The organism is Micromonospora sp. NPDC049374, from assembly GCF_040677165.1.
GTDB lineage: Bacteria > Actinomycetota > Actinomycetes > Mycobacteriales > Micromonosporaceae > Micromonospora.
Genome location: NZ_JBFAQH010000011.1, coordinates 112,993 through 170,663 on the forward strand (window position 1 = coordinate 112,993; position 57,671 = coordinate 170,663).

Annotated in this window: 50 protein-coding genes and 1 pseudogene (2 of these 51 only partly in view); 19 read left to right on the plus strand and 32 right to left on the minus strand. The window is 71.9% G+C overall.

Annotated features, from left to right (window positions below; all coding sequences use genetic code 11):
* The 6 genes from ricT to tmk form a co-directional block, all read right to left on the minus strand.
* A protein-coding gene (gene ricT, locus AB0J93_RS19285; protein ID WP_363923633.1) for a regulatory iron-sulfur-containing complex subunit RicT crosses the window boundary here: on the minus strand, window positions 1-175 show its beginning. Its footprint begins 656 nt before the window's first position; only the first 175 of its 831 coding nucleotides appear in the window; its start codon is at window positions 173-175; its stop codon lies beyond the left edge, outside the window.
* Window positions 176-514: 339 nt separating this feature from the next.
* Complete coding sequence (locus AB0J93_RS19290; protein WP_363923635.1) at window positions 515-1,219, minus strand: hypothetical protein; 705 nt, start codon at window positions 1,217-1,219, stop codon at window positions 515-517.
* Window positions 1,219-1,524, minus strand: a complete 306-nt coding sequence (locus tag AB0J93_RS19295) for a type VII secretion target (RefSeq protein WP_363923637.1) — start codon at window positions 1,522-1,524, stop codon at window positions 1,219-1,221. The genes AB0J93_RS19290 and AB0J93_RS19295 overlap by 1 nt, the downstream gene beginning before the upstream one ends.
* Before the next feature lies 1 nt (window position 1,525).
* On the minus strand, window positions 1,526-1,855 hold the full coding sequence (locus AB0J93_RS19300; RefSeq protein WP_099847867.1) for a YbaB/EbfC family nucleoid-associated protein: 330 nt from the start codon (window positions 1,853-1,855) through the stop codon (window positions 1,526-1,528).
* A 146-nt stretch (window positions 1,856-2,001) separates the two neighbouring features.
* On the minus strand, window positions 2,002-3,216 hold the full coding sequence (locus tag AB0J93_RS19305) for a DNA polymerase III subunit delta' (RefSeq protein ID WP_363923640.1): 1,215 nt from the start codon (window positions 3,214-3,216) through the stop codon (window positions 2,002-2,004).
* Window positions 3,216-5,312, minus strand: coding sequence for a dTMP kinase (gene tmk, locus AB0J93_RS19310; protein ID WP_363923772.1), 2,097 nt, complete (start codon window positions 5,310-5,312; stop codon window positions 3,216-3,218). The genes AB0J93_RS19305 and tmk overlap by 1 nt, the downstream gene beginning before the upstream one ends.
* A gap of 412 nt (window positions 5,313-5,724) precedes the next feature.
* Between tmk and AB0J93_RS19315 the strand changes: the two genes are divergently transcribed.
* Window positions 5,725-6,933, plus strand: a complete 1,209-nt coding sequence (locus tag AB0J93_RS19315; RefSeq protein WP_363923642.1) for an amino acid deaminase/aldolase — start codon at window positions 5,725-5,727, stop codon at window positions 6,931-6,933.
* A gap of 47 nt (window positions 6,934-6,980) precedes the next feature.
* On the opposite strand, the gene AB0J93_RS19320 is transcribed toward AB0J93_RS19315, so the two are convergent.
* Entirely contained in the window at window positions 6,981-7,634 is a 654-nt protein-coding gene (locus AB0J93_RS19320; RefSeq protein WP_363923773.1) for a TetR family transcriptional regulator, read from the minus strand.
* Window positions 7,635-7,858: 224 nt separating this feature from the next.
* On the opposite strand from AB0J93_RS19320, the gene AB0J93_RS19325 reads away from it, so the two are divergent.
* Window positions 7,859-9,175 carry a D-arabinono-1,4-lactone oxidase gene (locus tag AB0J93_RS19325; protein ID WP_363923644.1) on the plus strand — a complete coding sequence of 439 codons (1,317 nt, stop codon included), beginning with the start codon at window positions 7,859-7,861 and terminating at the stop codon, window positions 9,173-9,175.
* A 353-nt stretch (window positions 9,176-9,528) separates the two neighbouring features.
* Window positions 9,529-10,416, plus strand: coding sequence for a DUF559 domain-containing protein (locus AB0J93_RS19330; RefSeq protein WP_363923646.1), 888 nt, complete (start codon window positions 9,529-9,531; stop codon window positions 10,414-10,416).
* Between the two features lie 62 nt (window positions 10,417-10,478).
* Here AB0J93_RS19330 and topA read toward each other — a convergent pair whose 3' ends face one another.
* The 6 genes from topA to AB0J93_RS19360 form a co-directional block, all read right to left on the minus strand.
* Entirely contained in the window at window positions 10,479-13,304 is a 2,826-nt protein-coding gene (topA, locus tag AB0J93_RS19335) for a type I DNA topoisomerase (protein ID WP_363923648.1), read from the minus strand.
* A gap of 302 nt (window positions 13,305-13,606) precedes the next feature.
* Window positions 13,607-14,377 carry a hypothetical protein gene (locus tag AB0J93_RS19340; protein ID WP_363923650.1) on the minus strand — a complete coding sequence of 257 codons (771 nt, stop codon included), beginning with the start codon at window positions 14,375-14,377 and terminating at the stop codon, window positions 13,607-13,609.
* Window positions 14,368-14,910, minus strand: a complete 543-nt coding sequence (locus AB0J93_RS19345) for a hypothetical protein (RefSeq protein WP_363923652.1) — start codon at window positions 14,908-14,910, stop codon at window positions 14,368-14,370. Before AB0J93_RS19345 ends, AB0J93_RS19340 begins: the two co-directional genes overlap by 10 nt.
* A 118-nt stretch (window positions 14,911-15,028) precedes the next feature.
* Window positions 15,029-17,407, minus strand: a complete 2,379-nt coding sequence (locus tag AB0J93_RS19350) for a sodium-translocating pyrophosphatase (protein WP_363923654.1) — start codon at window positions 17,405-17,407, stop codon at window positions 15,029-15,031.
* 293 nt (window positions 17,408-17,700) lie between these two features.
* Window positions 17,701-18,135 (minus strand): ATP-binding protein, encoded by a 435-nt coding sequence (locus AB0J93_RS19355; protein WP_093404069.1) that lies wholly within the window; start codon window positions 18,133-18,135, stop codon window positions 17,701-17,703.
* Window positions 18,135-18,476, minus strand: coding sequence for an STAS domain-containing protein (locus tag AB0J93_RS19360; RefSeq protein ID WP_363923656.1), 342 nt, complete (start codon window positions 18,474-18,476; stop codon window positions 18,135-18,137). Before AB0J93_RS19360 ends, AB0J93_RS19355 begins: the two co-directional genes overlap by 1 nt.
* 254 nt (window positions 18,477-18,730) lie before the next feature.
* Between AB0J93_RS19360 and AB0J93_RS19365 the strand changes: the two genes are divergently transcribed.
* From AB0J93_RS19365 to AB0J93_RS19375, 3 genes are all read left to right on the plus strand, one after another.
* The gene (locus AB0J93_RS19365) at window positions 18,731-21,262 is read left to right on the plus strand and encodes a DEAD/DEAH box helicase (RefSeq protein WP_363923774.1); all 2,532 of its coding nucleotides are present in this window, start codon (window positions 18,731-18,733) and stop codon (window positions 21,260-21,262) included.
* 106 nt (window positions 21,263-21,368) lie between these two features.
* Window positions 21,369-21,575, plus strand: coding sequence for a hypothetical protein (locus AB0J93_RS19370; protein ID WP_099847877.1), 207 nt, complete (start codon window positions 21,369-21,371; stop codon window positions 21,573-21,575).
* Window positions 21,576-21,645: 70 nt separating this feature from the next.
* Window positions 21,646-22,224 carry a hypothetical protein gene (locus AB0J93_RS19375; RefSeq protein ID WP_164446463.1) on the plus strand — a complete coding sequence of 193 codons (579 nt, stop codon included), beginning with the start codon at window positions 21,646-21,648 and terminating at the stop codon, window positions 22,222-22,224.
* 278 nt (window positions 22,225-22,502) lie between these two features.
* Here AB0J93_RS19375 and AB0J93_RS19380 read toward each other — a convergent pair whose 3' ends face one another.
* From AB0J93_RS19380 to ssd, 7 genes and pseudogenes are all read right to left on the minus strand, one after another.
* A complete protein-coding gene (locus AB0J93_RS19380; RefSeq protein WP_363923658.1) occupies window positions 22,503-22,934 on the minus strand; it encodes an Rv3654c family TadE-like protein in 432 nt (143 codons plus the stop codon).
* Window positions 22,935-23,074: 140 nt separating this feature from the next.
* The gene (locus tag AB0J93_RS19385; protein WP_363923775.1) at window positions 23,075-23,392 is read right to left on the minus strand and encodes a TadE family type IV pilus minor pilin; all 318 of its coding nucleotides are present in this window, start codon (window positions 23,390-23,392) and stop codon (window positions 23,075-23,077) included.
* Between the two features lie 47 nt (window positions 23,393-23,439).
* The gene (locus tag AB0J93_RS19390; RefSeq protein ID WP_205808979.1) at window positions 23,440-23,568 is read right to left on the minus strand and encodes a DUF4244 domain-containing protein; all 129 of its coding nucleotides are present in this window, start codon (window positions 23,566-23,568) and stop codon (window positions 23,440-23,442) included.
* A gap of 62 nt (window positions 23,569-23,630) precedes the next feature.
* A complete protein-coding gene (locus tag AB0J93_RS19395) occupies window positions 23,631-24,215 on the minus strand; it encodes a type II secretion system F family protein (protein WP_363923776.1) in 585 nt (194 codons plus the stop codon).
* A 206-nt stretch (window positions 24,216-24,421) separates the two neighbouring features.
* Window positions 24,422-24,739 (minus strand): annotated as a pseudogene (locus tag AB0J93_RS19400) (hypothetical protein); the annotation flags it as partial.
* A gap of 1,016 nt (window positions 24,740-25,755) precedes the next feature.
* Window positions 25,756-26,955, minus strand: coding sequence for a TadA family conjugal transfer-associated ATPase (locus AB0J93_RS19405; protein ID WP_363923660.1), 1,200 nt, complete (start codon window positions 26,953-26,955; stop codon window positions 25,756-25,758).
* A complete protein-coding gene (gene ssd, locus AB0J93_RS19410; RefSeq protein WP_363923662.1) occupies window positions 26,952-28,055 on the minus strand; it encodes a septum site-determining protein Ssd in 1,104 nt (367 codons plus the stop codon). Before ssd ends, AB0J93_RS19405 begins: the two co-directional genes overlap by 4 nt.
* A gap of 871 nt (window positions 28,056-28,926) precedes the next feature.
* Here ssd and AB0J93_RS19415 point away from each other — a divergent pair.
* A complete protein-coding gene (locus tag AB0J93_RS19415) occupies window positions 28,927-29,193 on the plus strand; it encodes a hypothetical protein (RefSeq protein ID WP_363923664.1) in 267 nt (88 codons plus the stop codon).
* A gap of 53 nt (window positions 29,194-29,246) precedes the next feature.
* A complete protein-coding gene (locus AB0J93_RS19420; RefSeq protein WP_363923666.1) occupies window positions 29,247-29,711 on the plus strand; it encodes a hypothetical protein in 465 nt (154 codons plus the stop codon).
* On the opposite strand, the gene AB0J93_RS19425 is transcribed toward AB0J93_RS19420, so the two are convergent.
* Window positions 29,708-30,097 carry a hypothetical protein gene (locus AB0J93_RS19425; protein WP_363923668.1) on the minus strand — a complete coding sequence of 130 codons (390 nt, stop codon included), beginning with the start codon at window positions 30,095-30,097 and terminating at the stop codon, window positions 29,708-29,710. The two genes, AB0J93_RS19420 and AB0J93_RS19425, sit on opposite strands and share 4 nt — an antisense overlap.
* Before the next feature lie 510 nt (window positions 30,098-30,607).
* On the opposite strand from AB0J93_RS19425, the gene AB0J93_RS19430 reads away from it, so the two are divergent.
* On the plus strand, window positions 30,608-31,414 hold the full coding sequence (locus AB0J93_RS19430; RefSeq protein ID WP_164446469.1) for an HAD-IB family hydrolase: 807 nt from the start codon (window positions 30,608-30,610) through the stop codon (window positions 31,412-31,414).
* 125 nt (window positions 31,415-31,539) lie between these two features.
* Here AB0J93_RS19430 and AB0J93_RS19435 read toward each other — a convergent pair whose 3' ends face one another.
* The gene (locus AB0J93_RS19435) at window positions 31,540-32,283 is read right to left on the minus strand and encodes an oxidoreductase (protein ID WP_363923670.1); all 744 of its coding nucleotides are present in this window, start codon (window positions 32,281-32,283) and stop codon (window positions 31,540-31,542) included.
* A 587-nt stretch (window positions 32,284-32,870) separates the two neighbouring features.
* Here AB0J93_RS19435 and acs point away from each other — a divergent pair.
* From acs to AB0J93_RS19455, 4 genes are all read left to right on the plus strand, one after another.
* Window positions 32,871-34,865, plus strand: coding sequence for an acetate--CoA ligase (gene acs / locus AB0J93_RS19440; RefSeq protein WP_363923672.1), 1,995 nt, complete (start codon window positions 32,871-32,873; stop codon window positions 34,863-34,865).
* A 266-nt stretch (window positions 34,866-35,131) separates the two neighbouring features.
* Complete coding sequence (locus AB0J93_RS19445) at window positions 35,132-37,537, plus strand: immune inhibitor A domain-containing protein (protein ID WP_363923777.1); 2,406 nt, start codon at window positions 35,132-35,134, stop codon at window positions 37,535-37,537.
* 465 nt (window positions 37,538-38,002) lie between these two features.
* A complete protein-coding gene (locus tag AB0J93_RS19450; RefSeq protein ID WP_363923778.1) occupies window positions 38,003-38,164 on the plus strand; it encodes a hypothetical protein in 162 nt (53 codons plus the stop codon).
* 103 nt (window positions 38,165-38,267) lie between these two features.
* Window positions 38,268-39,200 carry an alpha/beta hydrolase gene (locus AB0J93_RS19455; RefSeq protein ID WP_363923674.1) on the plus strand — a complete coding sequence of 311 codons (933 nt, stop codon included), beginning with the start codon at window positions 38,268-38,270 and terminating at the stop codon, window positions 39,198-39,200.
* A gap of 15 nt (window positions 39,201-39,215) precedes the next feature.
* Here AB0J93_RS19455 and AB0J93_RS19460 read toward each other — a convergent pair whose 3' ends face one another.
* Window positions 39,216-39,581 carry a hypothetical protein gene (locus AB0J93_RS19460; protein ID WP_363923676.1) on the minus strand — a complete coding sequence of 122 codons (366 nt, stop codon included), beginning with the start codon at window positions 39,579-39,581 and terminating at the stop codon, window positions 39,216-39,218.
* Window positions 39,578-42,517: an SseB family protein gene (locus AB0J93_RS19465; protein WP_363923678.1), complete on the minus strand. Its 2,940-nt coding sequence runs from the start codon at window positions 42,515-42,517 to the stop codon at window positions 39,578-39,580. Before AB0J93_RS19465 ends, AB0J93_RS19460 begins: the two co-directional genes overlap by 4 nt.
* 251 nt (window positions 42,518-42,768) lie before the next feature.
* On the opposite strand from AB0J93_RS19465, the gene mycP reads away from it, so the two are divergent.
* Window positions 42,769-43,920 carry a type VII secretion-associated serine protease mycosin gene (gene mycP / locus AB0J93_RS19470; protein ID WP_363923780.1) on the plus strand — a complete coding sequence of 384 codons (1,152 nt, stop codon included), beginning with the start codon at window positions 42,769-42,771 and terminating at the stop codon, window positions 43,918-43,920.
* Window positions 43,921-43,948: 28 nt separating this feature from the next.
* Here the strand turns inward: mycP and AB0J93_RS19475 are convergent, their stop codons facing one another.
* Window positions 43,949-44,242, minus strand: coding sequence for a WXG100 family type VII secretion target (locus AB0J93_RS19475; RefSeq protein WP_363923680.1), 294 nt, complete (start codon window positions 44,240-44,242; stop codon window positions 43,949-43,951).
* Window positions 44,243-44,268: 26 nt separating this feature from the next.
* Entirely contained in the window at window positions 44,269-44,589 is a 321-nt protein-coding gene (locus AB0J93_RS19480) for a WXG100 family type VII secretion target (RefSeq protein ID WP_357581596.1), read from the minus strand.
* 238 nt (window positions 44,590-44,827) lie between these two features.
* Here AB0J93_RS19480 and eccE point away from each other — a divergent pair, with 238 nt between their 5' ends.
* The 3 genes from eccE to rarD all read left to right on the plus strand — a co-directional run bounded on the left by eccE (window position 44,828) and on the right by rarD (window position 48,208).
* A complete protein-coding gene (eccE, locus tag AB0J93_RS19485) occupies window positions 44,828-46,708 on the plus strand; it encodes a type VII secretion protein EccE (protein WP_363923682.1) in 1,881 nt (626 codons plus the stop codon).
* A 45-nt stretch (window positions 46,709-46,753) separates the two neighbouring features.
* Window positions 46,754-47,140, plus strand: a complete 387-nt coding sequence (locus tag AB0J93_RS19490) for a phage holin family protein (protein ID WP_363923684.1) — start codon at window positions 46,754-46,756, stop codon at window positions 47,138-47,140.
* A 132-nt stretch (window positions 47,141-47,272) separates the two neighbouring features.
* On the plus strand, window positions 47,273-48,208 hold the full coding sequence (gene rarD, locus AB0J93_RS19495; protein ID WP_363923686.1) for an EamA family transporter RarD: 936 nt from the start codon (window positions 47,273-47,275) through the stop codon (window positions 48,206-48,208).
* A gap of 55 nt (window positions 48,209-48,263) precedes the next feature.
* Here the strand turns inward: rarD and AB0J93_RS19500 are convergent, their stop codons facing one another.
* Window positions 48,264-48,956, minus strand: a complete 693-nt coding sequence (locus AB0J93_RS19500) for a zf-HC2 domain-containing protein (protein WP_363923689.1) — start codon at window positions 48,954-48,956, stop codon at window positions 48,264-48,266.
* On the minus strand, window positions 48,953-49,468 hold the full coding sequence (locus AB0J93_RS19505; protein ID WP_093404197.1) for a sigma-70 family RNA polymerase sigma factor: 516 nt from the start codon (window positions 49,466-49,468) through the stop codon (window positions 48,953-48,955). Before AB0J93_RS19505 ends, AB0J93_RS19500 begins: the two co-directional genes overlap by 4 nt.
* A gap of 225 nt (window positions 49,469-49,693) precedes the next feature.
* Here AB0J93_RS19505 and AB0J93_RS19510 point away from each other — a divergent pair, with 225 nt between their 5' ends.
* Window positions 49,694-51,817, plus strand: coding sequence for a PhoX family phosphatase (locus AB0J93_RS19510; protein WP_363923691.1), 2,124 nt, complete (start codon window positions 49,694-49,696; stop codon window positions 51,815-51,817).
* Window positions 51,818-51,899: 82 nt separating this feature from the next.
* Here the strand turns inward: AB0J93_RS19510 and AB0J93_RS19515 are convergent, their stop codons facing one another.
* Window positions 51,900-52,682, minus strand: a complete 783-nt coding sequence (locus AB0J93_RS19515; protein WP_363923693.1) for an IclR family transcriptional regulator C-terminal domain-containing protein — start codon at window positions 52,680-52,682, stop codon at window positions 51,900-51,902.
* Window positions 52,683-52,836: 154 nt separating this feature from the next.
* On the opposite strand from AB0J93_RS19515, the gene AB0J93_RS19520 reads away from it, so the two are divergent.
* On the plus strand, window positions 52,837-54,039 hold the full coding sequence (locus AB0J93_RS19520; RefSeq protein ID WP_363923695.1) for an MFS transporter: 1,203 nt from the start codon (window positions 52,837-52,839) through the stop codon (window positions 54,037-54,039).
* Between the two features lie 75 nt (window positions 54,040-54,114).
* Here the strand turns inward: AB0J93_RS19520 and AB0J93_RS19525 are convergent, their stop codons facing one another.
* The 3 genes from AB0J93_RS19525 to AB0J93_RS19535 all read right to left on the minus strand — a co-directional run.
* Entirely contained in the window at window positions 54,115-55,182 is a 1,068-nt protein-coding gene (locus tag AB0J93_RS19525; protein WP_363923781.1) for a polyprenyl synthetase family protein, read from the minus strand.
* Between the two features lie 108 nt (window positions 55,183-55,290).
* Window positions 55,291-56,841, minus strand: a complete 1,551-nt coding sequence (nuoN, locus tag AB0J93_RS19530; RefSeq protein WP_363923697.1) for an NADH-quinone oxidoreductase subunit NuoN — start codon at window positions 56,839-56,841, stop codon at window positions 55,291-55,293.
* A 52-nt stretch (window positions 56,842-56,893) separates the two neighbouring features.
* Window positions 56,894-57,671, minus strand: the 3' portion of a protein-coding gene (locus AB0J93_RS19535; RefSeq protein WP_363923699.1) for an NADH-quinone oxidoreductase subunit M. 755 nt of this gene lie beyond the right edge of the window; only the last 778 of its 1,533 coding nucleotides appear in the window; its start codon lies beyond the right edge, outside the window; its stop codon occupies window positions 56,894-56,896.

Genomic DNA, 57,671 nt, shown 5'->3' on the forward strand with positions numbered 1-57,671 from the left:
GGAAGCCCGCCGTCTCCTCGGTGACCCACTGTGCCGCCCACACGCACTCCGCCACCTCGGGGCCGTCGTCGGTGGGCACCAGCACCTTGTCGCCCACCTGCGGCCGCAGCTCACCGGGGTCGAGATAGTAGAGGCGCCCGTACCGCTGGAAGCTGACCGCGCAGAGCATGCCCATCCCCTCACCCTACGTCGCGCGGGCGGGAACGCGCCGGGTCGATCGGCGGCGGCGTTCCACCAGACCGCAAGCCGCCGTCACGCCGGGCAGCCATCCACGATTGTCGACTCGACCGATCCCCATCCCGACCACCGGTACGACGATGCCGCCCGGACGGCTGAAACCTGCGTCACGGGCGCGACAAGACCGGGCCGAACGCGTTGAGTGGAGAGCAGACCTGCGGGGGGTGCAGGGAAGGTCACGGCGTCGCTGACGGGCCACCCGCAAGGGTGCCCGCGAGCGGCGCCGTGCGCCCTGTGGACGTGCGGGTGCAGGCACCGGAGACAGTGTCGGCGGGCGTCACCAGCCGACCCGGGTCGTCCAGCCACCCGCCGGGCCACCACCGGTGTCCGGGCGGAACCGCCCGCCCCCCGGTCGCCACGGGGACTCGGCCAGGCTCGGTGACCACTGCCGCAACAGCGTCTCCGCGCCGTCGTACGCGACGCAGAGCACCGCCAGCACCCGGGCGCCGATCTCGGCGGCGGCAACCCCGCCCGACCCGGAGGCCCCGGCCTCCGCCGTCGTCCGGCGCACCGAGGTGGCGGCGACGACGGCTACCGCCTCGGCCGAGCCGATCGCCTCGGCCAGTGCCCGGGCGACGGCGAGCCGGCTGCCTTCCACCCAGTCGGCGAGGGCGTCGGCGTAGCCGGCGGTAGCTTCCAGCCGCCCGACCAGGCTCTCGGGGCCCTCGTCAAGATGCCGCAGGAGCGTCGCGCGGGACTGGCCGTACGCCATGGCGGCCGAACCGGACCAGAGCAACGGGTCGGTCAGCGCGGCGCAGGCGTGGTCGTAGCCGTGCACGTGCCGGCGCACGGCGTGCCCGGCGGTGGCCAGTGGCCCCGGGCGCAGGTCGAGAAAGCCACGCAGCGCGTCACCGGGCAGCACCTGCATCCGGCGCAGCAGCGGCCAGACCCGGTGCCCCTCGGGAGCACCGGCGGCGAGCAGCGTGTCGACCCGCCCCAGCAGGTCGAGGCCGGGCTCGGCGAGCCGGTCGAGGAAATCCATCACGCCTCACCGGCGAGCCGGCGGGAGACGGCGGAGTCGGTGTCGGAGTAGCGGTCGGCAGCCTTGCGCAGCGCGGCGGCCACGGATGCCACCTGGGTGGCTGCGGTGTGCGCCTCCCGGGCCCGATCGCCGGTGGCGGCCACCCACTGCCGGTGCAGGGCCCGACCGACCTCGCCCGGCCGGCCCGGCGCGTCGGCACCGAACGCCACCTGCGCCGGGTCGCCGGCGGTGACCGATCGGGAGAGGGCGGTCAGCGTGGCGCTCGCCTCGTCGAGGCGGCCAGCGAGGATGCGAAGGCTGTCCATCTCAGGCCCCCGTCAGCGGTCGGTACGCGGTGAAGGTCTCGTTGTGCAGTTTTTCCCTCGCCCACTCCGCGGCGTCGGCGGCGGCGGTGACCGCGGCCCGCACCGAGTCGGCAACGTCACGCGGTGCCCGGGCGTGCAGCGGACCGAGGAACCGCACATCGGTGATCCGGCCGCCGGCGGTGACCACCACCTCGACCAGGCCGTCCGGTGAGCGGACGGTGACCTCGACCGTCGCCACGGCTTGGTCGAACTCGGCCTGGAGAGACTCGATACGGCGGTAGCGCCGGACCGCCTCCTCGATCCACGCCTCGTCGATCTCACCCCGCGGCATCGCCGGACTCCTCCCGGTTTCATCACTGTGCGTGCCGCTACCGTCACCACGGCACACCGGACCGTACCGCACGCGAATTGCGCCTGTCGATGGCTGTAAGCAACGGTCCGGCTACAGGGCTGCCAGGGACGTCGAGCGGGGGGCGGTCAGCCCTTCCAGAGGGCGAGCATCATCGCCTCGACGGCGATCCGGGGCTTGACGTTGGCCTCGATCGCGGCGCGACAGGTGAGCACCGCCTCCAGGCGCCGCAGCGACCCCTCCGCCCGCCAGCTACGGGCACCCGCCTCGGCCAGCTCGGCGGTGTCGGAGTGCACCGGTGACACCGGCGCACCAAGCGCCATGGTCAATGCGTCCCGGTAGAAGGCGGCGAGGTCCACCAGGGCCCGATCCAGCGCGTCCCGCTGGGCCCGGGTCGCCCGCGACTTCTGGCGTCGTTCCAGATCCTTCAGTTGCCCGGCGGCTCCCCGGGCGGCGCCGGCCGCACCCCGACCGGTGCCGCCGGCACCGAGCGCCGTCTCCAGCGCCGCGCGCTCTGCGGCATCGACCTCCACGACCGACGCCTCGGCCTCCGCCTCGGCGGCTTCGATCAGCGCGGACGCCGCGTCGAAGGCGGCACCCACCCCGGTGAGCCGACGCGGCACCGCGAGCACCGCCTCCCGCCGGACACGAGCCTGCGGATCACGCGCCAGCCGGCGGGCCCGTCCCACATGGCCCTGCGTGGCGGCGGCCGTCCAGCGGGCCACGTCGGGGTCGATCCCGTCCCGGCGGACGAGCACCTCGGCCACCGCCTCGGCCGCCGGCTGCCGAAGCGGTACCACCCGGCACCGCGACCGGATGGTCACCGAGATGTCGTCGGGGTGGGTGGACGGCGCGCAGAGCAGGAAGACCGTACGCGGCGGAGGCTCCTCCACCGCCTTCAGCAGCGCGTTGCCGGCCGCCTCGGTCAACCGGTCGGCATCCTCGATGATGACCACCTGCCAACGCCCACCGGACGGCGTACTGGCCGCGCGGAGCACCAGCGCCCGCATCTCGTTCACCCCGATGGAGAGCCCTTCGGGAACCACCAGCCGGACATCGGCGTGGGTGCCGGCGAGGGTGGTGTGGCAGCCGGGACACTCGCCGCAGCCGGTGCCGTGTACGCACTGCAGTGCGGCCGCGAAGGCTCGCGCCGCGACCGACCGACCCGAGCCGGGCGGGCCGGTGAAGATCCAGGCGTGGGTCATCCCCCCGCCCGGGTCAGCGCCGGCGGCCACCTCGGACTCGTCCGTGGCGCGCAGCACGGCGGCGGCAGCCGCAGCGGCCCGGCGCAGCGTCTGCACCGCCTCGTCCTGCCCGACCAGGTCGGCGAAGGCGTCCGGCATCAGGTCCGCTCCGTCGTCACCAGCTCCGACGGGGATAACTCGGGCTGCACCGAGGTGTCCGGACCGTGCGCCGGGCCCGGGTGTTCGACCCCGTCGGCGCTGCCGAGCAGTTCCTCCACCCGGCGGGCGACCCGCTCGGCGATCTCCTCGGCCGGGCGGGCACCGTCGAGCACCAGGTAACGCTTCGGGTCGGCGGCAGCGAGATCGAGGAAGGCGTAACGGACCCGGTCATGGAAGGTGATCGACTCGGCCTCCAGCCGGTCGGCGCTCTCCGGGCGCGCGGCGACCCGGGACAGCCCGGTACGCGGATCGACGTCGAGCAGCACCACCAGATCGGGCTTGAGCCCGCCGGTGGCCCAGGAGGAAAGCCAGGACACCTCGTCGACCGGCAGCGTCCGGCCGGCGCCCTGGTAGGCCAGGGACGAGTCGACGTACCGGTCGCTGATCACCACGGCGCCCCGGGTCAGCGCGGGCCGGACCACGGTGGCCACATGATGCGCCCGGTCGGCGGCGTAGAGCAGCGCCTCGGCGCGCGGGGAGGGTGCCTCGTCGGGCGCGGTGTCCAGCACCAGTGATCTGATCCGGGCACCGACGCCGGTGGCGCCCGGTTCCCGGGTGACCACCACGTCCCGTTCCTGGCCGCGGAGCAGCTCGGCCAGTTTGCCGAGCTGGGTCGACTTGCCGGCGCCCTCGCCCCCCTCGAAGACCACGAAGAGTCCGGCCGAGACGAACGGCTCGGCCGGCATCAGCGGACGGCCCCGGATCGACCCCCACAGGTCGGCCAGGACCGGCACGCCCTTCTTGTCGTCCATCTGGCCGAAGGCGCTGATCCCGGCGAAGATTCCAGCCGCACCGGCGACGAGCAGCAGCAGGCGGGTGGAGGAGACGGAGATGCCGAGGTCGGCGATGGTCAGCGTGCGGGAGCCACCGACACCGGCCAGCAGGCTCCCGAGCGCGATCGCCAGGATCAGCACGAGCCGGGTGCCGATCTGCACCACGGCGAAGACCCGGCCGCGTACCTCGTCGGCGACCTCGCCGCCGAGCAGGGTGGTGCCGGAGAGAAAGGCCATCCCGGCGCCGGCCCCGACGAAGACCGCACCGACAAGCGCCATGGACAGGTGGATGGCGAAGGCCAGGGTCATCACCGAGGCGCTGGCCAGCACGATGCTCATGCCGAACCAGCGACGCCGGGACATCTCCCGCACGATCATCGGCCCGAGCCCGATGCCGAGGGCCAGGCCGATGAAGATCGCGCCGAACAGCAGGTAGAACGCCGCATCACCGGCGCCGAGCGAGTCGGCGAAGAACCGGGCGGTGCCGATGACGATGCCGCCCCCGGCGAAGGCGCCGAGGATGCCGAGGACCAGTCCGCGCACCAGCGGGGTCTGCCCGATGTACTTCCAGCCCTCGGTGAACTGGCGCATCATGCTCTGCTCGGTGCGCTCCCGTTCGTCGGTCTGACCCTGGCTGATCTCCTTGATACCGAAGGCCACCACGACAGCGGTGGCGAGCCGGGAGAACGCGTTGAACCAGAGCGCGAGTTGGGCCGGCTGGGCCCAGTCCGGCATCTCGCCGCCGGTGGCACCCCGGATGATGCCGTCGAGCGACGAGAGCACGATCGCGGCGAAGACCGGGGTCAGGCCGTACGTGGTGATCAGGGTCAGCTGGTTGGCAGTCTCCAGGCGGGCCCGCGGGATGAGGTTCGGTACCGCGGCCTCCTTGGCCGGGATCCAGAGCAGGGTGACCGTCTCGATCAGGAAGGTGGCGATCGCCGCCCAACTGACCACCCGCGCGCCGCTGGCACCGGTCAGCGCGTAGAGCGGGATGGAGGCGAAGAGCACGAACCGCAGCAGGTCGCAAATGACCATCGTCCAGCGCCGGTCGAACCGGTCGGCGAGCACTCCGGCGACCGGGCCGAGCAGCAGGGCGGGTAACAGCCGAATGGCGATCACGCCACCGAAGGCCGCACCCTTGGCGGTGCTCCCCTCCACCTGGGCGGCGGCGAAAACGCTTGTGGCGAGCAGGCCGAGCCAGTCACCGAAGGAGGCGGCGCCGAGCACGATCCAGAGCCGCCGGAAGGGCCGGATGCGCAGCACCGAACGGATCGCACCGTACCCGGTCAGGTCGGGTTGGCCACCGGAGCCGCCCGGCGGGCTCTGCGTCCCCGCCTTGCCGGGCTGGTTCGCGGCGCCGCCGGACTGGCCGGTCGCGCCGCGTCCGGTCTCGTCTCGTCCGGCCGCGCCGGTGGGCTGTCCGGCTGCGCCGGTGGGTTGGTCCGCGGACGGCGACACGCCGGACGACTCGCCGTTGAACTCGCTTTCGATGGCCGTACCTCCACGTGCCGGCCCATCGCTGGGCACCCCCGGTGGAACACTCTAAACCCGGTAAGGACGTCCTTCCGTCCTGCACCGCCTGCTCGCCGAGCCTAGGCCGCTGTGGCCAGCCCGACCCAGGCAACGCGGACGCGAGGGTATTTCGCATTCACCGTTTCACAGTTAGCGTGCACACGTGGCCACCGACAGCGAGAATTTGCGCCACCGGCTGGACCGGGCGACCGCGCACCTCGACCCGCCGTACGCGGTGGTCGACCTCGGCGCCTTCGACGCCAACGCCGCCGCGCTCGTCGATCTGGCCGGCGGCAAGCCGTTGCGGGTCGCCAGCAAATCGGTACGCAGTCGCGAGCTGATCGCCCGCACGCTGGCCCGGCCGGGCTGGCACGCGGTGATGGCGTTCACCCTGCCCGAGGCGATCTGGCTGGTCCGCAGCGGGATCAGCGCCGACGTGCTGGTGGCGTACCCCACCGTCGACCGAGGCGCACTTGCCGAACTCGGCGCCGACCCGGCGCTCGCCGACGCGATCACCCTGATGGTCGACGACCCGGATCAACTGGACTTCTACGAGACGGTGTCGCCTTCCGGACACCGATCCGAGCTACGCATCTGCCTGGACCTGGACGCCTCATGGCGACTGTTGGGCGGGCGGTTGCACGTCGGCGTCCGCCGGTCACCTGTACACAGCGCCCGGGCGGCCGGCCGGTTGGCCGCCACCGTCGCCCGCCGGCCCGGCTTCCGCCTGGTCGGGCTGATGTCGTACGAGGCGCAGATCGCCGGCCTGGGCGACGCACCGCCCGGGCGGGCGGCGCTCGGCACCGCGATCCGGTTGGCCCAGCGCGGTTCGTACCGCGAGCTGCTGGTCCGCCGGAGCGCGGCGGTGGCCGCCGTACGCGAGCACGCCGACCTGGAATTCGTCAACGGCGGCGGCACCGGCAGCGTGGCCGCGACCCGCGCCGATCCCGCGGTGACCGAGATCACCGCGGGATCAGGCCTGTACGGGCCGACGCTTTTCGACGCCTACCGCGCCTGGCGTCCCACCCCGGCGGCCTTCTTCGCCTGCGGGGTGGTCCGGCGCCCGACGCCCGAACTGGCCACCGTGCTGGGCGGTGGCTGGATCGCCTCCGGCTCGGCCGACCGCAGCCGGCTGCCCCGACCGTGGCTGCCCGCCGGGCTCAGTCTGCTCGGCGCCGAAGGTGCCGGCGAGGTGCAGACCCCGTTGACCGGCGCAACCGCCGCCCAGCTGCGCATCGGCGACCGGGTCTGGTTCCGGCACGCGAAGTCGGGCGAACTGTGTGAACGAGTGAACGAGCTGCACCTGGTGGACGGCGACCAGGTGGTGGCCACCGTGTCGACCTACCGGGGCGAGGGTCGGGCCTTCCTCTGACCGCCTGGTCGTCGGCTGCCTCGGCTGCCCGGCTTGGGCGGTCGGTGTCAGGCGGGTTGGGCCGCTGGCTGCGCGGGTTCCGCGTCGGCGACGATCTGGTCGTCGGCCGGCTTCGCCGGCTGCACCACCGGCCGACGGCCGGCGTCACCCCGAGCGTTGACCTGCCGGTGCAGGTACTCCCGGATCAGCGCCTTCGCCTCGGTCAGCACCCGGTCGTCGCCGTCCGGCTTGCGCCGGAACGCCAGCTTGATCAGGGCGTCGGCCGCCTCCACCGCGATCTCCAGATGGAAATGCAGGTCCGGCACGTCGGCCAGCCCGAACCGCTCGGTGAGCACCCGGGCCAACTGGTCGGCGATCACCCCGTTGTTGTCCCGCTGCTCATCGAGCAGATGCAGGTCGACCACGTCGCCGAAGTGCAGGGTACGGAACCCGGGAACGGTGCGGTGCATCGTGATGTATTCATCGATCCCCGCGTCGACCCCGTCCCACCAGTGGGTCAGGTCGTCCGAGGCGAAGCGTTCATCGAGCCGCTGGAGGTAGGACTCCATCGTGCGCAGCGTCAGCGCCTGCACGATCGCCCGCTTGTCCGGAAAGAACTGGTAGACCGACCCGATCGCCACCTCGGCCCGCTCGGCGAGCAGGGTGGTGGTCAGCCCCTCGTACCCCACCTCGTCGACGAGTTCGGCGCAGGCGTCCAGCATCCGCTGGACCCGCGCGACACTACGACCCTGCACTGGTACTCGACGCAGTGGCCCGGTCGTGGCGGCTGAAGTGGACACTCGCCACCCCCTCTCGACGGATGAACATATCTGCACGTCACGAGTCCGTGACTACCGGTACAACGAGCGGACCTCGATTGCGGTGTTTACCAGGGACAACGTTCCTGATATGAATTCGGTTCATATTCACCTTGAGGAGCGGGCCCATGGCCGAGAGCACCGCCGCCGAGACCGCCGCCTGGTCGAACTGGGCGGGCAACCAACGCGGCACGGCCACCGCCGTACTACGGCCGTCCTCGGTCGACGAGGCCGCCGAACAGGTCCGACGTGCCACCGAAGCCGGTGAGCGGATCCGCCCGGTCGGCAGCGGCCACTCCTTCACCCCCGTCGCGGTCAGCGACGGGCAGCGGATGGACCTGACCCGACTCGCCATCGACGTACGTGTGGACATCGATCGACGCCTCGTCACCGTACCGGCCGCGATGACCCTACGGGAGGTGAACGCGCTACTCGCCGGTCACCGACTGGCCCTGCCCAACCTCGGTGACATCGACGCGCAGACCGTGGCCGGGGCCATCTCCACCGGCACCCACGGCACGGGTGCGGCCTACGGCGGGCTGGCCACCTTCGTCGAGGCGCTGACCCTGGTCACCGGTGCCGGAGAGGTGCTGCACTGTTCCGCCGAGCAGCATCCGGAGGTGTTCGACGCCGCCCGAGTCTCGCTCGGCGCGCTCGGCGTACTGGTCGAGGTGACGCTGCGCTGTGTGGACGCCTTCGTCCTGTTGGCACACGAACGTCCGGCGTCGCTGGACGCCGTGCTGGCGCAGGTGCCCGACCTGGTCGACGCGCACGATCACCTGGAGTTCTTCTGGTTCCCCTACACCGACCGGGTACAGCTCAAGGCCAACGACCGGGTGCCCGTCAACGACCGCCCGCTGTCCCGCTGGCGCGGTTGGCTGGACGACGACTTCCTGGCCAACACCGTCTTCGCCGGGGCCTGCCGGCTCGGCCGCGCCCTGCCGGGCCTGGCACCGGGAATCAGCGCGATCTCCGCGCGGGCGCTCAGCGAGCGCCGCTACACCGGTCGCTCCGACGCCGTCTTCTGCAGCCCACGCCGGGTCCGCTTCCTGGAGATGGAGTACGCGCTACCGCGGGAGGCGCTGGCCGAGGCGCTGGAGGCGGTGCGTCGCATCATCGACGGGTTGCCGTTCAAGGTGCTCTTCCCGGTCGAGGTCCGGTTCAGCGCCGGTGACGGGATCTGGTTGTCACACGCCTACGGCCGTGATTCGGCGTACCTCGCCCTGCACCAGTACGTCGGCATGCCGTACGAGCCGTACTTCCGGGCCTTCGAGGAGGTGGCGACCGGGCTGGGTGGCCGGCCGCACTGGGGCAAACTGCACTGGCGCGACGCCGCCTCGCTGGCTGCCGCCTACCCCCGCTGGCCCGACTTCCAGCGCATCCGCGCCCACCTCGACCCCCACCACACCTTCACCACCCCTTACCTGACCACCCTCCTCGGCTGAACCCACCGCGAATCTTGGTCCGAATCCGCCCCTCAGGGGGCGCTGTCGTACCAAGATCTGCCGGCTATCCACAGGGGCAGCGCGGGGAGAAGGTGCCCGGGCAGGGTGATGGCATGAGGAGTCGGGGTGCGGGACCAGCGGAGGGGCCATCCGTTCAAGGCGGATCAGCGGGGCGCGGGGTGGGACCGGGGCAGCGACGAAACGAGCGAGCGGTCCAGCGGGCACACCAACGCCGGCGTGGACGGGATCCGAGGGCTGGCTGGCGAAACGCTTGGGAGCGTAATCCGGGCTCGACATCCCGGCGAGGATGGGGGTCGGTCCCACCAAGGGACGACGCGGATGAGCTGACCTGGTTGCTGTTCCACCAGGAGCAGGTGCTCAGCCTCGATCAGGCCCGCCAGCACCTGTCGCCGAAGGCCATCCGGCACCGGGTCACGTCCGGTCGTTGGCGACAGGTGCATCGAGCCGTTTACGTGACGCACAACGGTCCTTTTACACCTACGCAACTGCCGTGGATCGCCGTTCTGTCCGCCGGCCCGGCGGCGATGCTCGGTGGGTTGAGCGCCGCCCGGGCGTGGGGCCTGCGCAGACATGACGACGGATTCGTGCACCTGCTCATACCGGCCGGACACCGGCCGCGTGCGATGCCACCCGGTGTCCAGGTGCACCGCACCACCATTCTGGCCGACGAGGACGTTCTCCACGTCGGGCAACCGCGTCGGACGATGCCGGCTCGGTCGATCGTGGACGCAGCGCAATGGGCGGCCGATGACCATGAGGCGTGTGCCATCATCGCGGCCGGGTTCCAGCAGCGCCTCGTCGGCGGCGACGATGTCCAGCGCGTACTCGATCGGCTGCCCCGCGCCCGCCGGCGCAGCCTGATCCGGCGGACGGCCGTCGACGCGGCCGGTGGCGCTCACTCCCTGCCGGAGTTGGAGTTCCTCGCCCTCGTCCGGCGCGCCGGGTTGCCCGAGGCGACCCGGCAGGCGGTCCGGCGGGATGCCGCCGGCCGGCGCCGCTACCTGGACGCCCTGTTCGAGGAGTGGGGAGTGCTCGTGGAGATCGACGGCGGCCAGCATCTCCATCCGGCCACGGCATGGGCGGACATGCGCCGGCAGAACGACCTGTGGCAGCGCGGCGACCGGGTGCTCCGCTTCCCGGCCTGGGCAATCCGCCACGCACCCACCCAGGTCATCACCCAACTCCGCACCGCCCTGACAGCGGCGGGTTGGCACCCCTGACGACGCAGACCTTGGTCCGCGAGCGCCCCGCAGGGGGCGGTTTCGGACCAAGATCGGCGCGGTCAGTCGGTGGTGCGGGCTTTCGCCGGGGTGGATTTGGCGGCGGGGGTCTTCTTCGCGGTCGCCTTGGTGGCCTTGGCGGCGGTGGTCTTCGCGGCCTTGGTGGCGGTGGACTTGGTCGCCTTCTTGGCTGTCGCCTTCTTGGCCGGGGCCTTCTTCGCGGCGGCCTTCTTCTTCGGCGCCGGACCCTTCGCCCGCTTCTCGGCGAGCATCTCGGAGGCCTCCTCGATGCTCAACGCCTCGGGCGTCTGGCCGCGCCGCAGCGAGGCGTTGGTCTCCCCGTCGGTGACGTACGGGCCGAACCGGCCGTCCTTGATGACCAGGGGCTTCTCGGTCAGCGGGTCGACGCCCATCTCCCGCAGCGGCGGGGCGGCGGCCCGACGTTGGCGGGTCTTCGGTGCGGCCAGCAACGCCAGGGCCTCGTCAAGCGTGACGGTGAACATCTTGTCTTCCGAGTCCAGTGAACGGAACTCGTCACCACGCTTGACGTACGGGCCGTAGCGGCCGTTGTTGGCGAACACCTCCGCGCCGTCCGGGCCGACCCCGATCAGGCGGGGCAGGCTGAGCAGCTTGAGCGCCTGGTCGAGGGTGAGCGAATCCGGCGACTGCGAGCGCAGCAGCGACGACTTGCGCTCGCCACTTGCCACGTACGGGCCGAACCGGCCGGATTTGAGCAGGATCGGCTCGCCGGTCGCCGGGTCGTCGCCCAGCTTGCGTTCGCCTCCGCCGCCAAGGAACAGCTCGTGCACCTTCTCCGGGGTCAGCTCGTCCGGCGCCAGCCCCTCGGGAATCGGCGCCCGGTCGCCCGGGCTGGTGCCCTCCTCGCCCTCCGCAGCGGGTGCCTGCTCCTCACCGGGCACCGAGCGTTGCAGGTACGGCCCGTACCGGCCGACCCGCACCACCACCTCACGCCCGTCCTCGTCGGTGAACAGCGGGATCGAGTTGACACTGCGCGCGTCGATCTCGCTGAGGTTCTCGGTGACCAGCTTCTTCAGCCCGCCCGCGTGCGCGATGGCCTGGTCGCCGGTGCCGTTGCTGCTGCCGAAGTAGAAGGCGGTGAGGAAGTCGACGGCGGCGTGGTCGCCACCGGCGATCTCGTCCAGCTCGTTCTCCATGCTGGCGGTGAAGTCGTAGTCGATCAGGCGCGGGTAGTGCCGCTCCATCAGCCCGATCACCGCGAAGGCCAGGAACGACGGGATCATCGCCTGGCCACGCTTGACGACGTACCCCCGGTCCTGGATCGTCTGCATGATCGACGCGTACGTCGACGGGCGGCCGATGCCCAGCTCCTCCAGGGCCTTCACCAGCGACGCCTCCGTGTAGCGAGACGGCGGCTGGGTGTGGTGGCCCTGCGCGGCCAGTTCGTCGGCGGTCAGCGGCTGGTCCTTGACCAGGTTGGGCAGCCGGCGCTCGGCGTCCTCGGCCTCAGCGTTCTCGTCGTCGCTGGACTCGACGTACGCCCGCAGGAAGCCCGGGTCGGTGATGGTCTTGCCGGTGGCGCCGAAGTCGGCCTCCTCGCCGCCGGAGGTGGTCGCCCGGATCCGCACCGAGACGCTGGAGCCCACCGCGTCGGTCATCTGCGAGGCGATGGTGCGCCGCCAGATCAGCTCGTAGAGCTTGAACTCCTCGGCCGACAACTCCTTGGCCACGTCGCCCGGGGTGCGGAAGTTGTCCCCCGCCGGGCGGATCGCCTCGTGGGCCTCCTGGGCGTTCTTCACCTTGCCGGTGTAGCGGCGCGGCTCCGGCGGCACGCTGCGCTCGCCGTACAGCTCGACGATCTGCCGGCGGGCCGCGGCGATGGCGGTGTCCGACAGGTTCACCGAGTCGGTACGCATGTAGGTGATGTAGCCGTTCTCGTAGAGCCGCTGCGCGGTGCGCATCGTCTGCTGCGACGAGAACCGCAACTTCCGGGCCGCCTCCTGCTGGAGGGTGGAGGTGATGAAGGGGGCGTACGGACGGCGCCGGTACGGCTTCTCCTCGACCCGGGTGACGGCGAACGGCCGGCCCTCCAGGCGGGCGGCGAGCCCCCGGGCCCCACCCTCGTCGAGGTGGACCACGCCGGCACCGGGCCGGACCCGGCCGGTGGTCGGCTCGAAGTCCTTGCCGGTGGCGATCCGGTCGCCGTTCAGCGCGACCAGGGTGGCGTTGAAGCTGCGCGGCCCCTCGCCCGGGTTGGTCACGGCGAGGGTGGCCAGGATGTCCCAGTACTCGGCGGTGCGGAAGGCCATCCGCTGCCGTTCCCGCTCGACCACGATCCGGGTGGCCACGGACTGCACCCGGCCCGCCGAGAGCTTCGGCATGACCTTCTTCCACAGCACCGGGGAGACCTCGTAGCCGTAGAGCCGGTCGAGGATGCGCCGGGCCTCCTGGGCGTCGACCAGATCCCGGTCGATCTCCCGGGGGTTGGCCACCGCCGCCTGGATCGCCGGCTTGGTGATCTCGTGGAAGACCATCCGCCGCACCGGCACCTTGGGCTTGAGCGTCTCCACCAGGTGCCAGGCGATCGCCTCGCCCTCGCGGTCCTCATCCGTGGCCAGGAAGATCTCGTCGACCTCCTTGGCCAGCTTGACCAGCTTGCTGATCTGCTGCTTACGGTCGGCGGAGACGACGTAGAGGGCGTGGAAGCCGTTGTCGACGTCGACGCCGAGCCGCGCCCACGCTTCGCCCTTGTACTTCGCCGGCACGTCGGCGGCGTTGCGGGGCAGGTCACGGACGTGCCCGAAGCTGGCCTCCACGACGTACCCCGGGCCCAGGTAGCCCGAGATCGTCTTGGCCTTCGCCGGAGACTCGACGATGACCAGACGGGTGGTTCCAGCGTTGCTCGGCACGTCTGTTTCGACCTCATTCCCACTCAATGGCCGCGCCTGGCCGGATTGGGGCGCACTCGGCCCACCGGTACCCGGCGGTCCGGATGTCCAACGTAACGCGCCGTCCGTGTTTCGGGTTTCGGGGGCGAGGATCCGCCCCGGACGATCTGTGGTCACGCCAGACGGCGTCACCGTACACCCTGGGTAGGGTGTCGAGCGGGCCGCTGTGACCATGGCAGCCCCTCGGTGGAGGTCAAACCCGGCCGATTCTCCCTGTGTTCCCCGACACCCGGCTGTCTCCGATCGGACAGCCGCGCCGACCGTCAGGCCCGGGTCGGCCAGGCCGACGGCGGGCTCGCGGGCGGGCGCTCACCGACCAGCTCGGCCAGCCGCTGCGTCCGGCGGCGGCCCGCGATCCGGTACGCGGGCCCACCCGGGCCCGCCTCGATCAGCTCACCGGTCAGCCCGGCCGTGGCCAGGGCGGCACCCACCACTGCCCACCGCCGTGGGTCACTACCGCCGAGGCGGAGCAGGAAATCGGGCGGATCGGCCACTCCGGCCGCGGCGAGCCAGAGGCGCAGCCGCCGGCCGTCGAGCTGGAACCCGGGCGGCGGATGTTGTGTCGGACCGCGCAGCCAGGCCGCCGCGAGCGGCACGATCGTCCGGGTGTACGCGGTCCGCACCGCGTAGCGCTGGTCCTCGGTGGGTGCCCAGCTACTCCGGACGCCCCGCTGGGCCAGCTCAGCGATGAGCACGTGCACCCGCCATGCGGCCTCCACCACCACCGACAACCGGGCCGTGCCGCCCATCCGGTGCACCTCGCCCGGGCCGGCGAGCAGCCCGGCGAGGTCGGCCACCGAGGGTTCACCGGTCTCCGCGCCGAAGAAGACCAGTTGCCGGTCGGTGCCGGTGGCCTCGGCCGGCACGGTTGTCGGGCGGTCCGGAGAGTCCTCGTCGGCCGGCGGGTCGACGGGCATGGGCCGGCGGCCGGTCGGCCGACGACGGCGCGACGAGGGTGGCGTCTCGACGGGCGGTGGGAAGGACACCGGCAGCGGTTGCGCCGCCGGTGTCTCGCCGGAACCGCTCAACGACATTCGGGTACCTCGTCGAAGGCGCGCTTCAGCTCCTCGGAGTCGAGTCGGCTGGTGTCCAGCGCGCTGGCGTCGTACTCCTGCTGGAGGGTTTCCACGGCGGCCTGGACACCGTCGTAGAAGGTGCCGGCCTTGCCGGTGCCGAGGCCGTCGATGGTGCTCCGGGCCCGACCGTAGGCGTCCCGCATCGACGCGAGCGAGGCGCGGAAGCCGGCGGAGACCTCCTCACCGTGCTCGACCTCGGGCACTCCGGCCTGCTCCACCTTGCGTCGGGCGGTCTCGCTGGCCTGCTCGGCACCGCCGAAGAGCCGAACCAGGTTCTCCTTGGCCTGCGCCGGGGTGGTCTGCGCGGTCATCTGCTGATCGGTGCTGTTGGTCAACTTGCTGATCTCGGCCCGCCAGGGGGTGAGCGCCGAACAGACCGAGGCGGCCCAGGCCCGCGGACTGGGGCCGCTGGAGCCGCAGGCGACCAACATCATCAGCGTGGCCAGGACCACCGTGAACTTTCCGGCGGCTGCCGCCCGGCACGTACGCATGCGTTGCAGCGTACGGCTTCTCTTCCCGGTCGGCACCGGTCATCGGTACCGGGTCCGGAGCGGCGACCGGTCCCCGGCCGGCAGACGTTGCCAACCGGGGACCGGTGTGTCCTACCCGTCAGGCCTTGATCGACTCCGGACGGGGGTCGGCAGTGCCGGTACCGCTGTCGGTGTCGTCATCCATCGCGATGCCCTTGCGCTTGCTGAACACCACCGACGCGACGATGATCGCCGTCGCCACCGCGGCGATGGTGATCCGCAGGCCCACGTTGCGGTCGTCGCCCACGCTCCAGGCCACCACGGCCGGCGCGATCAGCAGCGCGACCAGGTTCATCACCTTGAGCAGCGGGTTGATCGCCGGGCCGGCGGTGTCCTTGAACGGGTCACCGACGGTGTCGCCGATGACCGTCGCGGCGTGCGCCTCGGAGCCCTTGCCGCCGTACGCGCCGTCCTCGACCATCTTCTTGCTGTTGTCCCAGGCACCACCGGAGTTGGCCAGGAAGACAGCCATCAGCGTGCCGGCCCCGATCGCACCGGCCAGGTACGACGCCAGCGCGCCGGGCCCGAGGCCGAAGCCGACAGCGATCGGCGCCAGGATGGCCAGCAGGCCGGGGGTCATCAGCTCGCGCTGCGCGTCCCGGGTGCAGATGTCGACAACCTTGCCGTACTCCGGACGCTGGGTGCGGTCCATGATGCCGGGCAGCTCACGGAACTGCCGGCGGACCTCCATCACCACGGCACCCGCCGAACGGGAGACCGCGTTGATGGCCAGACCGGAGAAGAGGAACACCACAGCCGCACCGATGATCAGGCCGACCAGGTTCTGCGGGTTCGACACGTTCAACGCGTTGAGGATCATGTCGTTGACGTCGCCCACACCCGCGTCGGCGTACGCGGTGCGCAGCGTGTCGGTGTAGGAGCCGAACAGCGCGGTCGCGGCCAGCACCGCGGTGGCGATCGCGATGCCCTTGGTGATCGCCTTTGTGGTGTTGCCGACGGCGTCCAGCTCGGTGAGCGTACGGGCGCCGTGCTCGTCGATGTCGCCGGACATCTCGGCCACGCCCTGGGCGTTGTCGGAGATCGGGCCGAAGGTGTCCATCGCGACGATCACGCCGACGGTGGTGAGCAAACCGGTACCGGCCAGCGCCACGGCGAACAACGAGAGCGTGATGGAGCCGCCGCCCAGTAGGAAGGCGCCGAAGACACCGGCGGCGATGAGCAGCGCCGAGTAGACCGCCGACTCCAGGCCGACACTGATGCCGGCGAGGATGACGGTTGCCGCGCCGGTCTGCGAACTCTTGCCGATGTCCTGCACCGGGCGCCTGTTGGTCTCGGTGAAGTAGCCGGTGAGCGCCTGGATGGCGGCGGCCAGCACGATGCCGATGACGACCGCGCCGATGACCACGCCGCGCGGACCGAAGAGCGGATCTCCGCCGTTGACGTTGAGCGTCTCCCGCCAGTCGTCACCGAGCTGCGCCGCCCAGGTGGGCTGGAGGTAGGCGAACGTTGCCACCGCGACCAGCACCGCCGAGATCAGCGCGGAGAGGTAGAAGGCGCGGTTGATCGCGGTCAGGGCATTGCGGTCGGAGGCGCGCAGCCGGGTGATGAAGACGCCGATGATGGCGACCAGCACACCGATCGTGGAGATGATCAGCGGCAGCACCAGCCCGTCGGTGCCGAACGCGGCCCGACCCAGGATCAGCGCAGCGACCAGGGTGACCGCGTACGACTCGAAGAGGTCGGCAGCCATGCCGGCGCAGTCGCCGACGTTGTCGCCCACATTGTCGGCGATGGTGGCGGCGTTGCGCGGGTCGTCCTCCGGGATGCCCTGCTCCACCTTGCCGACCAGGTCGGCGCCGACGTCGGCGGCCTTGGTGAAGATGCCACCACCGACCCGCATGAACATGGCCAGCAGCGCGGCGCCGAAGCCGAAGCCCTCAAGCACCGTCGGCGCGTCACCCCGGAAGATCAGTACGACAAGCGCGGCGCCGAAGAGGCCGAGGCCGACCGTGAGGAAGCCGACCACGCCACCGGTCCGGAAGGCGATCTTCATGGCCGACTCGCGGCCACCTTCACGCTCCCGGGCGGCGGCCGCCACCCGCAGGTTGGCCCGGGTCGCCAGCCACATGCCCGCGCCACCGATGAAGGCGCTGAACACGGCGCCGACCACGAAGAAGAGCGAGCGACCGATCTTCACCGCGATCTCGCTGCCGTCGGTGTCGTGCACCGGCAGCAGGAACAGCAGCACCACGGCGATCACCACGAAGATCGCCAGGGTCCGGAACTGCCGGAGCAGGTAGGCCGAGGCGCCCTCCTGCACGGCCCCGGAGATCTCCTGCATGTTTGTGGTGCCCCTGCCGGCGGCCAGCACCGTCTTCGTCAACGCGGCGGCGAAGGCGAGCGCGACCAGCGCGATCACCGCGGCGATGACGACGTACGTGACATTGGCTCCGGTGAGGGAGATCCCGCCGCCCTCGGCGGCCAAGGTGTCGGACATCTGTGTCCTCCTGTGCCGAACAACGCGCCGGCCGGTGGAGACGCACCGTCCGGCGCCTGGATGCGAATTCGCAAGCGCGCGCCGATCCACCCGGCGAACCAGCGGCTCCACGCCCATCTGTGCTGGCTGCCGGGTGGATCACTTGCTGACAACCCGCGTACTCTAGCCCTCTCCAGTGTTCGAGGTCACACCGAGGTGGCGGCGGGTCTGGATGATCTCCGTCGCTGTGTTATGAACCGAAATCTGATATAGGAAGCGGTCCATGGTGATCCGGCAGCGGCCAGGCCCTCGATTCAGTGGTTGACCGGCCAGACCATCCGCACCTCGGTGCCGACGCCCTCGTCGACGGGACGAACCTGAAGGTCCTCGACGAATCCGGCGAGCAGAGCGAAGCCGACACCGGTGGTCAGATCGTCTTCGTTCAGTGATTCGTTGGCCAACTGGTCGGCGTCGAGCGCGGCCAGACCGATGCTCGCCTCGATCGGCGCCCGATCCACCACCCGCACCGAGTACGCCCCCGAGTCGGACATCTCCACGAGCACCGGCTCGGCCACGCCGTACTGGCGGTGCAGGGCGACCGCACGGGTGCACGCCTCGCCGATGGCCAGGCGGACCTCGTCGAGCAGATCCTCGCGAACGCCCGCGCGCCGGGCCACCGCGACGCCGACCAGCCGGGCGGTACGCACGTGCACCGGCGCGGGCGAGAAGGAGAGCCGGACCGTGGCCATCACTGGCCGGCGCCGGTCGCCGCTTCGACCGTCGGGTACAGCGGAAACACCTGGTCCAGCGCGGTGATTCGGAAGATCTTGAGCAGCGGCTCCTTGTCACAGACCAGGGCGAAGGTGCCGTCCGCGGTACGCAGCCGCTTGAGCGCGCCGACCAGCACACCCAGCCCAGTGGAGTCGAGGAAATCCACCCGACCCAGGTCGACGATCACGTGCCGGGCCCCGGCGTCGATCAGTTCCAGGAGCCGTTCGCGCAGCCGAGGGGCGGTGTAGACGTCCACCTCACCGCCGACCTCGAGCACCGTGTGCTCACCCACGGTCCGGGTCGCCAGTGACAGCTCCATCCGTCCTCCTCAGGCAGCCGTAAACTCTCTTGGCATCTAACCACTACCCCAGGGTCGGGCCGACCACTCACCGGGGCAGGTCCATCCGTACCCGGCACGCCGATTTCCCATTTCCGAACACCAGTGCGAGAGTGCAGGACGTGACCTCGGCAGCCACCGTATCCGCCGGCAGCGGCCCCGAGCGACCGCCCGGCACGGTCCCGGCCGACCCGCCGGGTCCGGTTCCCGTGGCCAACCCGCCGGGTCCGGTTCCCGTGGCCGACCCGCCGGATGCCGTCCCGGCCGGCCCGCCGGTCGTGTCGCCGGGGGAGCTGCTGCGCCGGCTACGCCAGCGACACCCCGCCGATCCGGTCACCCACGTCGAGCGGGTACCGCCCCGGGTCGGGGCGCCGGCACCGTGGCCGTCCTGGGCTCCGGAGGAGCTGCGCGCGGCGTACGCCCGGCGCGGAGTGGTAACACCGTGGCAGCACCAGGCCGAGGCGGCCGGCCTGGCGTACGACCGCCAGCACGTCGTGGTGGCCACCGGCACCGCGTCCGGCAAGTCCCTGGCGTACCAGTTGCCGGCGCTGGCCACGCTGCTCGCCGACCCGCGCGCCACCGTGCTCTACCTGGCACCGACCAAGGCGCTCGCCGCCGACCAGTTGCGCGCCGTCGCCGCGCTGGAGATCGAGGGCGTACGCCCGGCCTGCTACGACGGCGACACCCCGCGCGCCGAGCGGGAGTGGATCCGGCGGCACTCCCGATTCGTGCTGACCAACCCCGACATGCTGCACCACGGCATCCTGCCCGGGCACGCCCAGTGGTCCGGTTTCCTGCGTCGGCTTACGTACGTGGTGGTCGACGAGTGCCACGTCTACCGGGGCGTGTTCGGCTCGCACGTCGCCCACGTGCTGCGCCGGCTGCGGCGGCAGTGCGCACGGTACGGTCGCGCCGCCGGACCGACGTTCGTGCTGGCGTCGGCGACCTCAGGCGATCCGGCCGCGGCAGCCGGCCGGCTGACCGGCCTCCCGGTAACGGCCGTCACCGAGGACACCTCGCCGCGTGCGGGGGTCACCTTCGCCCTCTGGGAGCCGCCGCTGCTCCCGGCAGACCCGTCCGCCGCCGGGCCCACGCCGACACCACGCCGGGAGCCGTCCACCCGTATGGCGCAGGCCGATCGGCGGGTCACGCCCGGACAGCCGGAGCCGCGTGAGGAGCCCCCTGCCCGTCCGGCGCAGGCAAATCGACGGCTCACCTCCGGGCAGCCGGAGCCGTTCCCGGGTGTCCAGGCCTCGTCCGGGGAGCCAGCTGCGGGGTCCGATCTGACCCAGGTTCGTCGGTCGGCGCTGCGGGAGACCGCCGACCTGCTCGCCGACACCGTCGCCGCCGGGGTACGCACGCTGGCCTTCGTCCGCTCCCGCCGGGGTGCCGAGGTGGTGGCGACCAGCTCCCGGCGCAGCCTCGACGAGGCGGTGCCGGGGCTCGGCGACCGGGTGGCCGCCTACCGGGCCGGCTACCTGCGCGAGGAGCGCCGCGAGCTGGAGCGGGCGCTGCTGCACGGCGACCTGCTGGGGCTGGCCTCGACCAATGCCCTGGAGCTGGGGGTCGACCTGATCGGGCTGGACGCGGTCGTGATCTGCGGGTATCCGGGCACCCGGGCGTCGCTGTGGCAGCAGGCGGGCCGGGCCGGGCGTTCCGGCCAGGAGGCCCTTGCGGTACTGGTGGCCCGGGACGACCCGCTGGACACCTACCTGGTGCACCATCCGGAGGCGGTCTTCGGGGCGCCGGTGGAGGCGACCGTGCTCGACCCGGCCAACACGTACGTGCTCGGTCCGCAGCTGGCCTGCGCGGCGGCGGAGGCCCCGTTGACCGCGGCCGACCTGGAGCTTTTCGGTGACGGCGCCAAGGAGGCCGTGGCGGCGCTGGTCGAGGCGGGTGCGCTGCGACAACGGCCGACCGGCTGGTACTGGCGGCACCGGGAACGGCCCGAGGTGGATCTGCGCGGCGAGGGTGGTGCGCCGGTCTGCGTGGTGGAGGCGGCGACCGGTCGGCTGCTCGGTACGGTCGACGGCGGCTCCGCGCACTTCCTGCTGCACTCCGGCGCGGTCTACCTGCATCAGGGCGTGTCGTACGTGGTCGACTCGCTCGACCTGGACGACGGATGCGCGCTGGTGCACCCCGAGGAGCCGGACTGGTCCACCCACGCCCGCGACGTCACCTCGCTGTCGGTGGTCTCGGTGCGTTCCTACGTCGACGCCGGACCGGTCGGGCTCTTCCTCGGTGAGGTCGACGTCACCAGCCAGGTGGTCTCCTATCAGCGGCGACGGATCGCCACCGGCGAGGTGATCGACACCCGCCCGCTGGACCTGCCGGCGCGCGAACTGCGTACCGTCGCGGTCTGGTTCACCCTCTCCCCCGAGTCGCTGATCGCCGCCGGGGTGGATCCCGCCGAGGTGCCGGGGGCGCTGCACGCGGCCGAACATGCCGCGATCGGGCTGCTGCCGCTGGTCGCCACCTGCGACCGGTGGGACATCGGCGGGCTCTCCACGGCGGTGCACCCGGACACCGAGGCCCCAACCGTCTTCGTCTACGACGGCCATCCGGGGGGTGCGGGCTTCGCGGAACGGGCGTACGGCATGGCGGCGTCCTGGCTCCGGGCCACCCGTGCCGCGATCGCCGAGTGCGGCTGCGAGGCCGGCTGCCCGTCCTGCGTGCAGTCACCCAAATGCGGCAACGGCAACAACCCGCTGTCCAAGCCGGACGCGATCCGGGTGCTCGACGTGGTGCTCACCAACCTGCCGGAATGACCTGGCCGGGTATGAAAACCGCAGCCGCCGGGCAATGATGGTGGGAGCGCTTCCATCGAGCGCTGTGCTTGCCGTTCGCCGCCGTTGCCAGCATGGAGGAGAGGCCGTGGCCGACACCATCGCCGAGACCGTCGACCTGCTCTACACCATTGACCAGGAGAAGCTCGACATCAACCAGCAGATCGCGCTGGGGACCGCGCTCGCCACCCTGGCCCAGGCCGAACGGCTCGATCAGATCAACGAACGCCTGCGGACCATTCAGCAGCTGTTGACCACAATGACGCACCGGTCGGCCGCCGACGGCATCCGCTGACCGGCGGTCCCTGGACACAGCCGTTGTCCGACTGTGCGACACTCCGGCGCACCACAATCGAGGAGTTCTCATGCAGCTCGACAGCTTGCAGGCGCAGCAACAGTTCCACATCCGTCAGCGGGTGCGGTTCATGGTCAACCAATACGAGGTGCACAGCGTCGCGCCGGACGGTTCCGAGGGCGGGCTGTTGGCATTCGCCCAGCAGAAGCGGCTCGCCTTCAAGGAGCAGGTGACGATCTACACCGACGAGTCCAAGCAGCAGCCGCTGCTCGGCTTCAAGGCGCGCCAACGTCTCGACCTCGGCGCCACGTACGACGTCACCGACCACGCCGGCAACCCGATCGGCCTGTTCCGGAAGGACTTCGCGCAGTCCCTGCTCCGCTCGACCTGGCACGTCGAGCAGGCCGGCCTGCCCAACGTCACCGGTCAGGAGCGCAGCATGCCGGTGGCACTGCTGCGCCGTTTCGTCGACTCGCTGTCCTGGTTGCCGTACCACTTCGACTTCGTCGCGGATGGCCAGCCCGTCTTCTCCGTCGTCAAGAAGTGGGGTCTGCGCGACCGGTACGTCGTCGAGATCCAGAACCCGCAGATCGACCGTCGCCTGGTGATCGCCATGGCCGTCGCCCTCGACGCCCTCCAGGGCCGCTGACGCCGCGTCCGGCCTTAGCCGCCCACCCCACCCGCACAACCGATACCGCCTGGGCGCCTGGCCGGCCCGCTCGACGAACACGCCGAGCGGGCCGGCCCACCGGTCGCCGCGCGCCGGGCCCCGGACACACGGGCGCACCACGCCGCGCTCCCGCCTCCCACCGGCCCCACCACGTCGTGCCGCGCTCAACCAGCCGCTGCCGCAGCGCCACGCCTCCCCCGGCACCCCGGGCGTCGTCGGTGGCGTAGCCCACCGGCCGCAGTCGACCCCGTACCCGGTCAGCCGCGTAGCGGCCCGGCCCGGCTGGTGGCCCTGGCGGTCCGCGTCATCCCCGGTAACGGATCCACGACCACCTCCGTGGTGACCAGCACATCCAGCCCGTCGAGCCGACACCACACCAGCCGGGCCCCGTTCGCGGCGACCAACTCCGCTGCCCGTGCGCACGCCACCGGCTCGTCCTGAAGAGCCCGAGCCGCACCGGCGAGGGCACCGAGGTCAGCGGCGACCCGGGCCTGCTGTCGCGCCACCCGGGCCGCTCCCACGCCCGCACCGAACAGACCTGCCACGACGAACAACAGCCCCACCCCGAGCAGGCAGATCGTGGCCCCGCCCCGCTCACCACCCCCGGTCGCCCGCCAACCCGCCCACCAGCAGAGCGTTCGACCAGGCGGCGGGGCAGACGGTGGCCGGCGGGCAGTCTGAGCCAGCACCCAGGCGATGGGACTCCGCCACCGGCCCAGCCTGCCCAGCTTCCACCCCGGCCGCCGCTGCCACCTGGACGGACGACGCAGTCGACGGGCGTGAAGGCCGCGCCCCCGGGCGGTGGTGGCAGGGCAAGTTACGACGGCGCTCACGGTTGCGGCTCCGGGGCACCCGGTTCGACCGCAGCGACGACCGTGGCCGCGACGCTGATCGTGGGCAGATCAGTACCGAGGGCGCGGACAGAGGCACGGACCGTCGCGCGGACGTGCTCACCGTCCGAGACGACGACCACCTCCGCACCGGCCGGTGCGTGCCGGCTGCCGGCGGCGGTGCCCGGCTCTCCCCGGGAGGCGGCGAGCGCCGCCTCCCGGGCCGCGTCCAGGCACGCCGCCTTGGTGCTCACCGCGTTGATCGTGGTCAGCCCGGTGAGCAGGAGCAGCACCAGCGCCGGCAGGCCGGCCGCCATCTCGGCCGTGAACGATCCCCGGTCGTGGCCGGCCGGCCGGCGCCCGGTCACTTCAGTGCCCGGTCGATGACGGCGGTCAACGCGGACTGCACACCGTCGGAGGTCAGCACCTTGAGCAGGACACCGCCGAAGGCCACTGCGGCGAGCGTTCCGACCGCGTACTCCGCCGTGTTCATCCCGGCGTCCCCGCGAAGGCGGGCGAGGATTCTGCGCACGTGTTCGTCCTTTCTCGTTGGGTTCACAGCACGTCGCCAAGGACAGCGACGATCACCGGCACCAGACCGGCGAGAATGAAGGCGGGTAGGAAGCAGAGGCCCAGCGGCAGCACGATCAGCACGCCGGAACGGCGGGCGGCCGCCTCAAGCGCCACGGCCCGGTCTGATCTCAGGTCGTCGGCGAGCCGGGCCAGCGCTCCGGCCAGCGCCGCGCCACTGCTCGCCGAGCGGATCGCGGCGGTGGCCACGCGGTGCGCTCCCGGTACCGCCGCCAGATGTCCCCACGCCTCCTGGGGCCCACCGCCGAGTTGCAGCGTCCGGCCGACCCGGGCAAGTTGCCGGCCCAGCGGACCACCGAGCGCGTCGGCCACTGCGAGCACCGAGCGTTCCAGGGGTGCCCCGGCCCGCAGCGCCGCCGCCAGCAGGTCAGCGGCGAGTGGTAGGTCGGCTGCGGCGCGCAGCCGGCCACGGCGGACGGCCGGCGGCTCGATCCGCCGGAGCAGCCGGTCGAGCAGCACCGCCGTGGGCAGTGCCGCCACCGCGCCGGGCCAGCCTTCGACCAGTACCGCCACCGCCAGGCCGGACAGCCCGGCGGCCAGCCGGACCAGGTCCGGCCGCCACGGGACCGAACCCCGTGGCGAGGCTGCCGAAGCCCGTGGTGTTGGCTCGCCGGCTCGCCCGTCCCGCTGGACTGCCGGCGACGCCCCGCTGGACAGCCGACGCAACCGACGCCGAGGCCGGTACCGGCCGACCACGAGCGCGGCGGCCAGGGCGACGCCGGTCAGACCACAGACGACCAGGGGCGGCCCGGACATCAGCTGTCCCCGACCGAGGTGACCGAGAGACGCTCCGCCCAGAGCAACCCGATCACCTGAAGGCCCACGGCAGCGGTCGCGCAAGCGCCACCGATCGGGGTGTGCAGCAGCACCTGGAGCGGGTCCACCCCGATTCCGTATCCGAGGCCGATCCCGCCCAGCGGCAGGGCAGCCAGCAACCAGGCGGTGGCCCGGGCACCGGACGCCTGTGCCGTGGCCGCGGCCAGCCCTCGGTCGGTCGACCGGGCATCTGCCTCGATCCGCTCCACCAGATCGGCCAGCGGCGCCCCCGTACGCTCGGCCAGCCGTACCGCAGCCCCGGCCAGTCGCCCGAGGCGGTCCTCCGCGGAACCGGGTCCTGCCCCGTCCGGCAAGCGTTGCTCGGACCCGGTGGGTCGGCCGTCGACGGCCTCGTCCGTCCGAACCGGTTGCGCCGCGGCCGAAGTGGCGTTGAGGAACGAGCTGGTCAGCGCCTGCGCGGCCACCGGCACCGGCAGACCCACCCGCAGATCCGCGGCCAGCGCACACAGCTGATCCAACCGCTCCCGGCGATCCCGGGCGACCCGGCCCACGGTCGCCCGACGGAGCATCGCCCGCACACCCAGTACGCCGTAACCGGCCAGCGCCACTGCCGCCACCGGACCGGCGAGCAGCCCACCGACCCCCGCACCGAGCAGGCAGGTAAACACCAGGGCGCGTCGCGGTGTCGCCAGCCGCACCGTCGGTCGGCTCACCCCCGGTGGGCGTTGCTCAGTCTGATCCCGGTGGTCGATAGGTACGCGCCGGTCGGTCTGGTCGCTGTGGTCGTTCCCGCTCGCGACCATCTCATCCTCGGCCGGTGCCGGTGTGCCGACCGGCCGTGCCGCCGACGCCGCGACAGCGGGTGCCGTTCCCGACCCGACGCCATCGGGTACGCCGGCGGACCGACCCGGTCGCTGGCTTCCTCGCGGCCCCGGCAGACGGGACGTCGTAGGTGATGTCGACGGCCCGGACAACACGATCGGGGAAGCCGGCGGCCTGGACGGTCGGGCCACGACCGACGGGGGCGGTGGCCCGGGCTTCCGGGCCAGCAGGCGAACGCCGACCTGACGACGCCGCACCGTGCAGGCCGAGCCGACCGGCCCGACGGATCGGGCCAACGGGCTGCTGCCTGGCGGATCGCCCGCCCGGCCGACGTCGCTCGTCTCGCGCAGGGCAACGACCCACGCGACCAGCGGATCGTCGGCCGTTGTCGCGCCGTCCCCGGAGCAGCTCCGCACACGTCGGCCACGCATCCGGTGTGCCAGTGCCGCCAGGACCGGCAACACCGACACCGCCCACCACCACGCGCCACTCATGACGACACCGCCGATGTGGGCCAGGGCTCGCACAGGATCGGCGGCACCGGCACGTCGCGGTTGCGGATCAGCGTGCCGAGCGCCCGTGCCGCCACGCCGAGTCCCCGACCGCGAACCCAGGCGGGGACGGCGGTGACCAGCCGGTCGGGCCCTTCCGGCAGCAGCAGGCAGATGGACTCCAGCACGCGGCCCTGCGGGGTACGGCGGATCTGGAACACCACCTGAAGCGCCGCCGCCACCTGGGCGTGCAGGGCCGAACGCGGCAGCCCACCGAGCAGACCGAGCGCCTCCAGCCGGGCCGGCACGTCCGGCGGGGTGTTGGCATGCAGCGTCCCCGCCCCGCCCTCGTGCCCGGTGTTGAGGGCGGCCAGCAGGTCGACCACCTCCGCACCCCGACACTCGCCGACCACCAGGCGATCCGGTCGCATCCGCAGCGCCTGCCGGACCAGCTCGCTCAGGCCGACGGCGCCCGATCCCTCCACGTTGGCCGTCCGGGTTTGCAGGCCCACCACGTGCGGGTGCACCGGCCGCAACTCGGCGGCGTCCTCGACCAGCACGATCCGCTCGGTGGTCGGTACCAGGCCGAGCAACGTGTTCAACAGGGTTGTCTTGCCGGATCCGGTGCCGCCGATCACCAGATAGGCGAGCCTGGCCGCCACCACGGCGGCGAGCACCGGCGCCACCGGCCGGGCCACCGCACCCTGTGCCACCAGTTCGTCCAGCGTGAACGGCCGCTGCCGGAAGGTACGCAGCGACAGGTACGGCCCCTCGGTCGCCACCGGCGGTAGCACCGCATGCAGACGCGTACCGTCGGCCAGGCGTGCGTCGGCGCACGGCGAACCGTCGTCCAGCCGACGACCGGCCGCGGCCGCGAGCCGCTGCGCGAGGCGACGGACGTCGTCCGGAGTGCCCACCGGCACCGGCACCTGGTGCAGCCCCTGCCCACGGTCGACCCACACCCGCGCCCCGTTGACCAGTACGTCCGTCACCTCGGGGTCGGCCAGCAGCACGGCGAGCGGACCGGCGCCCACCAGGTCGTCGCGTACCCGGTCGGCGATCCGCAGCAGGGCGTTGTCACCGAGTACGGCGGCGTCGGGTTCGGCGCGTACCGCGGAAACGATCGCGGCCGGGTTGACCGGCGTGGTGGTGGCCGCGATCCGCTGCCGTACCCGGGCCGCGAGATTCTCGCCGGTCATGCCGCGCCCGCCGCAGGCTGGCCGGTAAGTTCGGTGACGATCCGCTGGCAGAGCTCGGCCAGCGGGCCGCGCCCACCGGCCGCCGGGGCCTCGCCGCGCTCCAGTCCCCGGCACAACCCCGGCTCCGGCCGTAGCGAGCCGGCCAGCGGCAGGCCGAGCGCTTTGGCGACCTCGGTGGCGCGCAGCCGGCCGGGGGCGGGACCCCGGACGATGACGGACAGGTCGGAACAGTGCGGGGCGACCGCCGTGACCACCCGGGCCGCGGCGGCGGTCGCCCGCAGCTCGGCGGGGACCACCACGAACGCCCGGTCGGCAGCCTGAAGTGCGGTCACGGCGGCGTCGTCGAGTTGGCGGGGCAGGTCGACCACCACGAAGTCCCGGCCCCGCCGGGCGGCGTCCAGGGTGGCGGCCACCGCCTCGGCCGGTACCGCGATCAGGTCGCCACGGTCCCAGGAGAGCACCACCAGATCACCCCGGCTGGGCAACGCTCGCACCAGGGCCGGCGCGTCGACCCGCCCGTCGGCCCCGGTCAGCGCCGGCCAGCGCAGCCCTTCCATCTGCTCCCAGCCGAGCACCAGATCCAGGCCACCGCCGAGCGGATCGGCGTCGAGCAGGAGGGTACGCAGCCGTGCCCGGGCGGCGGTGACGGCAAGGCCACCGGCCAGGATGCTGGCACCGGCTCCGCCCCGGCCGCCGACCAGCGCCACCATCCGGGCCGAGGCCGTGGCCGCGCCCTCGATGCCGCACTCGGCGAACCGGTCCACCAGCCACGGCTCGGCCGCCGGCAACACGGCGACGTGTTCGGCGCCAAGCAGGTCGGCCACCTGCCAACCGGACTCGACGTCACCGGCCCGTCCCACCAGGACCAGCCCGGAACGGCGGGGCAGCCGCGCCCGCAGGCAGGGCTGCGCCTGGTCGCTGCCGACGAGGACCAGCGGGGATGGCCGCCAACGGGTGCGGGCGGCCGCCGGATCGGCGGCGACCTCCACCTCGACTCCGCCGGCGGCAGCGAGCCGGAGCAGGTCGTCGAGCAGGTCACCGTCCGAGGTGACGACCAGCGGCAGGCGCCGGTCAGGTGGGACGGAGGTACGGGATGGCATCGCGGCCTCCAAGCGGTCGGCGCGGGTTCACTGGGTCGAACCCTGCCGCCGCTGCCGCCCCGAACGCCGCCCCTGCCGGCTGGCCTGTGGACAACGAACCGCTGTGTGGACAACGCCCACAACGGGCGTTGATCTGTTATGGGGACGGGCCGCACATCGCACCTATCTCGACCTCGCCAACCGTGGCGGAACGTGACGCGCAACACGCATAATCGACGTCCTGTGCCGTCGGCAGAACGGCATTCCTCGCCGGATCGAGGTCATGACGCAGTCGCCAGATCACGAACATGCCCGTGTCGAGCCGAGGCTGCGGGTCGGCCCCTGGCTGTTCGACCCACGTTCCCGCGCCCGGCAGTTGGCGGCGCGCCCGGCTCCGCGGGCACTTCCGCCCGCGCCGGAGACACCTGGCGGGCCGGCCGTTCCGCCCCCGCCCCTACGGGCAGCCGCCGTCTCCGTCGAACCCGCCCACCGCGCACCCGGCCGAATGTCACACCGGGTGGTGCTGGCCGGCCTCGCGGCCGCCACGCTCGGGCTCATGCTCACCGTGCTGTGGCCGGCAACCGAGCCACCGACGGTCGCGGCCCCCGATGTGCCGTCGGACTGGGTACCGCCGCCTCCGGGTAGCCCCGAGTCCAACCTGGATGGGACCGCGTCCGCCGGCGCCCCGTCGCCGTCCGCCGCGTCGTCCGTCGGCGGGGTCTCGTCCTCCCGACCACAACTCAGTCGCAGGGCGACGCCGGCCCCGTCGCCCACCCGAGCCGACTCAACGACAGTTCCCGCCACGCCGGATACCCGCCCGACTCCCACGCCGAGCCGGCCGGCGAAACCGCCAGCGACCACCCGGCCACCCCAGCCGGAGCACCTGCCCCCTGTGCCGGCATGGCGGGAGCGTGAGCTGCGCTCGGTCAGCGGCGGCAGCGAAACCAGCATCGAGTTCGTCAACCTTCGCTCGCGATCGGTGATCGTGTACTGGTTGGACCACCGTGGGCACCGGCGGCAGTACGCCGTGCTGCCCCCGAGCGAGTCGTATCGGCAGCACACCTACGTCGGTCACCCCTGGGTGGTGACCGACCGCCGGGGCCGCGCGCTGGTCTGCTTCGAACCGAAGCGCACACCCGCCCGCGCCGTGATCAGGTGACCGTCTTCCCAGCCGTCCAACTGACGGGCTGCTTTCCTGAAGCTCACGGTTTTGTGCTGCTCGACCCCGCGCGCCTCGACCGACACCTCGGTGCGGACAGCACGGGTCGCGACCTGCTGGATCTGTTCAGTACCACCGAGGCCGGTGACACCATCGCCCGGGAGGGAATAGCGCTACCGCTGACGGGTCTGACTGCCGGGTACTACACCGTGCTGGTACGACACGCCGCGGATCATCCACCATGGCCTGCTCCGGCGCTCTCCTCGCCCGGCTGGATCCTGGGGTCGGACACCGGCTCGTTGCTGCTCTGCGGCATCGGCTACCTCCGTCACTGGAGGCCTGACCATCCGGAACACCGCCGCGTGACAGTGCCACCCGGCTGGTACGAAGCCGAAGTCCGAGGACACCCTCAAGCCGAGGGAGCCGACGACGGTACGTACGAGTTCGTACTGACCCCCAGTCCGGCCCGACCCGACTTCCGCGCCGATCCGGCCCGACAGTTCGCGATGCCCACTTAGCGGACAGGGCCTCCGCCGAACCGGCCCCCGCTGATCACGGTGTCAGTCTCGATCTCGGCAGCCGTCCAAACGTGGGAGCAGAAGTCGTCGACCGCGACACCGCCATCCTTGAGAAGGGCGGAGGTCAGCGCCGCCAGGTCCGCCCGGCGCGAAAGTCGGTAGTTGATCTGCACGGCCCACTCAGGCCGCCGACCGACAGCCTGCTCAAGGTTCGCGATGTCCACCGGCTCCCAGTCCTGGTACAGGCCGCTCGCCTCCTCCATCAGCCAGATGGACAGCCGAGTGTCTGTAGACCAGCCGCCGTGGCCCGCTATCGCCAGCTCGTCGAGAAGTCGCACGACTGCTGACCGTGACACAGCAGGGATCACGAAGGCGCTCTCGCTCATCCCGGCAACGTACAGAACGGCAGTATGGAGATCGTTTCCAGCGCTGATGATCCACCCTGATCGTCTGGTCAGCGGGGATGTCGCGCTACCCGATCGGACCTCGGTACTTGGAAACGGCTCAGGATGAAGCCACCGACGGGATCGGGGACGACCTGTGACCTGCGGTGGAGCGTTTACCGGGGAAAGGGACGACCCCCGTCGGGGGGAGACGGGGGTCGTCGGAGGTTCGGCTCCGGGGGGGTCGAGCCGAACCTACTCAGCGGTCACGGGGGGTGCAACCGCCGAGGGTCTGCCGGTGTACGAGATATGAATGCTCGTGCTGTGAACAAGTCTGCCTGAGCGGACCTGTGTACGTCGAGTGGTGTAGCCTCCACTCCCTGCGAAATCCTGCTCGCAGCGTGTGACCGCGGTCACTGTTCGCAGGCGGGTGAGGGTCGGCCCGCAGGTCCGAGCGTTCTTCAGCCCCCGGGCACCCGCCGACCATAGACCATCGGGCTAGACTTTCGCGCCGTGGGCCGAAGTGCCGCTTTCTTCGATCTGGACAAGACCGTCATCGCCAAGTCGAGCGCCTTGGCGTTCGGCAGGCCGTTCTACCGGGACGGCCTGATCACTCGGCGTGACGTGGTCAAGTCGGCGTACGCGCAGCTGATGTTCCGGCTGGGCGGCACCGACGAGCAAACCATGGCCCGAACCCGCGACTATCTCGCCACGCTCTGTAAGGGGTGGCCGGTGGAGCAGGTCCGCCAGATCGTCGCGGAGACGCTGCACGAGCTGATCAACCCTTACGTGTACGCGGAGGCCGCCGCGCTGATCGAGGAACATCAGGCCGCCGGTCGGGACGTGGTGCTGGTCTCCGCCTCGGGTGAGGAGATGGTGCGCCCCATCGGTGCGTTGCTCGGGGTGACCGACGTGATCGCCACCCGGATGGGCGTGGTCGACGGTCGGTACAGCGGCGAGGTCGAGTTCTACGCCGCCGGTCCCAGCAAGGTCGAGGCGGTAAGCGAACTTGCCACCGCCCGCGACTACGACCTGGCCGACTCGTACGCCTACTCCGACTCGTACAGCGATCGCCCGTTGCTGGAGTGTGTCGGTCATCCGTCGGTGGTCAACCCGGATCGGCAGCTACGCCGGCTGGCGGTCGAGAACGCCTGGCCGGTGCTCGAGTTCCGGCACCCGGTGCCGCTGGGCCGGCGACTGCGCGAACGGCCCGCCGTGCCGGTCGCCGCGGCGGCGCTCGGCGTGGGCGTCGGGGTGGCCATCGGCATCGCCTGGTACGGGCGGCACCGCCGCACCCGCGCCAGCGCCTCGCCGGCCTGACCCGGCCGCGCGCCCTCGTTCCGCCCGACGTGGCCGGCCGCGGACAGCCCTCGCCAAGCAGCCCTCTGCCGGTGCCGCATTGCAGGCCGACCAGGTGTGCTCATGGGACACCCGCAACGGGACGGTCAGGCGGCCAGGATCTCGTCGCCGATCGCGGTGAGCTGGTCGGCGCCCACCTCGACGGCGGACATGTAGTGGCGGAGCCAGGAGCGCAGTCCGTCCGGGGTGCCGGTGGCGAAGGCACCGGCCGCGCCCACGTACTCCGGCTCACGTTCCCGGTGCCCGACGTCGACGGCGAGCAGGCCACGTGGGTCGAATCCGGTGGAGAGCAGCACGAGACGGGCCGCGCCCCGGGCCACCACACCCGACGGGCCGGCGAACGGTCGCAGGTTGAGCAGTTCACCGTGCACGACGGCGGCCAGCACCAGCGGGGTGACCCGGGTGCCGCCGGCCACCAGTGTGGCCAACGCGTCGAGCCGGGCAGCGACCACCGGGTCGTCGATCGGGCGGCCCAGTTCGGCCTCGGTGACCACCTCGCGGGCGGCGAGCACGTGCAGCTTCGCCAGCGCCTGCCGGGGGGCTTTCGGCCAGAGTTCACTGAGCCCGGGCAGGGCTCCGGCCACCCGCAGCGCGCCCTGGAGCACCGGTTCGGTGACGGTGCCGGCGCGTACCGTCTCCCGCTCGTGGTGGTGGCCCTCCAGCCCGGCGCTGGCCACTGCGGAGCGCAGGCTCACCTCGGCCGCGACCTGGCCCCCGTGGCGGCGCAACGCCCGGTGGCCGAGGGCCCCGTCGAACCGGTCGCGGGCGCGCTCCACGGCGGCGGCGATGTCGGCGAGGTCAAGCAGCGGCGCGAGCGGATCGGCGGTCACCCCGACACGTTAGCGACGATGCCGGTACGCCCGGGCGCGAGTCACCGGCAACGCGATCCCCGCCACCCGTCCGGCCCGGACGGAGACCACCCACCGGCCGGGCGGGGACCACCCCACCGGGCCGGGTGGGGACCACCCACCGGGCCGGGCGGGCGGCCCTCTGATGGGGTCGCGCCGGGAGGGCCGCAGTCGCGACATGCGGCATCTCGGGCTTTCACGCCGCCGGGAAAGCCCGGCATGCCGCAATCCGTGACAGACCCCGCCTTCAGTCCGTGACAGACCCCGGCGTCAACCCGTGACAGACCCCGGCCGCAACCCGTGACGGGCCCGGGCGTCGAACGGGCACGCCATCCGCAGCAGCCGCTGGGAGCAGCCCTGCCCTGCACCTCGGCGCGTGGGAGGGGCCGTTGAGCGACGGGCGCGTCGGGGATCAGTCGCCTCGCTCGGCCGCCGCGACTAACCTGCCCGGAAGAGACCCAGGTCACCCGAGCAACGAGGAGTCACCGCATGAGCGAGCGGCAGCGAGCGAACCATCAATGCAGCGCGCTGGTGCCTCATGCCGGCACGAAGCGAAGCGGAGTACCGGCATGAGCGAGGCACTGGCCAACCTGCTGAACGAGACGCGCCAGTTCCCGCCGCCGGCCGAACTCGCCGCTGACGCCAACGTCACCGCGGACGCGTACGCCGAGGCGGAGGCCGACCGGCTCGCCTTCTGGGAGCGCCAGGCGGCCCGGTTGGCCTGGACGAAGCAGTGGGATCAGGTGCTGGACTGGTCCCGGCCGCCGTTCGCGAAATGGTTCGTCGGCGGGCAGTTGAACGTGGCCTACAACTGTCTCGACCGGCACGTGGAGGCCGGCCGGGGCGACAAGGTGGCGATCCACTGGGAGGGCGAGCCCGGCGACAGCCGCACCATCACCTACGCCGACCTGCACCGGATGACCTGCCAGGCCGCGAACGCGCTCACCGACCTCGGGGTGACGGCCGGTGACCGGGTGGCGATCTACCTGCCGATGATCCCGGAGGCCGCGGTCGCGATGCTGGCCTGTGCCCGGATCGGCGCCACGCACAGCGTGGTCTTCGGCGGCTTCTCCGCCGACGCGCTCACCAACCGGATCCAGGACGCCTCGGCGAAGGTCGTCATCACCGCCGACGGCGGATACCGGCGCGGCAAGCCCTCCGCGCTCAAGCCGACCGTCGACGAGGCGGTGGCGAACTGCCCGTCGGTCGAGCACGTCCTGGTGGTCCGGCGTACCGGTGAGGAGATCGGCTGGTCCGAGCGGGACCACTGGTGGCACGAGACGGTGGAGCAGGCGTCGGCCGAGCACGCCGCGCAGTCGTTCGACTCCGAGCACCCGTTGTTCATCCTCTACACCAGCGGCACCACCGCCCGCCCGAAGGGCATCCTGCACACCACCGGCGGTTACCTGACCCAGACGGCGTACACCTCGTACGCGGTCTTCGACCTGAAGCCGGAGTCCGACGTCTACTGGTGCACGGCGGACATCGGCTGGGTGACCGGTCACTCCTACATCGTCTACGGCCCGCTCTCCAACGGCGCTACCCAGGTGATGTACGAGGGCACCCCGGACACCCCGCACAAGGGCCGCTTCTGGGAGATCGTCGACCGGTACCGGGTGACCATTCTCTACACGGCGCCGACGTTGATCCGCACCATGATGAAGTGGGGCGAGGAGATCCCGGCCGAGTACAACCTCTCCTCGCTGCGGCTGCTCGGTAGTGTCGGCGAGCCCATCAACCCCGAGGCGTGGATGTGGTACAGGCAGCACGTCGGGCGGGGCGAGCTGCCCATCGTGGACACCTGGTGGCAGACCGAGACCGGCAGCATGATGATCTCGCCGCTGCCGGGCGTGACCGCCGCCAAGCCGGGTTCGGCGATGACCCCCCTGCCGGGCGTCGTCGCGGACGTGGTGGATGACCAGGGCCAGTCGGTGCCCAACGGCGGCGGCGGTTACCTCGTGCTGCGCGAGCCGTGGCCGTCGATGCTGCGCACCATCTGGGGCGACGACAACCGGTTCATCGAGACGTACTGGTCGAGGTTCGGCGCGGGGGCCAGTGGCGACGCCAACGACCCGTGGATCTACTTCGCCGGTGACGGTGCCAAGAAGGACGACGACGGGCACGTCTGGCTGCTCGGCCGGGTCGACGACGTGATGCTGGTGTCGGGGCACAACATCTCCACCACGGAGGTGGAGTCGGCGCTGGTGTCGCACCCGTCGGTGGCGGAGGCGGCGGTGGTCGGCGCGACCGACCCGACCACCGGACAGGCGATCGTCGCGTTCGCCATTCCCCGGGGCAGCACCGAGATCTCCGGCGACGCGGGTGAGCAACTCATCGCCGAGCTGCGCAACCACGTGGCGAAGACGCTCGGCCCGATCGCCAAGCCCCGGCAGATCATGCTGGTGCCGGAGTTGCCGAAGACCCGCTCCGGCAAGATCATGCGGCGGTTGCTCCGGGACGTGGCGGAGAACCGTTCGCTGGGCGATGTGACCACGTTGCAGGACTCGTCCGTGATGGACCTGATCGCCTCCGGCATGAGCGGCGGCAAGTCCGACGAGGACTGAGCGCAGGCGTACGACCAGAGGGGTGGCGGTCCGGCAGCGGACCGCCACCCCTCGTCACGTTGCGGGGGCCGCAGCCGGATCGAGATGTGACAGTGAAAACGCCTGTCAACAAAAAGGTGCAACAAATTCGGCCACGACTCTTCCCACCAGCCCCACCAGTGCCTAAGTTCACCACTGGCCCCATTCACGGGGGCCTTTTTCGCCGGCCCACAACCCCCGACGGGCCGGTTCCCTCAATCCGGAGGTACCACGTGCGGAAAGTCGCAGTGGGTCTGCTCGGGCTCTCGTTGACGGCGACAGGACTGACGGTCGGCACATCCGCCGCCGCCGCGCCGCAGCCGGAGACGCCGGCGGCCGCCCCGTCCATCGCGGAGCCCGCCCACGCCGAACACGACCTGCCGAACCCGCTGGAGGCCAAGCGCCGCGCCCTGCGCCAGGAGGGCCTCAGTGAGGTGCTCTCGGGCCGAGCCAAGGCCGAACGGATCAACGGCAGCACGGTGGTCAAGGTCGGCGAGCGGGCCACCCGTGGCGGTGCGGCCGGTCGCAACGCCAAGACCACCAAGCGCGGCCGAGGCCCCACCGAGAAGCAGTACGTCGAGCTGTCCCGGGAGCAGACCGACCGGATCTTCGTGATCCTCGCCGAGTTCGGCAACGACCGGCACCCCGACTATCCCGACCAGGACACCGATCCGAAGGTCCCCGGCCCGACGAAGTTCGACGGGCCACTGCACAACGAAATCCCCGAGCCGGACCGGTCGGTGGACAACTCCACCGTCTGGCAGGCGGACTACGACGCCGACCACTACCGGAAGCTCTACTTCGGCACCGACCCCGGTGACGAGTCGGTGAAGCAGTACTACGAGGCCCAGTCCTCCGGCCGGTACAGCGTCGACGGCGTGGTCACCGACTGGGTCAAGGTCCAGTACAACGAGGCCCGCTACGGCCGCTCCAGCGGCTACCCCTGCGGCGGGATCGTCTGCAACAACGTCTGGGCGCTGGTGCGCGACGCCGCCAACCAGTGGGTCGCCGACCAGAAGGCGACCGGGCGGACCGACGAGGAGATCGCCGCTGACGTGCGGGCGATGGACGAGTGGGACCGCTACGACCACGACGGTGACGGCGACTTCAACGAGCCGGACGGTTACATCGACCACTTCCAGATCGTGCACGCCGGCGGCGACATGGCCGACGGCGACCCGATCCAGGGTGAGGACGCCATCTGGAGCCACCGCTGGTACGCGTACGCCTCCGACCAGGGCCGCACCGGACCGTCGAACTTCCCGGCGGGCGGTACCCAGATCGGCGACACCGGTATCTGGATCGGTGACTACACCATCCAGCCGGAGAACGGCGGTCGCAGCGTCTTCTACCACGAGTACGCCCACGACCTCGGCCTGCCGGACGACTACAACGTCGTCAGCGGCGGTGACAACAACAACGAGCACTGGACGCTGATGGCCCAGAGCCGGCTCGGTGCCAAGCACGACGGTGGCATCGGCGAGCGCGGTGGCGACCTCGGCGCCTGGAACAAGCTCCAGCTCGGTTGGCTCGACTACGAGGTGATCGTGGCCGGGCAGAAGCGGACGCTGACCCTCGGCCCGCAGGAGTACAACACCAAGGAGGCCCAGGCCGCCGTGGTGGTGCTGCCCGAGCGGGAGTACACCTTCGACAACGGCGCACCGTTCGAGGGTGACAAGCAGTTCTTCTCCGGCAACGCGGACGACCTCAACAGCACCATGACCCGGACGTTCGACCTGACCGGGAAGTCGTCGGCGACCCTGTCGATGAAGGGCCGCTACAGCATCGAGGCCGACTACGACTACCTCTTCTTCGAGACCTCGGTCGACGGCGGGCAGAGCTGGACGCCGCAGCCCGGCACGGTCGACGGCGAACCGTTGAAGGAAATCTCCCCCGGGCGGTTCGCGCTGGACGGCAGTTCCGACGACGAGTGGGTCGACATCGAGATCCCGCTGGACCAGGTGGCCGGGGACAGCGTCGCGTTCCGGATGCGCTACCAGACCGACGGCGGTGTCTCCGAGGGCGGCTTCTTCGGTGACGCCGTCACCCTGACCGCCGACGGCGAGACGGTCTTCACCGACGGTGCGGAGTCCGACGCGGACGGCTGGACGTTGGCCGGCGGGTTCGAGGTGGTCGAGGCAACGTACACGCGGAGCTTCGCGAACTACTACATCGCGGGCACCCGGCAGTACATCTCGTACGACAAGTACCTCAAGACCGGCCCGTACTTCTTCGGGTACGAGAACACCAAGCCGGACTACGTGGACCACTACGCGTACCAGGAGGGGCTGCTGATCTCGTACTGGAACACCCGGTGGGCGGACAACGACACGTTCGCGCACCCGGGCGAGGGCCGGAACATGATCATCGACGCCCACCCGCGGCCGATCTACAACCTGAGCGGACAGCCCTGGCGGGCCCGCATCCAGGTCTACGACGCGCCGTTCAGTCTCAAGAAGGCGGACTCGTTCACGCTGCACCTGAACAGCCAGCCGCAGTACATCCGTGGGCAGGCCGCGCAGCCGCTGTTCGACGACACCAAGAAGTACTGGTTCCCGGAGCTGCCGAACCACGGCGTCAAGCTCCCGGCCACCGGCACCAAGATCAAGGTGCTGAAGCAGAACGGGATCTACACCAAGGTCCGCTTCTCCTGATCCGCCAGAGCGACGACGTGATGCCCCGGGCAGGCCAGCTGCCCGGGGCATCACCCCTTCGGCACCCGTCGCGGGCCACGACCGGAGCGGAACCGATGCGAGGCTGCTCGCGTCGTACCCTCGTGCCCACCACCAACCGCACCCGACTGCCGGCAGCCTGCCTCGCCATGCTGTTGGCCCTGGCCGGTTGCGGCGAGCCGGACGGAGGCACCGTGACCGCAGACCAGAGCCCCACCGCAACCGGCAGCTCTCCGGCTGGCAGCCCCCGACCGCCCAGACGGCGACGCGCCTGCGGGCGACGCCACCGGGCAACCTCCCGCCGGCCGTACCGGCGGAACGCTGTCACCCACCGAACCGCCGCTGATCGGCACCCCGACGGCGCCGCCGAGCCATCCCACCGAGCTACGCAAGACGAACGTCCTTGCCGGCCGACTCAGCCGGGGCGGCAGCGGTCCCTGCTACACCCTGGTCACCGACGACGGCCGGGAGTACGCGCTGCACGGCACCGACAAGGGCACCTTCGCCACCGGCGCCTGGGTGCGGGTGACCACCGCTGCGGCGACGGCCGAGGTGGACTGCGGCCCGGGAGTCCCGGTCAGCATCCTCAAGATGAGCCCGGTCGGTTGACCGTCCGGACACCTGTCCGGACACACCGACAACGCCGCCGGTCGTCGCCGGGGCCCGCCGCAGCCCGGTCATGATCGGCAGGACAGGGCCTAGGCTGTCGGGCATGACCGAGCAGCGTGACGAGGCCGTCGACGAGTCCTGCGTACTCACCGAGGGGCCGTGGACGCATCGGTTCGTGGGTGCCAACGGCAGCCGCTTCCACGTCGTGGAGGCCGGTACCGGGCCGATGGTGCTCTTCCTGCACGGCTTCCCCGAACACTGGTGGGCCTGGCACCGGATGCTGCCGGCGGTCGCCGACGCCGGCTTCCGCGCCGTCGCGATGGACCTGCGGGGCTACGGCGCCAGCGACAAACCACCCCGGGGGTACGACGGCTACACCCTCGCGGCCGACGTCGCCGGGCTGATCCGGGCGCTGGGCGAGCGCTCCGCCACCCTGGTCGGCACCGGTGCCGGCGGGATGATCGCCTGGACCGCGGCGTCGTTCCACCCCAACCTGGTGCGTCGGCTGGTGGTGCTCGGCGCCCCGCACCCACTGCGGTTGCGGGCGGCCATCTTCGCCGACCCACGCGGTCAGTTCGCCGCGTCGACCCCCGCGCTGAGATTCCAGCTGCCCCGGTACGAACACCTCCTCACCCGCGACGACGGCCGGGCGGTGGAGGAGATCATGCGCCGCTGGGGTGGCCCCCGCTGGGTCACCGGAGCGGACTTCGCCGACTACGCGCAGCGCTACCGGGAGGCCATGCGGATCCCGCAGGCCGCCTTCTGCGCGCTGGAGGGCTACCGGTGGGCGTTCCGGTCGGTACTGCGGCTGCACGGCTACCGGTTCGTGAAGTTGATGCAGCGACCGCTTTCCGCTCCCACCCTGCAACTGCACGGCGCGCGGGACGTGGCAGCGTTGCCGCGCACCGCCCAGGGCTCCGGGCGCTACGTCAGCGCACCGTACGAGTGGCGACTGCTCGACGAGGTCGGGCACTTCCCACACCTGGAGACACCGGAACTGGTGCTCGGCGAGATCCTGCGCTGGGCGAAGTCCTGACCCGCGCGGACGGGCTCAGACCCGCTGCTCGCGTACGTCGGTGACCTCGCCGGCGGGAGCCCAACCCTGGTAGACGCCGAAGTCGAACGCCTCCAGCCGCATCGCCTGCGCGACCGGCCAGCGTCCACCGGTGTACTCGACCCGTAGCCACCCGTCGTGCTCGGCCAGCACGATGAACGGCTGCCCCTTCCAGGTGCAGGTCGTGCGGACGTACGCCAGTTCCTCGATCTCGTTGGCCGGGACGACCCGGACGTGCCGGCCGGGGCGCACCTCGGTGAAACCCTCGGTTGCCTCCGGCTGGTACAGCCGAACCTCGCTGCCGTCCGGGCTGGCCTGGAACTCCCGTCCGCGCCAGCGCGCCACGTACCCGTCGCGCATCACCGTTCACCGACCTCCTGCCAGGAGAGCGTGTCGGCGTCGAGCACGGCGATCAGCCGCTCGGTGCCCGAGGCGTCGATGCGCACCAGTTGGGCACCGTGCGGCAGCCGGACGCTGTCCACCTTGAACTCGGCCAGCACCTCACTGCCCGAACCGGGGGCGAAGCCGTTGCCCCGGAACGGGGGCCGTTCGATGACCCAACCCTCCATCGCCCGCATGGCTGCCTCGTTCTGCCCGCCGTAGGGGATGCGGTACAGGCTCGGCCGGTACGCCGGCCACCGGAGCACGTAGATCTGCTCAGCGTCCGGCGCGAAGGGCGACTCGGGATGGTTGAGGCCGAGCGCCTGGTAGAGGGCGGTCGGGGTGGTCAGATGCGCCAGCTCGCCCGCCCGGTGGACGAATCCGGAGACCCGGTCGTAGCCCCGTTCCAGGTAGTAACCGAGTTGGCTCGGGGCGATCGCCTTCTGCATCACGATCGGCCGGGCCAGGTCACCCGCCGGCGCCGCCTGCCGTGGACTGCTCGCCGGTGCGGAGGCTTCGACGGTCGGCTCGGGCTCGCCTTCGGCGTCGTCGCCGAGGCCGAGTTCGGCCGCCCAGTTCGCCAGGCCGACGATCTGCTCGCCGGGCAGCTTCGCGCCCACCGGGGTGCCGGGGTTGACCGCGAACGACCACGAGGGATCGGGCCACCTACGGATCAGCTGGACGAAGCGGACCTGGACCGTCTCGGCCGCCGGATCGGTGTGATCGGCGAGGCGCTGCGGGGAGGTGTAGGCCACCACGAAGGTCTGCCCGTCCAGCTGCACGGCCGGCCAGACGAAGCCCGGGTCGCCGGGGCGGCTGCCGGGGGCGGAGTCGGCGGCGACCGGCATGAGGACCCGGGCCAGCAGCAGCGTGGACAGGAAGGTATCGGTGCTGCCGGCCTCGGCGGCGCCGTACAGGTCGTCCTCCACCTCGTTGGCGGGCCGGAAGGGCGGACCGGCGACGGGCGGGGTGGTCGTACCGGACGTGGGGTCGGGCACCGAGGACTCGGCAGCCGCGGACGCCTCCGTGGTCGACGGCGTGGCCGGCGCGGTTGACGCGGGTGCCGGGGACGGCGACGTCGCTGACGACGGTGCGGACACCGGCGTGAACAGCGAGGGCGTCTCCGTGACCGGGGCGGCCGGGTGGGCGTCGGCCGGTGGCGCCACCTCAGCGCCGGTGTCCGTCCCGACCTGGCTGGGCGGTGCCGGGTTGGCCGTCGGAGCAGCGGCCGTCGGCTCGGGGATCACCGTCCGGACCGGAACGGTCGGCTCGGGCGTCGCTGCCGGCGCCGTGACGGTCGGCTCGGGCGTCGCTGCCGGCGCCACGACGGTCGGCTCGGATCCCGACATCGTCGGCTCCGGGCGGGGGGCCGGGAAGCGTACCGTCGGCTCGGGGTCGGGGGCCGACGGCTCCGGTGCCGGCCCGGGCGGGGCCGCCACCTCGGCGTCCTCGGGTGTCGTACGGGCCGACGGCGCGCCCGCCTGGTTTCCCGTCCGCCCCTCGCTGTCCGGCGCCCCGCCGGGCTGACCCGGGTGACCGTTGGTCAGGGTGAGGTCGCGGGCCTCGATGATGGTGCCCTCTATGACGATCGGGGTGAAACCGCGGCGCGGCGCGGGCGGAGCGGAGACCGGCTCGGCCGCCGAGGTCGGCTGTTCCTCCACCGGCTGGCGACGGGGTAGGGCCTCGGTCGGGTCACCGCCGCCGGCGGTCGGATCACCGCCGCCCGGTGCCGCCCAGCCAGCGGGGGTGCTCACCCGCAGCGGCCGGACCGGCCCATCGGGCGGCGGCAGTGGTTGGGTCGCCTCCTCGTTCGGGACGGGTCGCGTCCGGGTGGTGGCCTGCTCGTTCTCGCTGAACACGAAGGCGCGGGTCGGCCCGTCGGACGGCGGTTCGCCGGCCGGTCCGCGCCGGGGAAAAGGCTGACCGCCCCGGAACCGGGACGGTGGTGCGGCCCGCTCGGAGAGGCGGTCACCTCGGTGCGTCGAGTGACCGTTCGCGGGCTCGAAGAAGGATCGCTGACCTGTCGGTTCGGGGCCGGACCCGGCCGGACGTCCGTTGCTGGGAGCTCCGGGCCGCTCCGGTGCCATCGGCCATCCCGGCCCGGCGGAGGTCGACTCCTCGTTCCGGCCTGGCGACGGCCGCCGCGGCGGCATGCCGCCCCTGCTGGGGCCGTCCGGGCGGGCACCGCCGAGATCACCCGGCCGCTGGGGGCCGGCCACACCGGCACGGCCCGTCCCGCTGCTGTCGGGTTGGGCCGGACGGGGCGGGCCGGGCGCCCGGTCGGCGGGCTCCGGTCGGTGCGGACCGGCGACCGTGCCCGACGCCGCCGACGGCACCTCGGGCAGATGAAAGGCCGCCGGCACCACCGGTGGTGCCGGGGAGAGCTGAGTCGGCCGGACCGGGCCCGGCGATCGCGGTGGGGACGGCGGGTTCGGCGTCACCGGGGCGGACGACGCCGAGGCGGCGTCGCGGGCCCGGTTCAGCGCCTCCACGCGTTCCAACCGGGCGCGAGCGCCCACCGTACGGCCGGGTAGCCGGACATCACCTCGGGACAGCTGGGAGACGTACCAGGCGGGCAGGTAACCCTCGATGGGCAGGCCCGGGTTCACCGCCAGCCACCACTCGTGGTTCGGCCAGCTCGCGGCGAGTTCCGGGTAGCCGGTGCGTCGGCTGGGGCCGGCGTGCTCACCGAGGCAGGCGCGCATCGCCTCGGCGGAGGTGAACGCCAGCACGTGCGTGCGGCCGCCGGTTGTCCAGGTGCCCCAACCCACCGGTGTGTGCCCTGCGGCCGCCTGGGCGGAGACCGGCAGCAGCAGCTCGACACCGGACAGGATGCGGAAGTAAAGCTGCTGGTCATTGCCGTGCAGCGCATCGCGCATCGCCGCCTCGGCCCCGGTGGCCGGCTCCCAGTCGGTCACGGCCACCCCTCCTCCCGGGCACAGGCCATAGGTATCGGATACAACCTACAAGGTGATCACAAGATCACAATGTCAGGCTGGCGGTGGCCCGCCCGGTTCACCAGCAACCGATAACATCCCGTTCCGGTGTCGACACGATACGGAGGCGGTCGATGTACCGGGTACCAGGCGCGCCGCGACACCGGCGAGGTGCTCGACGCTCGCCGTACCTCCACCTGACGGCTCCGCTCGCAGCCCTGCTGGCCGGCTCGATGACCACGGTCGCGGCGACGCCGGCCCGTGCCGCGCCGGGATGCGCGTCGCCACCGGCACCGGCCCGGCCGGTCTCCGCGACCCCGTGGGCACAGCAACGGTACGCCCCGGAGCGCCTCGCCCGGCTGGCCACCGGCGCCGGAGTCACCGTGGCGGTGGTCGATTCGGGCGTGGACCGGCGGCATCCTCAACTGGCCGGGCGGGTGCTCGCCGGCACCGACCTGCTCGATGTCGGCGGCGACGGCGGCCTCGACTGTGTCGGTCACGGCACCGGCGTGGCGAGCATCATCGCCGCCGCGCCACGCGACGGGACGATCTTCCGTGGGCTGGCGCCGAAGGCCCGGATCCTGCCGGTCCGGGTCAGTGAACAGCAGGTCGTGGACGGGCGCGGGACGGGACGCACGGCGGCGCCCCGGGACCTCGGCCGGGCCATCCGCTGGGCGGTCGACCAGGGCGCCACCGTGGTAAACCTCTCCGTGGTGCTCTACGCCGACCATCCCACGGTCCGCACGGCGGTCGCGTACGCCCTCAGCCGGGACGTGGTCGTGGTGGCCGCCGCCGGCAACCTGCCCGGTGGTGACGAACGCCGCCCCTATCCGGCCACCTATGACGGCGTGCTCGGGGTCGGTGCGGTCGGCGCGGACGGGGTGCGGGCCGACTTCTCGCAGACCGGCGCCCACGTGGATCTCGTCGCTCCCGGTGTCGATGTGCTGATCGCCGCCACCGGGCACGGTCACCGCAGCGCCGACGGAACCAGCTACGCAGTGCCCTTCGTCGCCGCCACCGCAGCCCTGCTGCGGCAGTACCGCCCCGACCTCAGCGCGGTCGAGGTGGCCCGGCGGATCGTCGCCACCGCCGATCCGGCGCCCGGTGGTGGGTACGGCGCGGGGGTGCTCAATCCGTACCGGGCGGTGACCGAGACCGGGTCGGTGCCGGGGCAGGCGCGGCCGGCGACCGGGCTGGCCGACGACCGGCCCGATCCGACGCTGCTGGCGCAGCAGGACCGCCGGAGCGACGCGCGCAGCCGTGCACTGCTGCTGACCGGCGTGGGGGTGCCTTTGGTGGCTGCCGTCGTGCTGGCCGCGACGGTGTTGCCCCGAGGCGTGCGCCGACGATGGCGTCCGGCCGACCACGAACACGACGCGGGGTGACGCCGATCGGCGTCACCCCGCGGAGCGGTCACTGGAAGAGGCTGGTGTTCCGCTTCTCGGTGTCGAGGTAGTCGGCCGCGGACTCGTCCACCGCGAGCTTGATGTCCCGCAGCATCACCTGGAGGTCCTGCGAGGCGTTACGCCACCGTGCCTGCCGCTGCTCGTAGGCCTGCTGGGCCGCACCGGACCAGTTGGCGACAAGCGGCGCCGCGTCGCGCTCCAACTGGCCGAGTTGTGCGTCCAGCGTGTTCAGCGCCCGTTGGATGTCCGCGCTGGCCTGTTGCAGCGCGGCGAAGTTGACGACCAGCACACCGTGCTCCATCGGATTCTTCTCCCTGGGGTCGTGGGCTAGAGCGGCAGTTGGATGCCGCCGCGGTTGGTGGCGGCCACCCGAGCGGCCGCCTCGGTGTCCGACGCGTCGTACCGCGTACCGGCGGTGCGGATCGCACCCGCCGTCTCCCGCAACGCCTGCTGCAACCCGGCCTGGTCCTCCGCCCACTTCCGTTTGACCTGCTCGAACGACCGGCCACCAGCCCCTCGCCAGGCCTGCTGGAGGATCTCCAGCTGGACCAACAGTCCACTGAGCATCGACTGCAACGACTGGTCGGTCTGCTCGAACTTCGCCGCGGTCTGCTGCATCACCGCGGCCTCTGCCTGGGTCTGGGACACCTTGGACGTCACCTCGTCTCCTCGATCGTGGCTGGCCCTACGGCGGAAACGCACCACCCACGACGCCGGAGGCGAGCACGACGCGGGATGGGCCAACGAGAACTCGTCGCTGAGAGTAGCGACACGATCGCGGTTCTGCTACCCCACCGCGTTCCCCTGTGGACAACGCGATCGCTCGCCGGTAATTACGATGGGCGGCGGCAAAGTCGCGATAGGTGACCGGCTTGGGGAGGGTGTGGTGGCGACAACCCTCACTCCCACCCGCCCGGACGCGGCCGCTCTCCCCCGCTCCGGCGACCCGTCTTGCGGCTCCGGGCCTCGGATCCGCCCCACCGGGCCGCGACGACGCACCGGCCGTCGGGGGCGCACGACCCGGTTTCGCTCCGGTCAGATCGTCACGACCCAGGTGGTGGCGGCGACGCTCGTCGCCGTACCGGGCCGGGGTCCGCTGGCGACGGCCGCCACGACGCTGGTGGTGGTCGCGCTGCTCGCCGTGACCTGGTGCCGGGTTCGTCGGCGATGGCTGCACGAGTGGCTGGTCATCGGCCTCGGCTATCTGGTCCGGCGGCGGGTGACCAGACCCCACTCCGGCCCCACCGAGCTGCTCGGCCTGGTGGACCCGCACGCCGTGATCCGTCCCGTCTGGCTGGGCGATGGTCCGGCACCGGTGCTGGACGACCCGGGCGGCCTGGTGGCGCTGCTGGAGATCGGCGACCCGGCCGACCTGCTCGGTGCGGGCAGCCGGTCACTACCGTCACCCGCGTCACTGCTCCCGGTCGAGACCGACCAGACGCCGCCCGTACGCGTGCAACTTCTCCTCACCGGCACGCCGGCGCCGGTGGTCGGTGCCGGCGGCGGCGCGGCGGCCGTCTCCTACCGCCAGCTCACCGACGGGCAGCTGGCCGGCCGGGAGCGGGCGGTGCTGGCGGTACGGGTGTCGCGGGCGCCGGGCTGGCCGGAGGAGGCGCTGCGGCACACTCTCGGGGGCACCGTCCGGCGGCTCGTCCGACGGCTGCGGCCCCTTACCGTGCGACCGATGGGCGAGCAGCCGATCCGGCGGGTGCTCGCCGAGTTCGCCCACCACGACGGACGGCCGGTGCGGGAGTCCTGGCAGGCGGTCCGCTGCGGCGGCCTGCTGCAGACCACCTTCCGGTTGAGTCGATGGCCGGGCGGGGACGCGGCCACGCTCGTGCCCCGGCTGTGGGGGCTGCCGGCGACCGCGATCACGGTGTCGCTGCACACCGGGACGGAGCGGCCGGCAGCCACCGGGCTGCTCGTACGGCTGGCCGCGGCGACGCCCTCCGAGCTGTCGGAGGCGGCCCGGCAGTTGCGGCGGACGGTGGCCGCCGACGGCGCGGCGGTGGAGCGGCTCGACGGCGGGCAGTTGGCTGGGCTCGCCGCAACGCTGCCGTTGGCTCTGCCCGGGGCGCCGACGCTGACCGCTGCCGGGAGACCGGAGCGGGAGGTGTCGTTCGGTCGCGACGACCTGGAGCGGGAGCTGCCGTTCGGTGCCGCCGGGCTGATGCTCGGCGTCAACCGGCACGGCCACGCTGTCACCGTCCGGCTGTTCCGGCCGGAGAGCACCCGACTGGTGCTCGTCGGTGGGGTGCCCGCCGCTCAACTGATCGCCGTGCGCGCGATGGCACTCGGTGCCCGGGTGATCGTCCAGACGGCTCGGCCGCACGCCTGGGAGCGGTTCGTCCGGGGCACCGGCGGGCCGGGCGGGCCTGTTCCGCTGACACCGCCGGACCGCCCGGTGGCGGGAGCACCCGGCACGCCGCTGGCCCCGGTGCTCGTGGTGCTGGACGCACCAGCGCCGGCCGGTCCACGGCCAGGCACGGCCTGGCACACCACGCTGCTGGTCCGCGACGTGCTGGCCCCGGCCGACGCGGACGCGTTGGGCCGGGCCGACCTGGCGGTGTTCCAGCCGCTCAACCCGGCCGAAGCCACCGTCGCCGGCAACGCGCTGGGGCTCGGCGACGCGGCGGAGCTGCTGACCCGGATCCGGCACGACATGGTCGCCGTGGTCAACCGGCGGGCCCTGCGTTGGGCGCTGCTCGCCTGCACCCCGATCGAGGCGCAGCTCATCGACGGCCGGGCTCTGCGCCGGGCACAATGATCTCGCGGGTTCCGCCCACGCGCCCGCCGTGGCACCATGCCCGCCATGGGTTTTCTGAAAGGTCTACTGATCCGGGTCGGCGCCACGGCGGTGGCCTTCTGGCTGGCCACACTGCTCATTCCGGGCATCTCGCTCGACACGGAATCGGTCTCCGAGACGATCCTGACCCTGGTCCTCGTCGCGGTCATCTTCGGCGTGGTCAACGGGGTGCTACAGCCGATCATCAAGACCGTCGGCTGTGGCTTCTACCTGCTCACCCTCGGCCTGATCGCACTTGTGGTCAACGGCCTGTTGTTCCTGCTCACCGGCTGGATCGCGGATCAGGCCGGGCTGCCCTTCGACGTCGACGGCTTCTGGCCGGCCGCGGTGCTGGGGGCGCTCTTCGTCGGCGTCGTCACCTGGATCCTCGGCGCCATTCTCGACCGCGACTGACCGCCTTCCGGCACACCGCCGACCCGGCCGGTGGTCACCCACCGGCCGGGCGCGGGCGGACCAGCGCGACGAGGCCGTGAGCCCGCTCACCAGCAAGGATCGACAACCCCGGACGCCCCTTACGGTGGAGCCGTGACGTCGCTCCGCCTCGGCTACCTCTACGGACTTGGTGCCTACCTACTGTGGGGGTTCTTTCCGCTCTACTTCAAGCTGCTGCGCCCAGCCGGCCCGCTGGAGATCCTGGCGCACCGGGTGGTGTGGTCCGTCGCCTTCGTCGCACTGCTGCTCGTGGCGCTGCGCAACGTCGGCTTCCTGCGGTCCCTGCTGCGCCGGCCACGGACGCTGGCGGGCATCGGTGCCGCCGCCACGCTGATCGCGGTCAACTGGTTCACCTACATCTACGGCGTCAACTCGGACCGGGTGGTGGAGACCGCCCTCGGCTACTTCATCAACCCGCTGGTCGTGGTCCTGCTCGGGGTGCTGGTGCTACGCGAGCGGCTGCGCCCGGCGCAATGGTTGGCGCTCGGCGTCGGTGCCCTGGCCGTGGCCGTGCTCACCGTCGACTACGGCCGGCTGCCGTACCTCGCGCTCATCCTGGCGTTCACCTTCGGCGGGTACAGCCTGGTGAAGAAGCGCCTCGGCCTGCCCGCGGCGGAGGGCCTGTTCGTCGAGTCGGCTGTGCTGTCGCTGCCCGCGCTGGGCTACCTCGGCTGGCTCGCCGCCACCGGTGACGCCGCGTTCGGCCACGTCTCGGCCGGACACACGGCCCTGCTGGTGCTCGCCGGAGCGCTGACCGCCATACCGCTGCTGCTCTTCGCCGGTGCCGCCAACCGGCTGCCGCTGACCGCGCTCGGCATGCTCCAGTACGTGGCGCCGATCCTCCAACTCGGCTGCGGCGTACTGATCTTCCACGAGCCGATGCCGCCGGCCCGGCTGGCCGGCTTCGCCCTGGTCTGGCTCGCCCTGATCGTCTTCACCGCCGACGCGGTACGCCAGGCGCGGCACACCCGCCGCCTGCGCCTGGACGGCACCGTGCCACCCACGGCGGCGGTCGCCACCAGCCGCTGAGGTCGCCACCAGCCAGCAGCCGCCGAGGTCACCAGCCAGCCGCTGTCGTTCCGGCTCAGCGGACCTCGTAGGCGAGTACGGGAGTGCCGTCGGCACGGATCAGTTCCAGCCGGACCAGTTGGGCGTTGGTGAAGCGGGTCGCCCCGGTGATCCGCAGGTCGTCGCCGGGTGCTGCCAGCCAGGAACCGATCTGCTCCTGCGAACCGTCCCCGGCGTGCGCCACCAGCCGGAAGGCGTTCGCCTTGCCGTACCCGGCCCGCTCGTCGTAGCCGCAGTGCATGGTGACCTCGGTGCCCCAGTTGGTGCCGGTCAGGCCGATCTCGGCGTGCACCGGGACCGTTCCGGCGACCGGTTGCATCTGCACCATCCGCACCTGGCCGCCCGGCGCGTTCGGGCCCTGCCCGGGCAGCACCGTGGCCACCCCGAAGCCGACCACCAGAGCGAACGCGGCGGCGGCCAGCCCGATGACCGCGTACCGCAGCCGGCTGGCCTGCCGCTCGCGGCGGCGGCGGTCCCGCGCGGCGTTGAGCAGCTCGGGCACCCGGGGGTTCTCCGGCGGCGGCAGGAACTGTTCCAGGCTGGCCGGATCCAGCCGGCCGAGCAGGCCGGGCAGCACGGCGATCTCGGAAACCGACTGCTGGCAGGCCGGGCAGTCGACGAGATGCCGTTCGTAGGCCACGCGGTCGGCTGGGGAGAGCGCACCAAGCACGTACGCCCCGTCGTCGTACGCGAACTCGCAACGGTTCATCCGGTCACCCCCATCTCGGCCAGGACCAGCCGCAGGGAGCGCAGCGCGTAATGGGTGCGGGACTTCACCGTGCCCGGCGGCACGCCCAGCCGGGAGGCTGCCTCGGAAACCGATCGCCCCTGGTAGAAGCACTCCACCAGGACGTCGCGGTGCGAGGGACTGAGCCGGTTGAGCGCCTCCGCGACCGTCCACGCCTCGACGGCGCGCTCGGTTTCGTCGACGACCTCCGGCGGCTCGGGCAGTTCGTCGGTGTAGACCTCGCCGACCCGGGTGGATCGCCGCCGCCAGGCGTCGATCGCGAGGTTGCGCGCGGTGGTGAAGAGCCAGGCACGTACCGAACCGCGCCGGGGGTCGAGCGACTCCGGGTGCCGCCAGGCCCGCAGCAGCGTCTCCTGCACCAGGTCCTCGGCGCGCTGCCGGTCGCCGTTGACCAGCCGCAGCGCGTGCGCGTACAGCGCCTCGGCATGCTCGTCATGCAGGGCGCGCAGCAGGTGGGCGTCGTGGTCGCTGATGGTCTTCTCCTCGCTCTCGGCGCGAGCGGGCGCGGTGTTACGACCAGAGATACGTGCTGTCACGCCTATCGGTTCATTCCCAGCTCAAACCTGGGATTCCCGAGGTGGAGTTCATCGCTGGTTCACATCGACGCTGACCCGCGCTCACCGCGCCGCCCTAGCGTCCGGCGGGTACGCGTCGGTGACCTGCACCGACGTGCACCGACCCTCAGGAGGATCCTCCCCATGAGCGACCGTCCCCGGCTGCTCCCGCTGCTGGGCACCCCCCGCCACGGCAGCCGCGACGCCATGACCTGCCTCTACCGCTGCGGCAACGCCTGTGACCACCCGGTACCCAACACCTCCGACAACCCGTACTTCGGTGATGTGGTGAACGCCGAGGTCAGCCGCCGCGGTGTGGTCCGCGCCGGGGCGGTCGGCGCTCTGGTGCTCGGTTTCAGCGGCGCTGCGGCCGGCGCGCTGGCCGGCGCGGCTCCCGCCGCCGCAGCCCCGGTCCCCCCGGTGCCCCCGGCCGGTCAGCCGGCGGCGGCCGGCCGTCGCCCGGGCAGCGGTGCCCTGAGCTTCAAGCCGATCCCGCCGAACACCCTCGACACGTTCGTCGTTCCGAACGGCTACGACCACGCCGTGGTCATCCGCTGGGGTGACCCGGTGGTGCCCGGTGCGCCGGAGTTCAACCTGCGCCGGCAGACCGCCGCCGCGCAGGCCAAGCAGTTCGGCTACAACAACGACTTCGTCGGCGTGCTGCCGCTGGACAAGCGCGGCAAGCGCGCGCTGCTGGTGGTCAACCACGAGTACACCAACGAGGACCTGATGTTCCCGGGCTTCACCAGCCAGGACGCGCTAAGCGTCGAGCAGGTGAAGGTGGCGATGGCCGCACACGGCATGTCCGTGGTGGAGATCGAGCGGGTCGCCGGCACCGGCCAGTGGCAGGTCGTCGACTCCGGCCGCCGACCGTACAACCGCCGCGTCGACGCGCTGAGCAGCAAGTTCGAGCTGACCGGCCCGGCCGCCGGCTCGTCGTTCCTGAAGACGGCCGCCGACCCGAAGGGTCGTACGGTCATCGGCACGCTTAACAACTGCGCCGGCGGCGTCACCCCCTGGGGCACCGTGCTGTCCGGTGAGGAGAACTTCAACCAGTACTTCGTCGGCGGCGACGCGGCGCCGGAGTCGGAGAAGGCCCGGCTGGCGCGCTACGGCATCTCCACCACCGCCCGCTACCCCAGCGGCAGCCGCAAGTGGGACCGGGCCGCCGACCGCTTCGACCTCGCCAAGCACCCCAACGAGGCCAACCGGCACGGCTGGGTCGTGGAGATCGATCCGTTCGACCCGGAGAGCCGCCCGCGCAAGCACACCGCGCTCGGCCGGTTCAAGCACGAGGGCGCGAACGTCATCGTCGCGCGCAGCGGGCACGTGGTCGCGTACATGGGCGACGACGAGCGCTTCGACTACCTCTACAAGTTCGTCTCGGACAAGAAGTTCATGAAGGGTGACTCCTGGGTCGCCCGCAAGCACAACCTGACGCTGCTGGAGTCGGGCACCCTCTACGTCGCCAAGCTCGACCAGACCAGCGCCGGTGAGATCGACGGTTCCGGCAGCCTGCCCAGCGACGGCGCCTTCAACGGCAGGGGCCGCTGGATCAAGCTGGTCAGCGGCAACCGCTCCTACGTGGACGGCATGACCGCCGCCGAGGTGCTGACCTTCACCCGCATCGCCGCCGACAAGGCCGCGGCGACCAAGATGGACCGCCCCGAGGAGGTGGAGATCAGCCCGCGCACCGGCAAGGTGTACGTGGCGCTGACCAACAACTCCGCCCGTGGGGTCGGCAGCAACCCGGCGCCGGACGAGGCCAACCCGCGTACCGCGAACCGGCACGGGCAGATCCTGGAACTGGTCGAGGACCGGGGGGACAACACCTCCGACACGTTCCGGTGGTCGCTGCCGATCGTCTGCGGCGACCCCGCGGACCCGTCGACCTACTTCGCCGGGTACGACAAGACCAAGGTGTCGCCGATCTCCTGCCCGGACAACCTGCTCTTCGACCGGGCCGGCAACCTGTGGATCTCCACCGACGGCAACGCCCTGGGCAGCAACGACGGGCTCTTCGCTACGCCCATCGAAGGGCCGGAGAAGGGCCACCTGAAGCAGTTCCTGACGGTGCCGGTCGGCGCGGAAACCTGCGGCCCGTTCTTCACCGAAGACGAGCGTTCGGTCTTCGTGGCCGTGCAGCACCCGGGTGAGATCACCGGTGCCACGGTCGACGACCCGGCCTCCACCTGGCCGGACGGCGACTACGCCAAGCCGGGTGTGGTGGTGACCTGGCGGCTGGACGGCGGACCGGTCGGTAGCTGACCCCGATCCGGCATCGCGCCGGCCGCCCATCCGACGGCCCTCTCCCCACCAGGGAGGGGGCCGTCTCGGCAGGTGCCGAGGGTCAGTTGTCGGCGGCCAGGCCGTCGGCGATGGCGCGCGCGGCGGTGAGCAGTTTCGTCCGCACCACCCGGGCGGAGGTCATCATCTCGCTGGCCGGCAACGCGCAGGCCAGCACCGTGCGCCGTTCCATGTCCTTGTCCGGGCACACCAGTACGGCGGCGCAGGCCACACCCTGCCGGAACTGGCCCAACTCCAGCTGCATCCCGCGTCGGTCCCCCGCCGACAGGTCGGCCTCGAAGGCCTCAGGGGTGGTGAGGGTGGCGCTGGTGAACGGACGCATGCCGTACTCGCGCAGGTAACGTTGGCGCTGCTCGGCGGTGAGCGTGGCGAGCAGGGCCTTGCCGAGCGCGGTCGCATGCGCGCCCTCGTCGAACCCGGGGACGAGATCCTCCAGGTACGGCGAGCGGTGTCCCTCCGCCACGGCGGTGATCGCCACCTGGCCACCCACGAACCGGCCCAGGAAGTGACTCCAGCCGGTCTCCAGGGCCGCCCGCCGCAGGCTCTCCCCGATGGCCGGTGAGCCGCGGAACGCGGCGACCAGCTCGCGGTAGCGGTCGGCCACCTCCAGACCCACGATGTACGTGCCGTCCTCCCGACGGATCACATAGCCCTCGTAGGCGAGGGTGCGGACCAGGTGGTACGTGGTGGCCACGGTCAGCTCGCAACGGCGGGCTATCTGTTTGACCGTCAGGCCCCGCGGGGCACGACCGACCGACTCAAGCACTCGAAGCGCGCGGGAGACACTTCGGATCAGGTCCGAAGGTTCCGCCAGGGGGTCACGCACAACCACCTCCGCCACCGGGGACTTACACCATATGAAAAAGCGGCCCGCCGCGAAACGCCTGATCGGGTGGATGATCCAAGGTAATCGAGTACGCGATGTGAGGTGCACCGCACTTTCCGTTGCCGAGATGCGGCTGGCGTAGGTTGGCCGCACCATGACCCACATCGCCCCTCCACGTACCTCGGCGACTGTCGCACGGCCTGTCCGGGCCAGTGCGGTCGCGGTCACCGTCACGATCGTCTGTGTCCTGCCGGTCTTTCTGGTCGGCGGTCTCGCCGTGCAGATGCGGGAGGAGTTGGGTTTCTCCCCCGCCGGCCTGGGACTCGTCGTGGCGGTCTATTTCGCGGTCGGTGCCCTCGCCTCGGTGCCCTCCGGTGGGCTGGTCGAGCGGTGGGGTGCCGCCGTGGTGGCCCGGGCCGGCATCGTGGTGTCCGCCGGCTCCCTGCTGGCCGTTGCGGTGGCCGCCCGGTCGTATCCGGTGCTTGTCGGTCTGCTCGCCGTGGCCGGCACCGCGAACGCACTCGGTCAACTGTCCAGCAACGCCCTGCTCGCCCGGCACGTCCCGCCCCGTCGGCAGGGCCTGTCGTTCGGCGTCAAGCAGGCGGCCATCCCGGTCTCCACCCTGCTTGCCGGCGTGGCGGTGCCCACCGTCGCGCTGACCGTCGGTTGGCGGTGGGCCTTCGTGGCGGCAGCCGGTGCCGCACTGGCCGCGCTGCCGGCCGTACCCGCGCAGGGCGCCCAGCCCGCACGGCGGCGCACCGGAAGGACCGGCGGCGCGAGCCCGGGACTGGTGCTCGTCGGGGTGGCCGCGACGCTGGCCGCGGGTGCGGCGAACGCGCTGGGCACCTTCGTGGTCGACGCCTCGGTCGATCGGGGTCTCGGTCCGGGAATGGCCGGGCTCACCCTGACCCTCGGCAGCGCGGTCTGCGTGGCGGCGCGGATCGGGGTCGGCTGGCTGGCCGACCGACGCACCGGCGGACACATCGCGGTGATCGCCGCTCTGCTGGTGGCCGGTGCGGTGGGGCTGGGCCTGCTCGCGGTGGCCGGCCCCGGGCCGTTGGTGGTGGGCGTGGTGCTCGGCTTCGGTCTCGGCTGGTCCTGGCCCGGGCTGATGAACTTCGCGGTGGTCCAACTGCATCCGCAGGCACCGGCCGCGGCCACCTCGATCACGCAGACCGGGGTGTACGCGGGCGGCTGCCTCGGCCCGCTCGCCCTCGGCCCCCTGGCCGCCGCAGCCGGCTACCCCGCGATGTGGCTGACAGCCGCCGTCGCCATGCTCGTCGCCGCCACCCTGATGCTGACGGCCACCCGCCTACTCCCCACCCCCGCTGACCCACACCCGCGCCCAAGCGGTTGATCAAGAAGTTTGCGTCTAGATCCGCGCGGACGGCGACCAAAACTTCTTGATCACGCCGATGGAGGTGGGGGTGGGTCAGCTGGTGCGGTCGGCGATGTGGTCGCAGAGGGATTCGAGGGCGTGGCGGGCCGGACTGGCCGGCAGGGGTGCCAGTTGGGCGCGGGCGTCCTCGGCGTAGCTGCGGACGGTTTCGCGGGCGCGCTTGAGAGCAGGGCTCTCGCGGAGCAGGCCGAGCGCCTCCGCGTGCCGGGTGTCGTCGGTCAGCGGCCCGGTGGCCAGGATCTCCCGCAGCCGCACCGACGCGGCGTCCGCGTCGTCGGAGGCGAGGGCGTAGAGCACCGGCAGGGTGGGCACGCCCTCCCGCAGGTCGGTGCCGGGCGTCTTGCCCGACTCCGTCGACTCGCTGGCGATGTCGAGCAGATCATCGGAGAGCTGGAAAGCCACCCCGATGGTCTCGCCGTACCCGGCCAGCGCCGCCACGTGCTCCGGCGTCGCCCCACTGAACTGGGCGCCGAAGTGCGCGCTGGTGGCGATCAGGGAGCCCGTCTTCTCGGCGATCACCCGCAGGTAGTGCGCCACCGGATCGTCGTCGGCCCGGGGGCCGACGGTCTCGGCGATCTGGCCGTGGACCAGCCGGGCGAACGTCCGCGCCTGCAGGCGTACCGCCTCGGGGCCCAGCTCGGCCGCCACGTCCGCGGCCCGGGCGAAGAGGTAGTCGCCGACCAGGATGGCCACCGAGTTGGTCCACCGGGAGTTGGCGCTGGGCGCGCCCCGGCGCACCGATGCCTCATCCATCACGTCATCGTGGTAGAGCGTGGCCAGGTGGGTCAGCTCCACCACCACGGCCGCCGAGACGACCTCGGCTCGGGTTGGATCGCCGAACTGGGCGCCCAGGGCCACCAGCAGCGGCCGGAACCGCTTCCCGCCGGCCTCCACCAGATGCCGCGCCGCCTCGGTGACGAACGGGTCGGCGCTGGCGATGCTGGCCAACAGCTCCGTTTCCACCGCTGCCAGCACGCCGAGTACGGACTCCTCGCTGCGCGGATCGGCGAGGTGAAGCCCGAGCGCGCCGAACTGACCCGCGCTGGAGCGGCTCCGGCGAGCACCGGAGCCGGTGACACCTGAACCCTCGCCACCCCTAATCACCACGCCTCCACCATGCCACACACGTTCTACCTGCACCGGACCGGGGATACACGGCGAGGGCCGGCCCACAGAGCGTGGACCGGCCCTCGATCGGCAGGTCAGCCGCTACCGGACGAAGTCGGCGGCGGAGGACGCGAGATCGAGCAGCGGCGACGGCGCGACGCCGAGCACCAGCGTGGCGAGCACCCCGATCACCAGCGCCGCCGAGGTGAGCCCGCCGGGAACGGCCACCGTCGGCGTCGAGTCACCCGGCTCGGAGAGCCACATCAGCACCACGACCCGCAGGTACGGGAAGGCCAACACCATGCTGGTCAACACACCCGCGATGACCAGCCACACCTGCCCGCCGTCCAGCGCCGGGCCGAAGACCGCGAACTTGCTGGTAAAGCCGCTGGTCATCGGGATACCCGCGAAGGCGAGCAGGACGAAGGTGAAGACGGCGGCATAGACCGGCGACCGCCGTCCCAGCCCGGCCCAGCGGGACAGGTGGGTCGCCTCACCGTCGGCGTCGCGCACAAGCGTCACCACCGCGAATGCGGCCAACACCGTGAAACCGTACGCGACCAGGTAGAACATGGTGCCGGAAAGGCCCTCACTGCCCGGCGCGAGCACACCGACCAGCAGGTAGCCGGCGTTGGCGATGGACGAGTACGCCAGCAGCCGCTTGATGTCGGTCTGGGTCACCGCGAACAGCGCGCCGACAAGCATGGTGAGCACCGCCACAGCGCCCAGCACCGGGGTGAAGTCCCAGCGGGCCCCCTCGAAGGCCACGTGGAACACCCGCAGCAGGGCACCGAACGCGGCAACCTTGGTGCAGGCCGCCATGAACCCGGTCAACGGCGTCGGCGCACCCTGGTAGACGTCCGGCGTCCAGACGTGGAACGGCGCGGCGGCCGCCTTGAACAGCAGACCGATGGCGACCAGCGCCATACCGGCGAAGAGGAGCACCGGGCTGGCCGTCGAGTTCGCCACGGCCGCGTTGACGGTGGCGAAGTCGACGCCCGCCTGCCGGTCGCCCAGACCGGCGGTGAAGCCGTAGATCAGCGCCAGGCCGAACAGGAAGAACGCCGAGGCGTACGCGCCGAGCAGGAAGTACTTCATCGCCGCCTCCTGGCTCAGCAGTCGCCGACGACGGGCCAGCGCGCAGAGCAGGTAGAGCGGCAGCGAGAAGACCTCGAGCGCGATGAACATGGTCAGCAGGTCGTTCGCCGAAACGAAGATCAGCATGCCGGCGATCGCGAAGGTGGTAAGCGGGTACACCTCACCCGCGCCGCCGGCGTTCTCCGCCTGCTGGCGGTCCTCCGGCGAGTCGGCGGTCACCGCGGCCTGGGCCACGAACGCACCGCCCCGCTCGACCACCCGCTCGCCGAGCAGCAGCAGCGCCACCGCAGACAGGGCGAGGATCGCGCCCTGGAGGAACAGCGTCGGCCCGTCGACGGCGATCACCCCGATGGTGATCACCCGCTTGTCGGCGTTGACCACCACCATCGTCAACGCCGCGAGAACCGCAAGCAGCGCCAGCGGCAGCTGCACGGGATGCCGCAGACGCCGGGGCACGAACGCCTCGACCAGCACCCCGACCACCGCCGCGCCAAGCATGATCAGGATCGGCGCGATCGCCGCGTAGTCGATCGGCGGCAGTTCAAGCTCGGTCACTGGACCGCCCTTTCGTTCGCGACTGCGGGGCTCGCAAGCTCACTCCTCGCGCTCACCGGATCGCCTCCTGCACGGTGTCTACCGACGGGGCCGGGTCGGTCCGGCCGACGTCCTCCATGGTCGCCTGGATGGCGGGGTTGATCACGTCCGTCACGGGCTTCGGGTAGAAGCCGAGCACCAGGATCAGCGCGATCAGCGGGGCGACGACGACCTTCTCGCGCAGGTTGAGGTCGCGCTTCATGCCGTCGATCTCGGTCAGCGCCGGGTTGAGGGTGCCCTGCGTGGTGCGCTGCACCATCCACAGCACGTACGCCGCCGCCAGGATGATGCCCAGCGTGGCGATCACGGCGACCGGCTTGTTCACCGTGAACGTGCCGATCAGTACCAGGAACTCGGAGACGAACGGCGCGGTGCCGGGCAGTGCCAGCGAGGCGAGACCGGCGAAGAAGAGCACACCGGCCAGCACCGGCACCAGCTTGCCCGCGCCACCGAAGTCACTTACCAGCGCCGAGCCCCGGCGCGCGATCAGCATGCCCACCACCAGGAAGAGCAGCCCGGTGGCGAGGCCGTGGTTGACCATGTAGAGCACGGCACCGGTGCCCGCCTGGGTGGTGAAGGCGAAGATGCCCACGCCGATGAAGCCGAAGTGGGCGATCGACGTGTACGACACCAGCCGCTTCAGGTCGTTCTGCCCGACGGCCAGCAGCGCCGCGTAGATGATCCCGATGACCGCCAGGCCCAGCGCCCACGGCGCGAACCACTGGGCCGCGTCGGGGAACAGCGGCAGGCAGTACCGCAGGATGCCGAAGGTGCCGACCTTGTCCAGGACG

Coding starts and splice junctions, on each gene's coding strand:
- AB0J93_RS19290 (WP_363923635.1), bottom strand. CDS start 1,219: ATGGATTTCCTCGACCGGCTCGCCGAGCCCGGCCTCGACCTGCTGGGG.
- AB0J93_RS19295 (WP_363923637.1), bottom strand. CDS start 1,524: ATGGACAGCCTTCGCATCCTCGCTGGCCGCCTCGACGAGGCGAGCGCC.
- AB0J93_RS19300 (WP_099847867.1), bottom strand. CDS start 1,855: ATGCCGCGGGGTGAGATCGACGAGGCGTGGATCGAGGAGGCGGTCCGG.
- AB0J93_RS19305 (WP_363923640.1), bottom strand. CDS start 3,216: ATGCCGGACGCCTTCGCCGACCTGGTCGGGCAGGACGAGGCGGTGCAG.
- AB0J93_RS19320 (WP_363923773.1), bottom strand. CDS start 7,634: ATGCTGGACGCCTGCGCCGAACTCGTCGACGAGGTGGGGTACGAGGGG.
- AB0J93_RS19325 (WP_363923644.1), top strand. CDS start 7,859: ATGGCCGAGAGCACCGCCGCCGAGACCGCCGCCTGGTCGAACTGGGCG.
- AB0J93_RS19340 (WP_363923650.1), bottom strand. CDS start 14,377: ATGTCGTTGAGCGGTTCCGGCGAGACACCGGCGGCGCAACCGCTGCCG.
- AB0J93_RS19345 (WP_363923652.1), bottom strand. CDS start 14,910: ATGCGTACGTGCCGGGCGGCAGCCGCCGGAAAGTTCACGGTGGTCCTG.
- AB0J93_RS19350 (WP_363923654.1), bottom strand. CDS start 17,407: ATGTCCGACACCTTGGCCGCCGAGGGCGGCGGGATCTCCCTCACCGGA.
- AB0J93_RS19355 (WP_093404069.1), bottom strand. CDS start 18,135: ATGGCCACGGTCCGGCTCTCCTTCTCGCCCGCGCCGGTGCACGTGCGT.
- AB0J93_RS19360 (WP_363923656.1), bottom strand. CDS start 18,476: ATGGAGCTGTCACTGGCGACCCGGACCGTGGGTGAGCACACGGTGCTC.
- AB0J93_RS19375 (WP_164446463.1), top strand. CDS start 21,646: ATGCAGCTCGACAGCTTGCAGGCGCAGCAACAGTTCCACATCCGTCAG.
- AB0J93_RS19385 (WP_363923775.1), bottom strand. CDS start 23,392: ATGGCGGCCGGCCTGCCGGCGCTGGTGCTGCTCCTGCTCACCGGGCTG.
- AB0J93_RS19390 (WP_205808979.1), bottom strand. CDS start 23,568: ATGAACACGGCGGAGTACGCGGTCGGAACGCTCGCCGCAGTGGCCTTC.
- AB0J93_RS19405 (WP_363923660.1), bottom strand. CDS start 26,955: ATGACCGGCGAGAATCTCGCGGCCCGGGTACGGCAGCGGATCGCGGCC.
- ssd (WP_363923662.1), bottom strand. CDS start 28,055: ATGCCATCCCGTACCTCCGTCCCACCTGACCGGCGCCTGCCGCTGGTC.
- AB0J93_RS19425 (WP_363923668.1), bottom strand. CDS start 30,097: ATGAGCGAGAGCGCCTTCGTGATCCCTGCTGTGTCACGGTCAGCAGTC.
- acs (WP_363923672.1), top strand. CDS start 32,871: ATGAGCGAGGCACTGGCCAACCTGCTGAACGAGACGCGCCAGTTCCCG.
- AB0J93_RS19455 (WP_363923674.1), top strand. CDS start 38,268: ATGACCGAGCAGCGTGACGAGGCCGTCGACGAGTCCTGCGTACTCACC.
- mycP (WP_363923780.1), top strand. CDS start 42,769: ATGACCACGGTCGCGGCGACGCCGGCCCGTGCCGCGCCGGGATGCGCG.
- AB0J93_RS19475 (WP_363923680.1), bottom strand. CDS start 44,242: ATGGAGCACGGTGTGCTGGTCGTCAACTTCGCCGCGCTGCAACAGGCC.
- AB0J93_RS19490 (WP_363923684.1), top strand. CDS start 46,754: ATGGGTTTTCTGAAAGGTCTACTGATCCGGGTCGGCGCCACGGCGGTG.
- AB0J93_RS19500 (WP_363923689.1), bottom strand. CDS start 48,956: ATGAACCGTTGCGAGTTCGCGTACGACGACGGGGCGTACGTGCTTGGT.
- AB0J93_RS19510 (WP_363923691.1), top strand. CDS start 49,694: ATGAGCGACCGTCCCCGGCTGCTCCCGCTGCTGGGCACCCCCCGCCAC.
- AB0J93_RS19520 (WP_363923695.1), top strand. CDS start 52,837: ATGACCCACATCGCCCCTCCACGTACCTCGGCGACTGTCGCACGGCCT.